The sequence below is a fragment of the Streptomyces desertarenae genome, from assembly GCF_042681365.1.
Taxonomy (GTDB): Bacteria; Actinomycetota; Actinomycetes; order Streptomycetales; family Streptomycetaceae; genus Streptomyces; species Streptomyces desertarenae.
Genome location: NZ_JBHUFU010000005.1, coordinates 55,524 through 112,359 on the forward strand (window position 1 = coordinate 55,524; position 56,836 = coordinate 112,359).

Sequence of the window (56,836 nt, forward strand, 5' to 3'; positions counted from 1 at the left end):
CGTCCCCGCCTTCCCGGCCGCCTCCCGGCCGAGGAGGGGGGCCGAGGGCGGGTGTCCGCCTCGGAGCTCACGGCGCGCGTCCCCGGCCGGCGACCACTGATCCGGCAATCCCGTGTGCCGGCACGGTCACGGTCCGCTGGGCTCACCGTGCCCGTCGGGCGCCCACCGGGACCCTCCGGGAGAGGGAACGGCCGGGCCCGGACGGCAGGACGTCGGGGACCGCGTGAGGTCGACCAGGATGCGGGCCGCCTGCGTCACACTGTGCGCGGTCGCTTCGGGGCCGGCCACGGCCAACCTCCGCGTCCGCCGCGCACCGGAGCCACGGCGCCCACGAAGGCGGCGGGTACGGCGTCCGGAACCACGGTCCGGGCCCCGACCCGACCGGTTACGGCGACGGCCCGGAGACGCGGGCGCGGCCTGTGACACCGCTGCGGACGGCTGGGGCACCGAGGCCCGGCTCGACATCGGCCGCGACGGGGACATCGACCGCACGGCCGGCGCCCGCGGGCACTCCTCCCCGTACCGCTCGGACTGCGCGACCGGCAACACCGCCGACGGGACTCCCGTCCGCGTGCGGGTCGTGAAGGCCAGCGGTACGACCGACCACCACCCCGTCCACGAGGACGGAACCGCGTGACCTCCGGCCGCTTCGAGCGGAACGACCGCCGGGGCGCTCCGGCGGCCCCTCCGGCTCCGGCGGCCCCGGGGCGGTGACCCGGAGGCGGGCCGTCGCCGTGACGGCCCGCCCCTCGCCGCCGGGCGCGGGCGCCTCAGCGGGAGGGCCCGAGCCAGCGGCCGCGCAGGGCGATCAGGACGGCCGCCGCCACGGCGAGCAGCAGCAGGGAGACCGAGGTCGCGGCGGCCGGGTCGTTCTGGAGGAGCAGGTACACCTGGAGCGGCAGGGTCTGGGTGGTTCCGGGCAGGTTGCCCGCGAAGGTGATCGTGGCGCCGAACTCGCCCAGCGCCCGCGCCCAGCACAGCGCGGCGCCCGCCACCAGGGACGGCATCGCCATGGGCAGGGTGACGTACCGCAGCGTCTGGGGGAGTGAGGCGCCCATGGTGGCGGCCGCCTCCTCGTAGCGGGGGTGGATCCCGGCCAGCGCCCCCTCCAGGCTGATGACCAGGAACGGCATCGAGACGAAGGCGGCGGCGACCACCGCGCCCGCGGTGGAGAACGGCAGCACCACCCCCAGCGCCTCCAGCGGCCCGCCCAGCAGCCCGTTCCGTCCGAAGCCGCGCAGCAGGGCGACGCCCGCGACGGTCGGCGGGAGCACCATCGGCAGCAGCACCAGGCTGCGCACCAGCGGTTTGCCGGGGAAGTCGGCGCGGGCCAGCAGCCAGGCCAGCGGCACGCCCAGGACGAGCGAGAGCAGCAGCGCCCAGCCGGAGACCAGCAGGGACAGGCCCAGCGCGCGGGCCACCTCCGGGGAGGCGAGCTGCCCGCCGAGGTCCGGCCAGGGGGTGCGGGCCAGCACCCCGGCCAGGGGCGCGGCCAGGAAGACCAGGGCGAGCACGGCGGGCAGGGTGAGCGCGGCGGGCGGGCGCCTGCGCACCCGCGGGCGGCGGACCGGTTCCGGGCGGTCCGGGCTGCGGCGGGTCACGGCAGCAGGAAGCCGGCGTCCCGGAGGATGCGGCGGGCCGGTCCGGTGCCCAGCCAGGCGACGAGGCGGGCGGCCTCCTCCGGGTGCGGCGCGCCGGCCAGCGGAGCGGCCGGGTAGCGCACGTCGGTGCCGGGACCGGCGGGCAGGGGGACGGCGTCCACACGGCCGCGCGCGGCGGCGGCATCGGTGGCGTACACCACTCCCGCGTCGGCCTCGCCCAGCTCCACCTTGCCCAGGACGGCCCGCACGCTCGGCTCCAGGGAGACCGGGCGCACGGTGACGCCCGCCTCCTTCAGCAGCCGCCGCCCGTACCGGCCGGCGGGGACCTCGGGGGCGGCGAGCACGACCGCCACGTCCTCGCGGGCGAGGTCCGCGGGCGAGCCGACGCCCAGGGGGTTGCCGGGCGCGGTGGCGATGACGAGCCGGTTGCGGGCGATCACGGTGGACGGGCCCACCGCCTCCCCCAGCCCGTCCATGGTCTCGGCGTCGGCGGTGACGAGCACGTCGGCGGGCGCCCCCTGGCGCACCTGCGCCGCCAGCTCCTGGGAACCGGCGAAGGAGAGGCGCAGCCGCGTGCCGGGATGCTCCTCCTCGTACGCGGCGCCGGCCTCGGTGAGGACGTCGGAGAGGGAGGAGGCGGCCAGTACCGTCACGGTCGTCCGGCCGCCGCCGGTGCCGCCGAGGGCGCCGCCTCCGCAGGCGGACGCCAGGAGGGCCAGCAGGGCGGTCAGGACGGCGGCGGCGCGGAGGCGGGCGGAGCGCCGCGGGGGGCGGCGGAGCGCGCGGGACGTTCCGGGGGGCGCGGTCGTCACGGCGGACGCCTCACACCCGGTCGACGTGCACGCTGGTGGCCTTCACCCGGGCGACGGCCTCCACGCCCACGGCCAGTCCCAGTTCCTCCACGGCCTCCCGGGTGACCAGGGAGACCAGCCGGTGGGGCCCGGCCTGGATCTCGACCTGGGCGGCGACGTCGCCGAGCCGGACGGCGGTGACGATCCCGGGGAAGGCGTTGCGGACGCTGGTGTGCGGCTCGCCGTCCTCCCCGCTTCCGTCCTCCGCGGCGAGGGCGACGGCGAAGGCGGCCAGGTCCTCGCCCGCCACCAGCCGCCTGCCGCTCCCGTCCCGGCGCGTGGGCAGCCGTCCGGCGTCCGCCCAGCGGCGCACCGTGTCGGCGCTGACGCCGAGCAGCCGGGCCGCCCGGCCCATGGAGTAGGAGCGCATGTGCGAAACGTTATGGCCGACAGGCGGGTGGACGCAAGGAGCATCCGCGATACCGGTTCGCATCCGCGAGGCCGGGCGAGTGGTGGTCCCGCCGCCCCTCCTCCGGCTGTCGGATCAGAGCGCCTCCCTGCGCGTCAGGTGCGTGAAGGACAGCCAGCCGGGCAGGACCGGCAGCCAGAACGTCATCAGCCGGAAGAGCAGGACCGCCGGGGTGGCGATCTCCTTCTCCAGGCCGAAGGCGATCAGGCCCGCGATCAGGGCCGCCTCCACCGCCCCCAGACCGCCCGGGGTGGGCGCGGCCGACCCCAGGGCATTGCCCGCCAGGAAGATCACCGCGATGCTCGCGTAGCTCAGCTCGCCGCCGAAGGCACGCACCGAGGCGTCCAGGCACAGCACGAACGAGACCGTCAGCAGCAGCATGCCCCCGATGCCGCTGAGCAGCTTCTGCGGACGCTGGACGACGTCCAGCATCCGCGGTACGACCCCCGCGAACAGCGCCCGCACCCGGTTCACCACGAACTTCCGCAGCGCCGGGACCGCCGTCACGATCAGGGCGAGCACGGCCGCCGTCAGCAGCCCCGCGATGACCGTCCGGGACGGGGAGAGGGTCGGGGTGTGCTCGGTGCCCGTCAGGTAGCCGAAGACCAGCAGCAGGACGACGTGGCTGCCCAGCCCGAAGAGCTGGGAGGCGCCGACGCTGGCGACCGCGTGGCCGGGGCGCACCCCGGCGCGCTGCAGGAAGCGGGTGTTGAGGGCGACGCCGCCGACCGCCGCGGGCGCCACCAGCTTGACGAAGGAGCCCGCCACCTGCGCCAGCACCGTGCGCGGGAACGACACCTTCTCGGGCACGAAGCCCAGCAGGCTCAGCGCCGCCGCCACGTACGTCAGGGCCGAGAAGAGCAGCGAGGCGGCCACCCACCCCCAGTCCGCGCCGCCGATGACCTGCCGGAAGTCGACGTGGGTGAGCTGCGACAGCAGGAAGTACGCGGCGAAGGCGCCGGCGATGAAGCTGACCAGCGTGCGCGGCCGGACCCGCTCCAGCCGGGCCGGCTGCATCGGCGCCTGTGGGCGGATCAGCAGCACCTGCTGGCGGATCTGCGAGAGCAGGTCCTCCTCGCGCGCCTCCTCCAGCGCCTCCGTGACCGCCTGCTTCTCGGCGTTCCGCTCCGCCCGCAGCGACCTGCGGTCGCCCGGGTGCGCACGGCCCTCCGCGTGCCGCACCTCCCGGCTGTGGCGGGAGGCCTCGATGGCCGCCTCCCGCTCGCGCTGCGCCCGCTCCTTGGCCAGCCTGCGCAAGGTGGCCCGGGTGCCGCGACTGAGGGCGATCGGCTGGAGCAGGGGGAGGCTGTCGGCCACCGCGTCCGGGCCGAGCACCTCCACCGCCGCCGCCACCGAGCGCTCGGCGCCGACGCGCAGCCCGAAGGTGACCAGCAGCTGCGCCACGTCCATCCGCAGCACCAGGTCGCCCGCCGCGATCTCGCCGCCGCTGAGGTCGGTGAGGAACACCGCACCGGAGCGATCCACCAGCAGGGCGCCGTCCTCCAGCCGCCGGTGGGCGATCCGCCGCGACTGGATGGCCCGGACCTGCTCCCAGGCCGCCCGCACCAGCCCGTCGGTGATCTCCTCGTCCGACAGGGTGTCCAGGCACCGGCCGTCGATGTGCTCGTAGACGAGCATCACCGCGTCGGGGCCCAGCTCGGAGGTGGCGATCAGCCGGGGGGCGTTGGCTCCGGCGGCGATGGCCGCGTACGCCAGCAGCGCCTCCTGCTCCAGGGCCTGGCGCAGCGACTGGAGGCTGCGGCGCTGGGTGATGCCGCGCAGCGCCAGGCGGCGCCAGGCGCGGTAGAAGTAGCCGTGCGCCTGCTGCTCGCGGTCCACGACGGTGACGTCCAGCGGCGGGCCGTCCTCCAGCGTCACCAGGTAGCGGCGGCTGCGCTCGGCCAGGCCGCCCCGTTCGGCCTCGGACGGGGCGGCCTGGCCGAGCGGGGCCGCTCGCACGGGGCTGAAGCCGACGCGCCGCAGCCCGGCCATCAGGGTCTGGCCGGTGGGGCGGACGTTGGGGGAGCCGACCGCGTAGAGCGTGCCGTAGGCGACCGTCCAGCCGATCAGCACGGTGACCAGGATCGAGAACGGCGTGGTGTAACCGCCGACCAGCACCGCGAAGGCGTCCAGCAGCAGCACGGCCCACAGCAGCACGCGCCAGCGGGGGCGGCGGGCCATGCCGACGGCCGTCATGTAGGCGATGACGGGGGCGAGGTAGCCGTGCACCGGGTCGGTGAGTCCGCCGCCCGGGGCCGGATTGATCAGGGCGTCCCGGACGGAGGCGGGCGCCCCCTCGGCCACCCACAGGTCGGTGACGAGCGACACGCCGTGCGCCAGGACGGCCGCGAGCACGCCGTCCGCGATGCGCAGCCCGTCCCGCTTGATCAGCCGCTCGATGGCGAAGGCGACCGGCACGATCAGCACGGCGACGCTGGAGGCGAACCCGGCGAAGCGGATCAGCAGCAGCGGGGCCTGGCCGGCGCCCTTGTCGATGTCCTGCTCCAGGCCCGCGGTGGTGCCGTGGGCGACGGCGGCGATGGTCAGCACGACGGCGATGCCGAGGACGCCGAGCAGCAGCCGCATCAGGTCGGAGGGGCGGTGCACCCGGGCGGGGAGGATCGGCTCGTCGCCCTCCAGCTGGTCCGGCTCCGCGCCCTCCGGGACGGCCGGGGACTGCCCGGAAGCATTGCTTCCGTCCGTGTGCCGCAAGGGGCCGGCGGAGCGGGTCCCCTCTCCGTGGGGACTGCCGCCCTGCTGCTCTTCGGTCTCTCTTCGTTCTCGTATCACCTGTCACCGCCGGGACGATGGTGGCACGAGGGGGTGGCACGCCGGTGCAGGAGGTCGCTTTTCTCCGGGGAAAGCGGGCTTTGCGCGTGTCGTGCACCTCCCCGTGCGCGGGAGCGCGCCGGCGACGCCGGCCGGGGCACCGGCCCCCGCACGGGGCACCGGCGCCATGGGGCACCATGGCCGTCATGAGCGGTCCCGTCGGCGAGCTGCCGGAGTACGCGGAGAGGGTGCTGGCCGTGGTGGAGCGCATTCCGCCGGGCCGGGTGATGACGTACGGCGACATCGCCGAGTGGCTGGAGGAGGGCGGCCCCCGGCAGGTGGGCCGGGTGATGGCGCTCTACGGCGGCGCGGTCCCCTGGTGGCGCGTGGTGCGGGCCGGAGGGCTGCCGCCGGTCTGCCACGAGGGGCGCGCGCTGGCCCACTACCGCCGGGAGGGCACCCCGCTGCGCGGCGGCGCGGCCGGCGGCGGACCGGGCCCCGTGCGGATCGACATGCGCCGGGCCCGCTGGGACGGCGGGGCCGGGCCGGGCGAACCGGACGGGCGCACGGACGGCTGACGCGCGCCCCGCCGCGCCGGCGGCCGCGCGCGGTGCTCCGGGGGCTGCGGGGGGCCGGGTCGTCCCGGACGCAGGACTCCTCACACGTACCAGCTTCCGTCATGCCGACCCCAGCCATGGGGCGAGCCGCCCGACCGGGGGACGAAGGGGACGAGCTGCGCCTCGGCAGCCGACTGGCGTACCGTCTGCACCATCCAGCACAGCGACCAGGACCGGCGATCCACGTGAGCTCCTCCCTCAAGTCCGACACGTACCGACTGGTGCGTGACCTGCCCGGTCCGGTGTGCCCCCCTGCACTGGACGCACACCAGCGCGCGGTGGTTGAGCACGCCGACGGGCCGCTGCTGGTCCTCGCCGGCCCCGGCACCGGCAAGACCACCACCCTGGTGGAGTCCGTCGCCGAGCGGCTGCGGCGCGGCACCGACCCGGAGCGCGTCCTCGTGCTGACCTTCGGCCGCAGGGCGGCGGTCGAGCTGCGGGACCGGATGGCGGCCCGGGTGGAGGGTGTCGCCCCGCAGGCGACGACCTTCCACTCGTACTGCTACGCGCTGGTCCGCGCCCACCAGGACGCCGACCTGTTCGCCGAGCCGCTGCGCCTGCTCTCCGGCCCGGAGCAGGACCTGCGCATCCGCGAGCTGCTGGCCGGCCAGGCGGACCTGGAGGGGGCCGGCCGCGACCGGGCCGGCTGGCCCGAGGAGCTGCGGGCCTGCCTGACCACCCGCGGCTTCGCCGACGAACTGCGCGCGGTGCTGGCCCGCAGCCGGGAGCTGGGGCTGGGGCCGGCGGCGCTGGACGCCTTCGCCCGCCGCGCCGGCCGCCCCGACTGGCGGGCCGCGGCCGCCTTCATGGCCGAGTACCTGGACGTGCTGGACCTCCAGGGCGTGCTCGACTACGCCGAGCTGGTGCACCGCGCCGTGCTGCTGGCCGAACGCGACGGGATCGGGGCGCGGCTGGCCGCCCGGTACGACGCGATCTACGTCGACGAGTACCAGGACACCGACCCGGCGCAGGTGCGGCTGCTGCGCGCGCTCGCCGGGGACGGCCGCACCCTGGTCGTCTTCGGCGACCCCGACCAGTCGATCTACGCCTTCCGCGGTTCGGACGTCAACGGCATCCTCGACTTCCCGGAGCAGTTCCGGCGCCGCGACGGCTCCCCCGCCCCGGTCGCGGTGCTGCGCACCGGCCGCCGCTCCGCCTCGGCGGTCCTGGAGGCCACCCGGCGGCTGACCGCCCGCATGCCGCTCACCCGGCTCCCGGCCGAGGCCGTCCGGGCCCACCGGGAGCTGTCCCCCGTGCGGGAGGGCGGCCGGGTGGAGGTGTACACCTACCCCACCCCGGGCGCCGAGCTGGACAACATCGCCGACCTGCTGCGCCGCGCCCACCTGGAGGAGGGCGTCCCGTGGCGGGAGATGGCGGTGCTGGTACGCGCCGGCCACCGCACGCTCCCCTCGGTGCGGCGCGCGTTGACCTCGGCGGGCGTCCCCGTGGAACTGGACGGCGACGACGTCCCGCTGCGCCGGGAGCCGGCCGTGGCCCCGCTGCTGACGGCGCTGCGCGTGGCGGCCCGGGCCGCGGTGGCCGGGCCGGCGGACGCCGCGGAGCCGGGGGCGGAGGAGTCCGGGCCGCAGGAGCCCGGCGCCGAGCGGCCCGGCGGGTGCCGGATCGACGTGGAGACCGCGCTCACCCTGCTGACCTCACCGCTGGGCGGCATGGACGGCGCCGCCCTGCGCCGGCTGGGCCGCGCCCTGCGCGAGGAGGAGCGCGCCGCGGGCCGCGCCGTCCCCCGCCCCTCGGACGAACTGCTGGCCGAGGCGCTGGCCGAGCCCGAGCGGCTGGCGGCGCACGACCCCTCCCACGCGCGCGGCGCCCGCGAACTCGGCCTGCTGCTGCGCAGGACGCGCGAGGCGCTGGCCGCGGGCGCCACGGCCGAGGAGGCGCTGTGGATCCTGTGGGACGGCACCACCTGGCCGGACCGGCTGGAGCGGGCCGCCCTGCGCGGCGGCCCGGCCGGCCGCAACGCCGACCGCGACCTGGACGCCGTCTGCGCGCTGTTCGCCGCCGCCGCCCGCGCCGAGGAGCGCGTCGGCGGGCGCGGCGCCCTCAACTTCCTGGAGGAGCTGGACGCCCAGGACATCGCCGGCGACACCATCGCCCCCCGGGCCCTGCGCCCCGACGCCGTGCGGCTGATGACCGCGCACCGCTCCAAGGGCCTGCAGTGGCGGCTGGTGGTCGTCGCCGGGGTGCAGGAGGGCCTCTGGCCCGACCTGCGGCGCCGCGGCTCCCTGCTGGAGCCCGACCGGATAGGCCGCGACGGACTGGCCGAGCCCCTCACGCCCGGCGCGATGCTGGCCGAGGAGCGCCGGCTGTTCTACGTGGCGGCCACCCGCGCCGCCGACCGCCTGGTCGTGACCGCCGTCCGCGCCGCCGCGGAGGACGGCGACCAGCCCTCCCGCTTCCTGACCGAACTCGGCGTCGAACCCAGGGACGTCACCGGCCGGCCGCCCCGGCCGCTGTCGGTGGCCGCGCTGGTCGCCGAGTTGCGCGCCACCACCGTCGACCCGGACGCCTCCCCGGCGCTGCGCGAGGCCGCCGCGAAGCGGCTGGCGAAGCTGGCCGCGCTGCGCGACGAGGACGGCAACGCCCTCGTCCCCGCCGCCCATCCGCAGCGCTGGTGGGGCCTGTACGAGCCGACCCGCTCGGCGGTGCCGCTGCGCGACCGGGACAAGCCCGTCACCCTCTCCGGCAGCGCCCTGCACCAGCTGGCCACCGCCTGCTCCCTCCAGTGGTTCCTGGGCCGCGAGGTGAAGGCCGAGCCGCCCTCCTCCGCCGCCCAGGGCTTCGGCAACGTGGTGCACGTCCTGGCCGACGAGGTCGCCTCCGGCGGCACGCCGGCCGACCTGTCGGTGCTGCTGGAGCGGCTGGACGCGGTGTGGGACTCGCTCGCCTTCGAGGCGCCCTGGAAGTCGAGGCAGGAGAGGCAGAACGCCCGCGCCGCGCTGGAGCGCTTCCTGCGCTGGCACGTGATGGAGCGCGACCTCGGCCGTGAGACGGTCGCCACCGAGCACGGCTTCGACGTGACGCTGGAGGCCGGCGGGCACCAGGTGCGCATCCGCGGCAGCATGGACCGCGTCGAGCGCGGGCCGGACGGCCGGGCGTACGTCGTCGACTTCAAGACCGGGAAGAACAAGCCGACCGCCGCCGAGGTCGAGCGCCACCCCCAACTGGCCGTCTACCAGCTCGCCGTCTGCGAAGGGGCCCTCGACGGCGTGGACGGTCTGGAGCGCGGAGCGGACGGGCGGCCGGAGCCGGGCGGCGCGGAGCTGGTCCAACTGCGGATCGGGGCGCCGAAGAAGGAGGGCGGCGAGGCGCTCCCGGCCGTGCAGCGGCAGCGGGCCCTGGGCGAGGACGGCGGCGGCGAGTGGATCGGCGAGTTGCTGGCCGACGCCGCCGGCCGGGTCCTGGACGAACGGTTCGCGCCCTCCCCGGGGCGGCACTGCGGCACCTGCTCCTTCCGGGGGGCGTGCAGCGCGCGGCCCGAGGGCCGGCACGTCGTGGAGTAGGGGACGGAACCGGCCCGGGGAACCGGCCGCCGGTCTCCTGTGGTCCCATGGTGCGACGCACCGCGCGCGGAGGGGCGCGGGAGCGCGAGGAACGGGGAGTGGGGGAGTGGTCGTGAGGAAGGGCGTCCTGGCGGCGGCGGTCGTCTGCGCGCTGGCAGCGGGGCTGGCGGGCTGCTCGGGCGGGAGCGGCGGCGGTTCGGCGGGGCCGGGCGGCGGCCTCCCCCTGGGACTGGACGGGACGCCGCCCGCGGGGGCCCCGGAGGAGGGGGACGGCGGCGGGGGCCCGGCCGGCCTCCCCGAGGGCTGGACCGGCGGCACCGCGCTGGCGGACCGCACCCCCGCCCGGATCGCCGAGGAGATGACCGAGGCGATGGACGGCCTGCGGTCGCTGCGGATCGAGGGGCGCTTCACCGAGGACGGCGAGGTGATGGGCATCGACATGGCCCTCACCGACGACGGCCGGTGCACCGGATCGATGACGATGGGCGGCGGCACCGCCGAGATCGTCGGCACCGACGACCGGATGTACATGAGGGGCGACGAGCGCTTCTGGAGGTCCCAGAGCGGCGGCGCGCCGGAGGACGCCACCGCCGTCGACATCCTGAAGGACCGGTGGATCGACGCCGGGGAGCGGGGCTCGGACGACGACTTCGAGGGCTTCTGCGACCTGGACTCCCTGATGGGCGCGATGGGCGAGCCCGACGCCTCCAGGACGACCAAGGGCGAACTGACGCGCGTGGCCGGGCGGGAGGCCGTCCCCCTGGTCGAGCGGGACGGCACGGAGACGACCACGGGCTACGTCGCCAACGACGCCGACCGGCCCTACCTGCTGCGGGTCGAGGTCGAGGGCGGGACCGAGCCCGGTGTGATGGACTTCACCGACCACGACGGCGAGGTCGAGATCAAGGAGCCCGACCCCTCCGAGGTCCTGGACCTGGACGACGTGGGCGGCCGGGGCCCGACGGAGGACGTCTAGGGCCGTCTGCGAGCCGGCCGGGCCGCGGAGTTGACGGGGCGCCGGCCCGCGCGGGCCCGTTCCTCCGGCGGCCCGCCCGGCGGGCGGGCCGGGTCCGTGCCGCGGCCCGCCGCCCCCCGCACCGCGACGGCTGTCGGCGCGGCGCGCTAGCGTCTTGCGGGTGCCCGCACAGCTCACCGACCCCGACGAACTCCGGCAACTCCTCGGCATCCCGTTCACCGCCGAGCAGTTGGCGTGCATCACCGCACCGCCGGCGCCGCAGGTCATCGTGGCCGGAGCCGGCTCGGGCAAGACGACGGTGATGGCCGCCCGGGTGGTCTGGCTGGTGGGCACCGGGCAGGTCGCACCCGAGCGGGTGCTCGGCCTGACCTTCACCAACAAGGCGGCCGGCGAACTGGCCGACCGGGTGCGCAAGGCCCTGCACCGCGCCGGGGTGCTGGATCCGGACCCGGTCGACCCCGGCCACGCCCCCGGCGAGCCGCGGATCTCCACCTACCACGCCTTCGCCGGGCAGCTGCTGACCGAACACGGGCTGCGGCTGGGCATCGAGCCCTCGGCCCGGCTGCTCGCCGACGCCACCCGGTACCAGCTCGCCGCCTCGGTGCTGCGCACCGCCGCCGGCCCCTTCACCGCGCTGACCAAGTCCGTCGGCGAACTCGTCCGCGACCTGCTGGCGCTCGACGGCGAGCTCTCCGAGCACCTGGTGGAGCCCGGGGAGCTGCGGCGGTACGACACCGACCTGCTCGCCCTGCTGACCGGCGGCGAGGTGAAGCTCACCAACGCCGCCCTGCGCAGGGTGCCCGAGGCGGTGCGGGGCCGGCTGGAGCTGCTGGGCCTGGTGGAGGAGTACCGCAGGCGCAAGCGCGAGCGCGAACTGCTCGACTTCGGCGACCAGATGGCCCTGTCGGCGAGGCTGGCGCGCGACGTCCCCGAGGTCGGCCGGATCCTGCGCGAGGAGTACTCCGTGGTGCTGCTCGACGAGTACCAGGACACCTCCGTGGCCCAACGCGTGCTGCTGGCGGGCCTGTTCGGCTCGGGCACCGGCCACGCCGTCACCGCCGTCGGCGACCCCTGCCAGGGCATCTACGGCTGGCGGGGGGCGTCCGTGGCCAACCTGGACGACTTCCCCGAGCACTTCCCGCACGCCGACGGCACCCCCGCCCGCCGGCACGCCCTGAGCGAGAACCGCCGCAGCGGCGGGCGCCTGCTGGAACTGGCCAACACCCTGGCCGCCCCGCTGCGCGCCCGCCACGCCGGGGTGGAGGCGCTGCGCCCCGCACCCGGCGCCGAGCGCGACGGCCTGGTGCGCTGCGCCCTGCTGCGCACCCACGCCGAGGAGATCGCCTGGCTGGCCGACTCCGTCGCCCACCTGGTGAACACCGGTACCCCGCCCGGCGAGATCGCCGTACTGTGCCGCACCGCCGCCGACTTCGCGGAGATCCAGGGCGCCCTGGTGGCGCGCGACGTGCCGGTCGAGGTCGTCGGGCTGTCCGGGCTGCTGCACCTGCCGGAGATCGCCGACCTGGTCGCCACGTGCGAGGTCCTCCAGGACCCGACCGCCAACGCCTCCCTGGTGCGGCTGCTCACCGGACCCCGCTGGCGCATCGGCCCGCGCGACCTGGCCCTGCTGGGGCGGCGCGCCCGGCTGCTGGTGCCCGGCGGCCCGCGCACCCCGGACGGCGCCGCGGACGTCGAGGCACGGCTGGCCGCGGCCGTGGAGAGCACCGACCCGGCCGAGGTGGTCTCGCTCGCCGACGCCCTGGACACCTTCCTCGACCCCGGCGGCCACGAGGACTCGCTGCCGTTCTCGGCCGAGGCCCGGGTGCGCTTCGCGCGGCTGGCCGCGGAGATAAGGGAGTTGCGGCGCTCGCTGGCCGACCCGCTGATGGACGTCCTGCACCGGGTGCTGTCCGTCACCGGACTGGAGATCGAGCTCTCCGCCTCGCCCCACGCCCTGGCCGCCCGCCGCCGCGAGACGCTGGGCGCCTTCCTGGACGTCGCCGCCGGCTTCGCCTCCCTGGACGGGCAGGCCACCCTGCTGGCGTTCCTGGGCTTCCTGCGCGCCGCCGCCGAGTACGAGAAGGGCCTGGACAGCTCGCTGCCGGGCGGTGAGAACACCGTCAAGGTGCTCACCGCGCACAAGTCCAAGGGCCTGGAGTGGGACGTGGTGGCCGTGCCCGGGCTGGTGCGGAGGAACTTCCCCAGCGAGCAGGCCCGCGAGTCCTGGCTCACCCAGCCCGGGGTGCTCCCGCCCGCCCTGCGCGGCGACGCGGCCACCCTGCCGGAGCTGGAGGGCTGGACGGCGAAGGACCGGAAGAACTACGACGAGGCGGTCAGGGAGCACCAGTACACCGAGGAGCTGCGGCTGGGCTACGTCACCTTCACCCGGCCCCGCTCCCTGCTGCTGGGCTCGGGGCACTGGTGGGGGCCGAGCCAGAAGACGCCGCGCGGCCCCTCGTCGTTCCTGGAGGCCCTGCGCGAGCACTGCGAGGCCGACCCCCGGCACGGCGAGGTCGAGCACTGGGCGGAGGAACCGGAGGAGGACGAGGAGAACCCCGCCCTGCGGGAGGCCGCCGAGGAGCGCGCCTGGCCGCTGCCGCTGGACGAGGGGGCCCTGGCCCGCCGCCGGGAGGCGGCCGCCAGGGTCACCGCCCACCTGGACGGCCGGGCGCTGCCCCGCCCCCGGACGGAGCCGGACCGCCCCCGGACGCGACCGGGCGGCGGAGCGGAGGCCGGGCGGCCGGAGGAGGGGGCTGACACGGCGGCGGGCGCGGTGTCGGGCGCCGTGTCGAGCGCGGACGCGGGCGGCGGGCCGGAGGACGGGGAGCTGACCCCGCAGGAGGCGCGGCTCGTCGCCTCCTGGGACCGCGACCTGGACTCCCTCGCCGCCGAACTGCGCCGGACGCGGTCGGGTGTGCGCGAGGTGCCGCTGCCCGCCTCCCTGTCGGCCACCCAGCTCGTCCGCCTGGCCGCGGACCCCGCCGGCTTCGCCCGGGACCTGGCCCGGCCCATGCCGCGTCCGCCGCGGCCTGCCGCGGCCCGCCGGGGCACCCGCTTCCACGCCTGGGTGGAGTCCCGCTTCGAGGAGCTGGAGCTGCCGCTGCTCTTCCCCGAGGAGCTGCCCGGCGGCGAGGCGGACGAGGACGCCGGGGCGCCGGCGGGCGGCGGGCGGGCCGGTGCCGCGGCGGCGGAGGCCGACGACGACAGGGACCTGGCCGAGCTGAAGGAGGCCTTCGCCCGCACCCCCTACGCCCGCCGCACCCCCCACCGGGTCGAGGAGCCCTTCCAGCTGGTCCTCGCCGGCCGGGTGGTCCGCGGCCGCATCGACGCGGTCTACCGGGACGAGGACGGCCGGGGCTTCGAGATCGTCGACTGGAAGACGGGGCACTCCGGGCGGGCCGACCCGCTCCAGCTGGCCGTCTACCGCCTCGCCTGGGCCGAGCGGCACGGGCTGCCGCTGTCGGCCGTCCGCGCCGCCTTCCTCCACGTCCGCAGCGGCGAGGTGGTCCGGCCCGCCCGGCTGCCCGGCCGCGCCGAGCTGGAGCGGCTGCTGCTGCACGGACCGGACGAGCGGGGCCGGGGGAGCCGTCCGCCCGAACCGGGCGGCTCCGGCGTCCCGGAGGCCCGGCGGGGCAGCGCGGCCGATTCCGGGACGGGAGGGGCATCCGGATAGGCTCGGGTGCATGAGCACCACCCCGGCCGCTCGCGGACGACGCAGTCCTCGCGCGCACACCAGGCCGGCCCGCCCTCCGCACGGACGGCGGGCGCCTCGGCCTCCCCGGAGCGGGAGAGCGGGCGCGGGGCCGCCCGGCGGCCGCCGGACGCACACGAACCACCGCGCACGCCCCAGGGGAAGTGGGAAGCAGCCGTGATCACCTGGTCCGACAACGCCGACGCCCGACGACCGGTCATGCTCACCGCCACCGGCGGCATCGACCGCGCCGCCCACCACCGACTGGACGAGGCGTGGCTCGGGGCGGCCTGGAGCCACCCGACGACCCGCTGCTTCGTGGTGTCGGGCGGACAGGTGCTGATCGAGGACACCGAGGACGGCCGCGCCGAACTGGTGACCATGCCCACCTTCGACGCGCCGCTGACCGAGGCGCACCGCTACTTCCTGGGCGTGGACGGGGACGGCGTGCGCTACTTCGCGCTGCAGAAGGACTCGCTGCCGGGCCGGATGGACGACGCGGCCCGCCCGGCGGGGCTGCGCGAGGCGGGCGCGCTGCTCTCCGAGCGCGACGCCCACCTGATGGTGCACGCGGTGGCCCTGGAGAACTGGCAGCGGATGCACCGCTTCTGCTCGCGCTGCGGCGAGCGGACGGCCATAGCCGCCGCCGGACACATCCGCCGCTGCCCGGCCTGCGGCGCCGAGCACTACCCGCGCACCGACCCCGCCGTGATCATGCTGGTGACGGACCCCGAGGGGCGGGCGCTGCTCGGCCGACAGGTGCACTGGCCCAAGGGCCGCTTCTCCACGCTCGCGGGTTTCGTGGAGCCCGGCGAGTCGCTGGAGCAGGCGGTCGCGCGGGAGGCGGGCGAGGAGGCCGGGGTGGAGATCGGCCGGGTCGAGTACGTCGCCAGCCAGCCGTGGCCCTTCCCGTCCAGCCTGATGCTGGGCTTCGTGGCGCACGCCACCTCCACCGAGATCCGGGTGGACGGCGAGGAGATCGAGGAGGCCCGCTGGTTCTCCCGCGAGGAGCTGCGCGAGGCGTTCGCCTCCGGCGAGGTGCTGCCGCCGTCGGGCATCTCGATCGCGGCGCGGCTGATCGAGCTGTGGTACGGGGAGCCGCTCCCGCTGCCGTGACCCGGCGGACCCTGCGGACCCGGTGGTCGGGCGCGGCCGGTGGGGCGGGCCCGCGCTGTGGACGGGAGGCGCCGCAGGCGGGCAGGATGCCGCCGGAGACCACCGAGAGGAGCACGGACCGCCGTGGACGACCGCACCTTCCTCGACCACGTCGCCGACCGGCTCGCCGGCCTCCCCGGCGTCCGGGCCGTGACGCTCGGCGGCTCCCGGGCCCAGGGCACGCACCGGGCCGACAGCGACTGGGACCTCGGGGTCTACTACCGCGGCGCCGCCTTCGACCCGGAGGACCTGCGGGCGGTCGGCTGGCCCGGTGAGGTCTTCGGGATCGGCGCGTGGGGCGGCGGGGTGTTCAACGGCGGTGCCTGGCTGACGGTCGACGGCCGCCGGGTCGACGTCCACTACCGGGACCTGGACGTGGTGGAGCACCAGCTCGCCGAGGCGGAGCGGGGGCGCTTCCACCACGAGGCGCTGATGTTCCACCTGGCGGGCATCCCCAGCTACCTGGTGGTCGCCGAACTCGCCCTCAACCGGGTGCTGCGCGGCGAACTGCCCCGCCCGTCCTACCCTCCCGCGCTGCGCCGGACCGCAGCCGCGCGGTGGCGGGACACCGCCCGCCTCACCCTCGCCCACGCGAAGGCCGGCAACGCGCCCCACGGCCGGCTCACCGAGGTCGCCGGAGCCCTGGCCACCGCGGCCGCGCAGGCCGGGCACGCGGTCCTGGCGGCCCGCGGGGAGTGGGTGACCAACGAGAAGAGGTTGCTGGAACGGGCCGGACTGCGCGGGGTGGACGACGTCCTCGCCGCCCTGGAGGCGGACCCCCGGGCGCTGTCGGCCGCCGTCGACGCGGTGGCCGCCCTGGCGGAGGGGAGGATCGCGGAGGCGATCGAGGAGGGGCTCGGCGAAACGCCCGGCGGTGCCTTCGGCGCCGCCGCCGACCACGCCCCCGGCGAACCGCGCTCCGTGCGGGACTGACGCCCTTTCGGGTCCGGTCCGGGCCACCGGGTTCCGGGCCGCCGGGAGCGGGGGTCAGCCGCCGGACGGCACGTGCCGCAGCTTGTCGGGGTTCCGGATGATGCGGATCTCGGTGATCAGGCCGTCCGCCACCTCCGCGCAGGCGACGGTGTCGGGGCGGCCCGCGACGGTGAGCAGCAGCCCCGGCCGGCCGTTGACGTCGACCGCGCGCATCCGGGCGTCCTCCATCGGCCGGGCGAGCACGGCGGAGAGGAAGCGGGCGACCTTGTCCGCGCCGCGCTGCGGGTGCACGGCGGCCTTCGCCCTGCCGCCGCCATCGCTCCACACCGTCACGCCGGGGGCGAGCAACTCCAGCATGCGGTCGAGGTCGCCGCCGAGGCAGGCGGCCAGGAACCGGTCGGTGACCCGGCGCAGCACTTCCGCCGGCGCGTCGTAGCGCGGCCGCCGGGCCCGGACGTGTTCCCTGGCGCGGTGGCCGACCTGCCGTACGGACGCCTCGCTGCGCCCCAGCATCCCGGCGATCTCCCCGAACGGGAAGCCGAAGGCCTCCCTGAGCACGAAGACCGCCCGCTCCAGCGGGGAGAGGCTCTCCAGCACCACCAGCAGGGCCAGCGAGACCGACTCGGCCGACTCCACCCCCTCGCCGGCGTCGGGCAGGGTGATCAGGGGCTCGGGCAGCCAGGGGCCGACGTAGCGCTCGCGGGTGGCGGCGGCCGAGGTGAGCCGGTTGATCGCGAGGTTGGCGACCGTACGGGCCAGGTAACCGCCGGGGTTGTCCACCGGGGCGGACACCCGGCTGCAGCGCAGCCAGGTGTCCTGCACCAGGTCCTCGGCGTCGGCGACGCTGCCGAGCATCCGGTAGGCGATGCCGAACAGCATGCGCCGGTGCCGTTCGAAGGTCTCCGCGTCGATCACGTCCGCGACGGTACCGAGCAGGCGTCCGAGAAGCCCTGACCGGCCAGGCCGAAGGCGCTGTTGACGCGCGAGCGGTAGTTCTCCAGGGCGACCACGGCGGTGAGCTCGACGAAGGCGGCCTCGCCGAGCCGCCCGACCAGGGCGGCGGCGAGCTCGTCGGTGACGCGGGGCTCGGTCTCGGTCATCGCCTCGGCGTACTCCAGGACCAGCAGCTCCAGCCCGGTGAAGGCGGCCCGGTGGTCGCGCCACCGCGCGGCCTTGGAGATCCTGTCCGCCGCGATCCCGAGCCCGGCGGCCTCCCGGCGGCCGAAGTCCATGCACCACGAGCAGTTGATCCTGGCCGCCGAGGCCGTCACGGCGAGGTGCTTGAGCACCGGGTCGAGGCTGTTCCACCGGGCGGCGCCGCGCTCCAGCCGGACGTAGGTGAGCAGCACCCGCGCGTTGTGGCCGAGGGCCAGACCGGGGGTGAGCACCTTGCCGTGGACGCGCCGGGAGTACCGGGCGGCGACGCGGTTGAGCAGGGTGCCGGGCGGGGAGAGCGAGATGCGGGCCATGGCGGTGTCCTTCCGGCTCGTCGCGCGCCCGGCCCGGTGGAGCCGGACGCCTTCCTCACGGGGTTTCCGGAGGTACGACAGGACGGCCCGCCCGGTTGTGACATCCGCGGGCCGCCGCCGGCGGGACGCGCGTCACACCGGAGGGGCGGCGGACCCGGGGTCCGGGTACGCGGAAGGGGCGGGATCAGGCGCCGACCTTCTCCCGGACCTGGGCGATCGACGGGTTGGGGAGGGCCGAGCCGTCGGGGAAGAGCACGGTCGGGACGAGCTGGTTGCCGTTGTTGACCTTCTCCACGAAGGCCGCGGCCTCCGGGTCGTGCTCGATGTTGACCTCGGTGTACGCGATGCCCTCGCGATCCATCTGCCCCTTGAGCCGGCGGCAGTAGCCGCACCAGGTGGTGCTGTACATGGTCACCGTTCCCGCCATGGGTTCGCGCTCCTCGGTGTCGAGTCTGAGTGGTCGGACGGGCCCCCGGTGCTCCGGGGCCGTCGGCATCGGTGGAACGTCCGGCCCCCGGGGACCATTCCCGGCCCCCCGGGGCCGGGAGGCGTGAGTTCCCCCACGCTTCCCGGCTCCCCGCACCACATTCCTGTGAAGAACTCCGGGTGCCTGTGGACGGCGGTTGGGCGCCCTCCGGCCGGCCTGGCAGCATGGCGGGGTGACAGCAGCGACGCCCTCCTCCCCTTTTCCGCACGTCCCCGATTCGCCGGACGCGGTGCTCGAAGGGCTCGACCCCGAGCAGCGCGAGGTGGCGACGGCGCTGCACGGCCCGGTGTGCGTGCTGGCGGGGGCCGGCACGGGCAAGACGCGGGCCATCACGCACCGGATCGCCTACGGGGTGCGGGCGGGGATACTTCCGCCCGCGAGTGTGCTGGCCGTCACGTTCACCAACCGCGCGGCGGGCGAGATGCGGGGGCGGCTGCGCCAGCTCGGCGCCGGCGGTGTGCAGGCCCGCACCTTCCACTCCGCCGCCCTGCGGCAGCTGCAGTACTTCTGGCCGAAGGCGGTCGGCGGCGAGCTGCCCCGGCTGCTGGAGCGCAAGGTCCAGCTCGTGGCGGAGGCCGCCGCCCGCTGCCGCATCCGGCTCGACCGCAGCGAACTGCGCGACGTGACGGGCGAGATCGAGTGGGCCAAGGTCACCCAGACGGTACCGGAGGAGTACCCGGCCGCGGTGGCGAAGTCCTCCCGCGAAGCCCCGCGCGACCCGGCCGAGATCAGCCGCGTCTACGGGCTCTACGAGCAGCTCAAGCGCGAGCGGTCGGCGATCGACTTCGAGGACGTGCTGCTGCTCACGGTCGGCATCCTCCAGGAGCGCCCCGACATCGCCGACACCGTGCGGCGGCAGTACCAGCACTTCGTGGTGGACGAGTACCAGGACGTCAGCCCGCTCCAGCAGCGGCTGCTGGAGCTGTGGCTGGGGGAGCGCGACTCGATCTGCGTGGTCGGCGACGCCAGCCAGACGATCTACTCCTTCACCGGCGCCACCCCCGACCACCTGCTGAACTTCCGGGTCCGCCACCCGGACGCCACGGTGGTGAAGCTGGTGCGCGACTACCGCTCCACGCCCCAGGTGGTGCACCTGGCCAACGGGCTGCTGGCGCAGGCGAAGGGCAGGACGGCCGAGCACCGGCTCGAACTGGTCTCCCAGCGCGACGCCGGGCCCGAGCCCGCCTACACGGAGTACGCCGACGAGCCCGCCGAGGCCGAGGGCGTCGCCCGCCGCATCCGGGAGCTGATGGACGCCGGGGTCCCGGCGAGCGAGATCGCGGTGCTCTACCGGGTCAACGCCCAGTCGGAGGTGTACGAGCAGGCCCTCGCCGACGCGGGCGTGCCCTACCAGCTCCGCGGCGCCGAGCGGTTCTTCGAGCGGCCCGAGGTGCGCGAGGCCGGCCTGGCGCTGCGCGGTGCCGCGCGCGCCGGCGGCAACGACACGCTGCTGGCCGACGCCGTGGACCTCCCCTCCCAGGTGCGTGCGGTCCTCGGCGGGACCGGCTGGGCACCACAGCCCCCGGCCGGGTCCGGCGCGGTGCGCGACCGCTGGGAGTCGCTGGCCGCCCTGGTGCGGCTCGCCGAGGACTTCGCCCGGGCCCGCCCGCAGGCGGAGCTGTCCGATTTCGTGGCCGAGCTGGACGAACGGGCGAACGCCCAGCACGCCCCCACCGTCGAGGGCGTCACCCTCGCCTCGCTGCACGCGGCCAAGGGCCTGGAGTGGGACGCGGTCTTCCTCGTCGGGCTGACCGACGGAACGCTCCCGATCACCTACGCCAAGACCGACGAGCAGATCGAGGAGGAGCGCCGGCTCCTCTACGTCGGCGTCACCCGGGCCCGGCGCCACCTGTCGCTGTCCTGGGCGCTGTCGCGCTCGCCGGGCGGCCGGGGCAGCCGCCGCCCGAGCCGCTTCCTGGCCGGGCTGCGGCCCGGTTCGCCGGCGGGGGGAGGCCGTGCGGGCGGCGCGGGGGGCGTCGAGCGGGGTCCGGGCCGTTCGCGCCGGCGGCGCGGGCCGGTGCGGTGCCGGGTCTGCGGCCGCACCCTCACCGACGCCGGTGAGATCAAGCTGATGCGCTGTGAGGGCTGTCCCTCCGACATCGACGAGGGGCTGTACGAGCGGCTGCGCGAGTGGCGTGCGGCCCAGGCCCGGCAGCTCGGTCAGCCGGCCTACTGCGTCTTCACCGACAAGACGCTGATGGCGATCGCCGAGGCCCTGCCCGGGGACGAGGCGGAGCTGGCGCGGATTCCGGGCGTGGGCGGGCGCAAGCTCGAGCGGTTCGGCGCCGATGTGCTGGTGCTGTGCGCCGGCGGGGAACCCGCCGCGGACACGGAGGAACAGGGGCGCAAAGAAACGGATTGATCCGTTCCGGAATCTGTCACGGCGGCTGTTACGAACCTGCCGGAAAAATAGTTTGCGTAGGCCGTGGAAACCCCCATAGCCTTCCGGGCATGGAAGAGCGGGGCCTGGTGGCCCCCCTCCTTCCATGCTGTACTGAACTCTGAAATCCGGATCGGCCCGTCGGCCGGTCCCCAAGGCGCCGAGAGGAGGCGAGCTTCGATGACCACCACAATCACCGCAGTCATGACGGAACTGGTCGGCCGCGAGGTCGTCGCCTCCTGCCTGCTCGGCTCCCGCCTGTCCGGCACCGGTGTCTCCGGCGCCGCGGCCGCACGCCTGGGCTCCCTTCCGGTTCCGTCGATCCGAGAGCGCATCAGCGAGCGACCGACCCAGGCACCTGCGGCAGCAGTCGTGGCACAGGCGGATGCCTATGTCTTTACCGGCACTGCGGCCAATGGTGCCGACAACGGACAGAAGCGGGCGCAGCACCACACGATGTGGGCCTTCCGTGGGCTCGAACCCTGGAGAGATCCAGCCTGATCGGCACGATCAGGTCGGCACCTTCCAGGGCCGCGGAACCCACACCGGGATCCGCGGCCCTTTTGTTTGCCCCAAGCGGCCCGGCCACCAGCCGGGTCGAAGAGACGACACAGACGAGGAACTCACCGCCGTGCACATCCAGACGCACGCCCCGTCCGTACAGCCCGACCCGATCCGATCGTCCGAGCCCACGGAGGACTCCTTGACCGCACTGACCACGCTCACCGAGCTGGACGACGCCATCGAGCGTCTCGGCGTGGCCGTACCCTGCCGCAGCTACGACCCCGAGGTGTTCTTCGCCGAGTCGCCCGCCGACGTGGAGTACGCCAAGTCCCTCTGCCGGACCTGCCCGCTGCGCGAGGCCTGCCTCGCCGGCGCCAAGAACCGCCGCGAGCCCTGGGGAGTCTGGGGCGGCGAGCTGTTCGTCCAGGGGGTCGTCGTCCCCCGCAAGCGGCCGCGCGGCCGTCCGCGCAAGAACCCGGTCACGGCATGAGCACCACCGGCACGATCGACCGTCCCGCGACGCACGGCCCCCGGCTGCGTCCCTCCCGGAAGGCGGAACCCGCCATGGCCCTTCGCTCCGACAACCACGCAAGCACACACCCCGACACGACCTCCTCGCGCCAGAACAGGACCCGAGACATGCAACTCATCCCAGAAGCCATGGCCCGCGCCCATATGCACGAACGCATGCGGGAGGCCGACTCCGAGCGGGTCGGCCGGCGGATGGTCATGGCCCGCCGCATGCAGCGCCGCGCCGAGCGGGCCTCGATGCGGGCTCGCCGGGCGCTGGCCCTGGCCGTCATGCAGTGAGGGACGGCCGGTACCGATGACGCGCGGCCGGGGGCCGGCGGCAGCGGCGACAGAGGGAGCCGGGGCGGCACCGCCCCGGCTCCCGCCGTCTCCCGCCCCGGCCCGGGGCGGGAGACGGCGCGTCCGTGCCGCCGCCCGGGCGGAAGACGTCAGGCGGAGGTCTCGGCCACTTCGGCGGCACCGTCCTCCAGGGCGAAGCCCGGCACCCACTCCTCCATCTCGTCCCGCATCCGGACCCGTGCGCCGAGCTGGCACAGCACCCCGATGGTGGAGAGCGTCACCCGGTGGATCAGCAGGTAGGAGGGCGGCAGGTTGAGCCGCTTGCCCAGCTGGTACGCCGGGGAGCGGGGATCGGCGACCCGCGCCGCCTGCTCCCGCATCCAGTCCCGGGAGAAGACGAACTCGTCCACCTGCGCCGGCTCGATGATGGGCACGAGGTACTCCAGCACAGCCTCCGGGTCCAGCTCGACCGTCGGCTTGACGAAGCCCTCTTCGCACAGCAGCTCGTACACGGACGCCGCATCGCCGTCGAGGGCCATCCGCAGGGCCGTGCCGATCGTCGGCGGAAGCCCGTCCGGCAGCCGGTCGACCGTCCCGAAGTCCATCACGCCCAGCCGCCAGGCCTCCGGCGGCCCGTCATCGGTCAGCAGCCGGAAGTTCCCCGGGTGGGGATCGGCGTGAAGCAGCCCCGTGCGGGCCGTACCGGAGAAGAGGAAACGCGCCAGCAACTGCCCGGCCCGGTCCCGCTCCTCGTCCGTGCCGTCCCTGATCACCTCCGCGAGCGGAACCCCCTCCAGCCACTCGGTGACCAGCACCTGGTCGCACTGGTACACCACGTCGGGGACCCGCACGTCCGGATCGTCGCCGAACTCCGCGGCGTACGTCCGCTGCGCGTCCGCCTCCAGCCCGTAGTCCAGCTCCTCGCTGATCCGGTCCCGCAGCTCCGACACCAGCGGCTTGAAGTCCATGCCCGGGATGAGCGGCCCCAGCAGCCGGACGAAACGCCCCAGCTGGTTCAGGTCCGACAGGAGGGCCTCCCCGGCACCCGGGTACTGCACCTTCACCGCCACCGGGCGCCCGTCGTGCCAGACGCCCCGGTGGACCTGGCCTATCGAGGCGGCCGCCGAGGGCTTGTCGTCGAACTCCTCGAACAGCTCCCGCCAGTCCTCGCCCATCCGCTCGGCCAGCGCGGCGTGCACGGTGGCCACGGGCATCGGCGGCGCGGCGTCCTGGAGCCTGGTCAGCGCCGCCCGGTAGGGCCCGGCCACCTCCTCCGGGAGCGCCGACTCGAAGACCGACAGCACCTGGCCGAACTTCATGGCGCCCCCCTTCAGCTCTCCCAGGACCTTGAAGAGCTGCTCGGCGGTGCGCTGCTGCAGTTCCTGCCCCACCAGCTCGGCGGAGTACCCGCCGATCCGCTTGCCCAGGCCCCAGGTCGCGCGCCCCGCCATGCCCAGCGGCAGCGCGGCCAGCTTGGCGGTACGGGTGACGGCCTTACGCGGAAGATCCGACATGTGCCCCTCCATCTTCCCGACAGCACGACCGGGTGGCAGCGCCGAGGACAGCGGTCATGACGCCATTGTGGACCGCCCGGCCCCGTCGGCCGAGAGTGGGCGGCCGGCGTGCACGGAAGCGGCACCGCACGGACACTCCGCGTGCGGGGCCACCGGCTCCGACTCGGCGCGCAACTCCGGCAGGACCCAGGACCGGCGCACGCCCGTGACGCAGCTCTCGTCCCCGTCCAGGAACGTCAGCGCACAGGAGGCGGCGGCCCCGGCGACCAGCGTGGCCAGCGCCACGTCGCAGGCCGGCACCGAGGAGCCGCGGGCCGACCGCCACTGGGCCACCACCAGGGGCCAGCCGGGCTCCCGCCCGGCCCGCCCGAGCATCAGACACTCCGCGCACGCCGTCGCCCCCGGCAGCACCAGCGGTCCGACGAAGCCGGTGCCCTCCACGACCCCGGCGTACAGGTGTGGCAGCCCGGTGCCGACCAGCTCGCCGGCCGCGGTGGAGTCCGGGGCGTAGGCGGCCAGTCCGTCCCGCGGCGCGACCACCACCAGCCCCAGCCCCGGATCGGGCCCGCCGGCCGCACGGCGCGGGCGCCGGGCGGCCGGGGCGGCCCGCCGCACGGCGTGCCCGCCGGCCGCCGTCCGCCGCCGCCCGGACTGCTCCGGCGCGACGCCCCCCGGGGCGGCGTCCCACGGCGCCGCGCAACCGCCGTCCACCACGTCGACCTGCCCCACCCCGGCCGCCGACAGCAGCGCCGCCACCGTCGCCCCGACCCGCCCCGCACCGCGCACCTGCACCCGGGCCCCGGCCCGGGCGGCCAGCCGCCGCACCGCCCCGCCGGGCTCCGGATGGAGCACCGAGAGCGAGGCCAGGTCGGGGCGGAGTCCGTCCGCCACCCGGGCCGAGGCCCGCCGGTGCGCGGTGGCGTCGTCCAGCAGGCCCGCGGACGCCAGCCGCTCCACCAGCCGGTCGGCCGTGTCCGCGCCGAGCCCCATCCCCTGCGCCGCCCGCCTGAGCTCGGCCAGGCTCCGGGTGCCGTCGAACAGTTCCAGGAAGCTGCCGGTGGCGGTGTCCACCGGCCCCAGCAGCACCGCGTGCGCGGGCGTGACCCCGTACCGCACGGTGCTCCGGTCCCGCCAGGCGCGCCGGAGCGCCGGTTTGATCATCGGATGCACGTTCAACCCCCAGACCGCCGCCGGCACCGCTGCCGCCGGCTGCCGACCACCGGACGGACCTCAGGACGGGCCCAGCATGCGCTCCCGGGCCCGGTCGCCGCCGCGGGTTTTCCACAGGCCGGGCCGTTTGTCGTACCGGAACGGTCCGGGCGCCCCGGGCCGTCCCGGGCGCGGGGGGCGGCTCACCCGGGCGGGGTGCTTCCCCCGGAAGCACCCCGCGGGCGGGACTTCCCGCGACGGCAGCGGGTAACGTCGTGGCGTGCCCGCCGACCGCCTGAACAGCGCCGAGCCGTCCCGCCGCGACCCCGAGCCGGACGGCGCGGCGGCGTCCGCGGCCGGCCGCGGACGCCAGGACGTCGAGGTGCGCCGCAGTGCGCGCCGTCGGCGCACGGTCTCCGCCTACCGCGAGGGGGGCCGCACCGTCGTCCTCATCCCGGCCCGGATGTCGGAGGCCGAGGAACGGCGCTGGGTGGACGTCATGCTGGACAAGCTGGCCGCCCAGGAGAGCCGCAGGACGCTCGGCGACGCGGAGCTGGCCGAGCGCGCGGCCCGGCTGTCCGGCCAGTACCTCCAGGGGCGCGCCCGCCCGGCGACCGTGCGCTGGGTCACCAACCAGAACACCCGCTGGGGCTCGTGCACCCCCGCCGAGGGCAGCATCCGGCTCTCCCACCGGCTGCAGGGCATGCCGGAGTACGTCGTGGACTACGTCATCCTGCACGAGCTGGCGCACCTGCTGGTCCCCGGGCACGGGCCCCGCTTCTGGCGGCTGCTGGAGTCCTATCCGCGCACCGAGAGGGCCCGCGGGTTCCTGGAGGGGGTGGCCGCCGCGGACCGGCTGCCGAACCTTCCCTGCGCACGGGACGAGTGAACCGGACGGACCAGCGGCTAGCCTGGCGCAACGACATCAGCGCCAAGGATGGGGGACGGTCGTTGCGCATGGCCAGGGAATTCCAACGCGGCCACAAGGCCCGGGTCAGTGATCTCACGGCGGGGACGGATCTGTACGTGGGCGTGCGGATCTCGGCTCCGGGGCTCGCCTTCGACATCAGCTGCTTCGGCCTCGACGCCGACGAGCGGCTCTCGGACGACCGCTACTTCGTCTTCTTCAACCAGCCCAGGTCGCCGGAGGAGTCCATCCAGCTCCTGGGCGCCCAGGCCGGCGACACCGAGTCCTTCAGGGTGACGCTGGACCGCATCCCCGCGCACATCCGGAAGCTGTCGTTCACCGCGACGATCGACGGTGCCGGGCAGATGTCCCAGATCGACCCCGGCTACCTGCGGATCGTCGCGGGCGGCGAGGAGGTCGCACGGTACGCCTTCGACGGCTCGGAGTTCACCACCGAGCGGGCCGTGATGCTCGGCGACTTCTACCTGAAGGACGTCTGGCGCTTCGCCGCGGTCGGCCAGGGCTTCGACGGGGGCCTGGAGGCGCTGCTGAAGAACTTCGGCGGCGAGGTCGCGGAGGAGGAGCCCGCGCCCGCTCCGGCCGCGCAGGCGGCGCCCGGGTTCGCCCCGCCGTCCGGGCCGGCGCCGGGCTTCGCGCCCCCGGCCGCCCCCGCCTCCCCGCAGCCCGCTCCCGCCCCGGCACCTGTGCAGCCCGCTCCCGCCCCTGCTGCCCCCGTGCCGCCGCCCGCCCCGGGGCCGCCGGCTCCGCCGCCCCCCGGGGGACTGCCGGGTGCGCCGGGCCACCCCGCCGCCCCCGCCCAGCCGGGTTTCCCCGGCCAGGCGGCTCCCCCCGGCGCGCCCGGAGTCCCGGCGCCGGTGCCCGCCGCCCCCGCACCCTTCGGGCCCCCGCAGCCACCGCAGCAGCCCTTCGGCGGACAGGTGCCGCAGGCCCCCTTCGGAGGCCAGGCCCCCGGCCACCCCGGCGTCCCCCCGGTGCCGCAGGGCCCGGCCGCCGGGATCGGCGCCGCGCTGGAGAAGTACCGCGAGGCGCCCACCGGGCAGCGCTGGACCCTGCAGAACCCGGCGCTGGTGCGGGCCGACCTCTCCCACGACGGCCGGCCCGTCCTCGCCCGCCAGGGCAGCATGGTGCTGTACCAGGGCAAGGTGGACTTCTCCCACAAGGGCGCCGGGATCGCCGGCCGGATCGTCGGCAACGCCACCGGCCAGGAGATGCAGCTGATGCGGTGCAGCGGACGCGGCCAGGTGTTCTTCGCCGAGAACGCCGCGCACGTGCACCCCATCGAGCTCCAGGGCGACGCCGTCTGCGTCTCCGCCGACAACGTGCTCGCCTTCGACGAGAGCCTCCAGTACGAGGTCCGCCGGATCGAGGGCCACGGGATACCCGGCGGAGCCCTGTTCACGATGCAGTTCCAGGGCACCGGCACCGTCGTGGTCAAGACGCAGGGCACTCCGGTCGTCCTGCCCGTCACCCCGACCACCTTCGCCGACTGCCAGGCCGTCGTTGCCTGGTCCGCCGGCGCCCAGGTGATCATCTCCAGCCAGGTGCGGCTGCGCCGCAACGCCTACCCCGGCCACAGCGGCGAGACCGTGAACCTCCAGTTCCGCGGTGCGCCCGGCAACTTCGTCGTCGTCCAGCCCTACGAGGTCTGAGGGAGCCCGTCATGAACCAGCCAGTGATCTCGGGCTACACCCCGACCCCGCCCGCCGCCCGCATGGAGAACCACGGCGCGCACATGCTGAAGATCGCCATGGCCACCGGCCAGGACGTCTTCGCCCGCACCGGTTCGATGATCGCCTACGAGGGCTTCGTGCAGTACGAGCCCAACCCGCCGGCCGTCCGCCAGATGGCCTCCCAGTGGCTGACCGGGGAGGGCGCCCCGCTGATGAAGTGCAGCGGCGACGGGGTCCTCTACCTCGCCGACTACGGGGCCGACGTCGTCTGCCTCAACCTGGACAACGAGGCGCTCTCGGTCAACGGCACCAACCTCCTCGCCTTCGACGCCCACCTCCAGTGGGGCGTCGAGCGGGTCAAGGGACTGGCGAAGTTCGCCGGTCAGGGCCTGTTCAACGTCGGGATCTCCGGCACCGGCTGGGTCGCCCTCACCTCCCGCGGCACGCCCGTCGTGGTGGACTGCGGACGCGGCGAGGACGAGACCTACGTCGACCCCGACGCCCTGGTCGCCTGGTCCTCCGGGCTGAAAATCAAGAGCAAGCGCACCATGAAGGCGAGCGCGCTGATCGGCCGCGGCAGCGGCGAGGCGTACCAGATCGCCTTCTCCGGCCAGGGCTTCGTCGTCGTACAGCCCAGCGAGGACAGCACCGACCGCCTGCGCGTCCGGGGCTGAAGGGGAGAAGAACCATGCAGAGTCCGCTCTTCGGCCACACCGAGGTCCCCAGCCAGGACCGCTACGCCCTGCAGAACCCGCAGCTGCTGCGGGTGCTGCTCTCCGGGCACGACGACGTGCTCGCCCGCAAGGGCGCCATGGTCGCCTACCAGGGGATGCTGGAGTTCGACGGCGAGTACGCCTCGCGCGGGCAGCGCCGCAGGCAGGCGCGGACGGGCGAGAACCTGGAGCTGATGCGGTGCTCCGGGCAGGGCACCGTCTACCTGGCCAACCTCGCCCAGTACGTCCACGTCATGGACGTGGACCCGGAGGGCCTGACGGTCGACAGCTCCTACGTCCTGGCCCTGGACTCCTCCCTGCACTGGGAGGTGATCGCGGTGGACAGCCAGTTCGGCATCTCCGGATCCGGCGCGTACAACCTGAACATCACCGGGCAGGGCAAGGTCGCCCTGATGACCTCCGGGCAGCCGCTGGCGCTCCAGGTCACCCCGGACCGGTACGTCAACGCCGACGCCGACGCGGTGGTGGCCTGGTCCAGCTCGCTGCGGGTGCAGATGCAGGCCCAGACCAGCTCCCAGAGCGTCTTCCGGCGGCGCGGCACCACCGGTGAGGGCTGGGAGCTGAGCTTCATGGGCCAGGGCTACGCCCTCGTCCAGCCCAGCGAGCTGCTCCCGCCGCAGAACGCGGCCATCGGCCAGGGCGTGCGCGCCCAGTACGGTGCGGGCCAGCACGGTGCGCGCGGTCAGAACCAGGGCAACATCTGGAGCAACTGACAGGGCGCACGGACCGTACCCGCGCGCCCTGCCTCACAACAACGCGCGGGTACGGTCCACCAGCCGCACGACGGAGCCGTCGGCCACCGACGCCACCTCGTCGTAGGAGAACCAGCGCAGCTCCAGCGACTCCTCGCTGACGGCCTCCACCGCCCCCTCGGGCGCCAGGACGGCGTACTCCACGTCCAGGTGCCAGGCGCAGGGGGTGAGGTGCCGGTCCAGCCGTACGGGGCCGCCCGGCAGCAGGGTGAGCCCGCGGATGCCCGACTCCTCGCGGGCCTCCCGCAGGGCGGCCCCGGCGAGCGTGGTGTCGCCGGGCTCGCAGTGCCCTCCCGTCTGGAGCCACATCCGCAGCTTGCGGTGGTGGGTGAGCAGGACCCGTCCGCCGCGCGGATCCACCACGAGGGCGCTCGCCGTGATGTGGCCGTCCGCGCACGAGCGCCACACCCCGTCGGGGTGGGAGGCCAGGTGGTCGCCGTACGCCAGGCGCAGCTCCTCCTGCTCCCGGTCCGGCGCCGACCACTCCTTCAGGACCCGCACCGCGTCCGCGTGCAGGCTCACCGGGCGCCGCCGTCCCCGCTGCCGCCGCCCTCGCCGTTCCCGCGGTCGCCGTCCCCGTCGCCCCCGCGGTCGTCGCCCCCGCCGTCCTCGCGCAGCAGCCCCTCCAGCTCGGAGAAGTCCAGCTGCTCGCGGTGGACGAAGCCGTCCGGGTCGTCGAGGTCCTCGGCGGTCGGCAGCATGTCCGGGTGGGCCCACAGCCCGTCGCGGCCGTCCAGCCCGCGGGCGTCGGTCAGGGAGGCCCACAGCCGGGAGGCGTCGCGCAGCCGCCGGGGCCGCAGCTCCAGTCCGATCAGGGTGGCGAAGGTCTGCTCGGCCGGCCCGCCGCCGGCCCGCCGCCGGCGCAGCGTCTCGCGCAGCGCGGAGGCGGACGGCAGGTGCGGCTCGGCCGCGGCGTGCACCACCGCGTCCACCCAGCCCTCGACCAGTGCGAGCGCCGTCTCCAGCCGGGCCAGGGCCGCCTTCTGCTCGGCGGTGTCCTCCGGCTGGAACATGCCCTGCTGGAGCGCCTCCTGGAGCTCCTCGGGACGGGACGGGTCGAGCTGCCCGACGACGTCCTCCAGCTTGGCGGTGTCCACCTTGATCCCGCGGGCGTACCCCTCGACGGCGCCGAACAGGTGGGAGCGCAGCCACGGCACGTGGGCGAACAGCCGCTGGTGCGCCGCCTCGCGCAGCGCCAGGTACAGCCGCACCTCGTCCTGGGGGACGCCCAGGTCCTTGCCGAAGGCCGCGATGTTGATCGGCAGCAGCGCCGCCCGGCCCTTCGGGCCCAGCGGCAGGCCGATGTCGGTGGAGCCGACGACCTCGCCGGCCAGCACGCCCAGCGCCCGGCCGATCTGGGTGCCGAACATCGCGCCGCCCATGGACCGCATCATCCCCAGCAGCGGGCCCGCCATGGCCTGCATCTCCTCGGGGAGCACGTCGCCCATGGCGGCCCCGACGCGCTCGGCGACCGGGTCCACCAGGTCCTTCCACACGGGCAGGGTGGACTCCACCCACTCCGCGCGGCTCCAGGCCACCGCCGAGCCGGAGCCGGAGGGCAGCGAGGTCACACCGTCCAGCCAGAGGTCGGCCAGCCGTACGGCCTCCTCCACGGCCCGGCGCTCCTGCGGGCCGACGCTGGCGTCCTTGGTGCCGTCCGGGGTCCCGGCGGCGACGGTCTGCCGGGCGATGTCCTTGGCCATGTCCCAGTTGACCGGCCCGCCCTCGTAGCTGAGCATCTGGCCGAGCCGCTGGAACGCGGCGCCCAGGTCGTTCGGGTCGACGCCGCCGGGGCCGCCCAGCGAGCCGAACATCGCCGCGAAGGGGTTCTCGGCGCCGCCCCGGCCGCCGAACCCGAACGGGTTCGGGTCGGGTCCCCGGCCGCCCTTCTTCCGGCCGTCGTCGCCCTCCTCCGGCTCCTCGGGCGGAAGGCCGAATCCGAATGGGATGTCACTCACGGGGTTCCTCGGATCTGGTGGCTGGTGGGTGGGTCGCTGGGACGACGGTGGAGGATGTGCGAAGTGGAGGGCTTCCCCTCCAGCCTAGACACCTCTCGGGCAGGATGGGGCCTGCGCACGTCGTACCCGAGACAACCGCGGGAGACACCGGGTGAGTTCCCAGGAGGCCAACGTTCGCGGTCCGCGTAACGGGGCCGCACGGCCGACCGTCGCGGTCACCGGAGCCGCATCGGGGGTGGGCGCGCTGCTGACCGAGCGGCTGGCGGCGTCCCCCGAGGTGGGCCGGGTGGTCGCGCTCGACGAGCGGCGCGGCGACGTGGAGGGGGTCCGGTGGCACGTCCTGGACGTGCGGGACCCGGCCATCGCCGACCGGCTGCGCGTCGACGGGGAGCCGGTGGACACCGTCGTGCACCTCGCCCTCGACCTGGACCTGGAGACCGACCCCGCCGCCCGCTCCGCCTACAACGTCCGCGGTGCCCAGACGGTGCTGACGGCGGCGGCCGCCGCGGGCGTGCGCCGGGTGGTGCTGTGCACCTCGGCGATGGTCTACGGCGCGCTGCCCGACAACGACGTGCCCCTGGCCGAGGACGCCGAGCTGCGGGCGACGGCCGAGGCCACGGGCGTGGGCGACCTGCTGGAGATCGAGCGGCTGGCCAAGCGCGCCCCCCGCGCGCACCCGGGGCTCAATGTCACCGTCGTGCGCCCGGCCGTCCTGGTCGGCGGCACGGACACCGCGCTGACCCGGTACTTCGAGTCCCCGCGCCTGCTGGTCGTGGCCGGATCCCGGCCGTGCTGGCAGTTCTGCCACGTCGAGGACCTGGCCGCCGCCCTGGAGTACGCGGCGCTGGAGAAGGCGGAGGGCGAGCTGGCGGTCGGCTGCGACGGCTGGCTGGAGCAGGAGGAGGTGGAGGAGCTGTCCGGCATCCGCCGCATGGAGCTGCCCTCCGCCGTCGCGCTCGGCGCGGCGTCCCGGCTGCACCGGCTGGGACTGACGCCCTCGCCCGCGGGCGACCTGGCGTACACGATGTACCCCTGGGTGGTCAGCGGCTCCCGGCTGCACGAGGCGGGCTGGCGGCCGAAGTGGACGAACGAGGAGGTGCTGGCCGAGCTGCTGAGGGAGGTCGCCGGCCGGCGCACGGTCGCCGGACGCCGGCTCGGCCGCAAGGACGCCACCACGCTGGGCGCCGCGGGCGCCACCGTCGCCCTGGTGGGCACCGCCGCGCTGGTCCGGCGGGCCCGCCGGACCCGCCGCCGGATGTGACCCGCGACACGCCGGACGCCCCGGTGTGCCGGGGGCCTGAGCCGTGCCCCCGCCCCCGGTACGGCACCATGGCCCCATGGCACAGACGTACGACCACCCCGGTGAGCGGGCCGCGCCCGACCCGATCCGGCTGCTGGCGGTCCGCGAGTCCCCGCTCTCGGTGGACGAGGTCCTGGCGGCCGTGCGCGAGCCGTCCGCCGGCGGCACCGCGCTGTTCGTCGGCACCGTGCGCGACCACGACGGGGGCGCCGACGTGACCCGGCTGGGCTACTCCTCGCACCCCACGGCCGAGGCCGAGCTGCGCCGGGTCGCCGAGAAGGTGGCGGCCGACTTCCCGGTCCGGGCGCTCGCCGCGGTCCACCGGGTGGGCGAGCTGGGGATCGGTGACCCGGCCGTGGTCGTCGCCGTCTCCTGCGCGCACCGGGCCGAGGCCTTCGACGCCTGCCGCCGCCTGATCGACGACCTCAAGCACCAGGTGCCGATCTGGAAGCACCAGACCTTCGCGGACGGCACCGAGGAGTGGGTGGGGGCCTAGCCCCGAAGCCGGACCGCCCGCCGCTCCCGGAACCGGACCGCCCGGCGGCCCCGGGACCGGCGGGCGGGCCGCGGTACCGCCGTGGGGGTGATCCTCGGGCGCATGTGCCATGCCCGGGCGGGGCATGGCACGGCGGCTGCCGGGAACAGTCCTCGCATGGCCGGTGCCGAGGGCGGACGGCCCCGGGGCCGCGAACGGCACCCCGCCGGAGCCGCCGGTCCCCGCGGGACCTACTCTGCTCATCAGCCGGTTTCGGCGCATTCGAGGGATCGGGAGGTCACTGTGGCGGCACTCGCCTGGTTGCTGATTCCGTTCGCCGCCGCTGTCGGGGCGGCCGTCTGGGCCGTGTGGGCGTCGCGGAAGCCCAGCGGCTTCGGGGACGCGGAGGGGGTCGCCGGGTACGAGGCGTTCCGCGCCGCCATGGAGCGCCCCCACCACCACGAGCGGTCCCGGGAGGAGTCCGCCGCCTGAGGCCGGCCCCCGCGCCCGCCGCCGCGCACCCGCCGCGGCCCCGGACGGGCGGGCCCGCGCGGCCGGACGGCGGCCCCGTCCCGTACTGTCGTGACATGCCACGCCGGACCGCGACGATGCTCACCTCCACGCTGCTGCTGATAGCCGTCCTCTGCGCGGCGGTCCTGATCAGGGTGCCGTACGCCGAGATGTCCCCGGGGCCCACCGTCAACACGCTCGGCGAGCACAACGGCGAACCGGTGCTGAGCATCGAGGGCAGGAGGACGTACGAGCCCTCCGGGAACCTCAACATGACCACCGTCCGGGTCACCGGCGCGGACTACCGCATGAACCTGGTGGAGGCCGTCTACGGCTGGCTCGCGGACGACAGCGCGGTCGTCCCGCACGAGATCCTGTACCCGGACGACAAGTCCGCCGAGGAGGTGCGGGAGCAGAACGCCGAGGAGTTCACCCAGTCGCTGGAGAGCGCCAAGGTCGCCGCCCTGCGCGAGCTGGGGATCGAGGTGGGCGAGCGCGTGGTGGTGGCCTCCGTGGTCAGGGGCGGCCCGGCCCAGGGCCGCCTGCACGCCGGGGACGTGATCCGGGCCGTGGACGGCGAGCCGGTCGAGCGGCCGGACGACGTCGCCCGGCTGGTGACCGAGCACGAGCCCGGCGAGGACGTGGTCTTCACCGTCGTGCCGGCCAAGCGGGCCGAGGAGGCCGAGAAGAAGGGCGAGGAGTCCGGCGAGGGCCGGGACGTCACCGTCCGGACCACCGCGGCCGACGACGACGGGCGCGCCGTCGTCGGCATCCAGGCCGGGCCGGACCACACCTTCCCGTTCGAGATCGACATCAGGCTCGCCGACGTCGGCGGCCCCAGCGCCGGGCTGATGTTCGCCCTGGGCATCGTGGACAAGCTCACCGAGGGCGACCTCACCGGCGGCGCGTTCGTGGCCGGCACGGGGACCATAGACGGCGAGGGCGAGGTCGGCCCGATCGGCGGCATAGGGATGAAGACCATCGCCGCCCGGGACAAGGGCGCGGAGTACTTCCTCACCCCCGAGGCCAACTGCGGGACCGCGGCCCGGGACGTGCCCGAGGGGCTGACCCTGGTGAAGGTCGGCACGCTCGACGACGCACTGGAGGCCCTGGAGCGCATCCGCGGCGGGCAGACCGGCGCGCTGCCGCGCTGCGCGGCGGGCTGACGGCCCCGCCCCGCCGGCCCCGGCCGTCCGGTGGGGCGGACGGGGCCGGCGGGCGGCTCCCCGGGCCGTCAGGCGAAGGTGGCGGCGAGTGCCTCGGTGAGCCCCGGCACCAGGTCGGGACCGGTCAGCACCTCGGTCGGCGAGTCCTTCTCGCGCAGCCGCAGCGCCGACTCGCGGGCGCCGTCCCGCAGCACGGCGACCGTCATCCGCACCTCCTGGCGCTCGGGGTGCTCGGCCACCCAGCGCGCCAGCCGCTCCTCGGCGCCCTCCCCCTGGAGGTCCTCGGGGACGGACGCCTCCGCAGACGGGGGCAGCATCAGCCGCTCCACCGTCATCGCGCACCCGGCGACCGCGTCGGGCCAGGCGATGGTGCCGAGGAACTCGTCCAGGGGAATCCCGGCGGGCAGCTCGTCCTGCTCGACGGGGGTCAGGGCGGCGGGGGCGGGGGCGTCGTCGCCCTCGCCGTCGAGGCCGAGCTGCTCGGCCAGGGCGGGCTCCTCGGTGCGCAGCCGGTCGGTGTCGACCAGGGCGAAGAGGCGGGCGGGCTGGTCCCAGCCCAGACCGGAGACGTACTGGTCGATCTCGAGTACGGCGCGGGTCAGCGGGCTGGCGGCGAGGGGTGCGCCGTCGTCGGTGAGGTTGTTCATCCTCATATCGTGCCGCCGAACACCCCGGGAACGGGAACCGGGTAAAGGTTCAGTAAGTTGCATGGGTGGGGCCCTAGCATTCGGGGCCAGTTCCATCCGCTGCGAATCTTCGAGGTGCGCACCTTGGCTTTCCAGATGCCGGACCGGGGCCCAGGAGGGCCCGGCGGTCCACGGATCAGTGTCGGCAGGCCCTCCAGGCGCGCCAAGACCCTGCTCATGACAGCGGGCGTGCTCGCCGTTCTGGCCATGCTCTTCGTCATGTTCGCGGGGTTCTGGACCGACTGGCTGTGGTATCGATCGGTCCGCTACACCACCGTCTTCACCACCACCCTGTGGACCAAGGTCGGCATGTTCGCCGTCTTCGGCCTGCTGATGGCCGTGGCCGTCGGCCTCAACATCTGGCTGGCCCACCGGCTGCGCCCCCCGCTCAGCGCGATGTCGCTGGAGCAGCAGAGCCTGGACCGGTACCGGATGGGCATCGCGCCCTACAAGAAGTGGGTGCTGCTGGGGGTCACGGCGCTGATCGGGCTGATCGCGGGCGCCTCCGCCGCCGGCCAGTGGCGCACCTGGCTGATGTGGGTGAACGGCGAGCCCTTCGGCACGAAGGACCCGCAGTTCGGCAAGGACGTGTCCTTCTTCGCGTTCGACCTGCCCTGGTACCGCTTCCTGCTGAGCTTCGGCTTCGCGGCCGTCGTCCTCTCCCTGCTGGCCGCGGCCCTGGTGCACTACCTCTACGGCGGTCTGCGGATCAGCACCCCGGGGGCCCGCGCCACCTCCCAGGCCACCGGCCACCTGTCGGTGCTGCTCGGGGTCTTCGTGGCGCTCAAGGCGGTGGCGTACTGGCTCGACCGCTACGGCCTCGCGGTGAAGTCCGGCGACTTCAAGGCGACGGACAACTGGACGGGCCTGCGGTACGTCGACGCCAACGCCTACCTTCCGGCGAAGACGATCCTGTTCTTCATCGCCGCGATCTGCGCGGTGCTCTTCTTCGCCACCCTGTGGCGGCGCACCTGGCAGCTGCCGGTGATCGGCTTCGGCCTGATGGTCCTGTCGGCCATCCTGATCGGCGGGCTCTACCCGGCGATCGTGCAGAAGTTCCAGGTCCAGCCGAACGAGCAGGCCAAGGAAGCCCCGTACATCCAGAAGAACATCGACGCCACGCGCGACGCCTACGACATCGACGACTCCGCGGTCTCGAACTACTCGGGCCAGAGCGACGCGAGCAACGAGGAGCTGCGCGACGCGGCGGACACCACCGCCAGCATCCGCCTGCTCGACCCGAACGTGGTCTCGCCCAGCTACCAGCAGCTCCAGCAGGTCCGCAGCTACTACCAGTTCCCCGCCACCTTGGACGTGGACCGGTACACCACCGAGGACGGCGAGGAGCAGGACACCGTCGTCGGCCTGCGCGAGATCAACATCAACGGCATCACCGAGCGCAACTGGATCAACGACCACTTCAAGTACACCCACGGCTTCGGCATGGTGGCCGGCAAGGGCACCGAGGTGGCCGGGACCGGCGCCCCCACCTTCGTGGAGAAGGACCTCCCGCCGGAGGGCGACCTGGGCGACTACGAGCCGCGGGTCTACTACGGCGAGAAGACCACGCAGTACTCCATCGTCGGCGGCCCCCAGAGGGAGCTGGACTACATCTCCGGCAGCGAGGAGAAGACCTACAGCTACCGGGGCGACAGCGGGGTCAGCCTGGGGAACCCGGTCAACCGCGCCGCCTACGCCGTCACCTTCAACGAGCCGCAGATCCTGTACTCGGGCGCGATCGGCGAGGGCTCGCGGATCCTGTACAACCGCACGCCCAAGGAGCGCGTCGAGGCGGTGGCCCCCTGGCTGACGATCGACGGCGACCCGTATCCGGCGGTGGTGGACGGCCGCATCCAGTGGATCATCGACGCCTACACCACGACGAACCAGTACCCGTACTCGTCCCGCACCACCCTGGGCGACACCACGGCCGACTCGCTCACCGACGGGCAGCGCTCGGTCATCGCCCAGCAGAACCGGGTCAACTACATCCGCAACTCGGTCAAGGCCACCGTCGACGCCTACACGGGTGAGGTGAAGCTGTACCAGTGGGACACCCGGGACCCCATCCTGAAGACCTGGATGAAGGCCTTCCCCGGCACCGTCGAGCCGCGTGAGGCGATCGACGAGTCGCTGATGTCCCACCTGCGCTACCCGCAGGACCTGTTCAAGGTGCAGCGCGAGCTGCTGACCCGGTACCACGTCACCAACGCCAACCAGTTCTACAGCGGCAGTGAGCGCTGGCAGGTGCCGGACGACCCGACCCACAAGGGCAACGCGGTCCCGCCGTACTACCTGAGCATGAAGATGCCGGACCAGGAGGAGCAGACCTTCTCCCTGACCACCACCTTCAACCCGAGCGGCCGCGAGACCCTGGGCGCCTTCATGGCGGTGAACGCGGACGCCCGCAGCGACGACTACGGGACGATCAGGATCCTCAAGCTGCCGTCCAACACCACGGTGTCCGGACCGCAGCAGGTGCAGAGCCGGTTCAACTCCGACACCGACATCGCGAACGAGATCAACATCCTCCAGCGCGGTGACTCGGAGATCGAGTACGGCAACCTGCTCACCGTGCCGCTGGAGGGCGGCCTGCTCTACGTCGAGCCGGTCTACGTCCGCGGCGCGGGCACCAACTACCCGCTGCTGCGCAAGGTCCTGGTGACCTACGGCGACAAGACCGCGTTCGAGAACACCCTGGACGAGGCCCTGAACGTCGTCTTCGGGGTGGAGGGCGCCGAGGAGGACACCGGCGAGGAGCCGCCGCCGGGCGAGGAGGAGACCACTCCGCCGCCCTCCGGCGGCGGATCGGTGCAGGACGCGCTCAACGACGCCCAGGACGCGTTCGAGGCGGGCCAGGAGGCGCTGGCCGAGCAGGACTGGGAGGCCTACGGCAGGGCCCAGCGCGACCTGGAGGACGCCCTCGAACGCGCCGCCGGGGCGGAGCAGCCGGGCGGCGGCGGCCGCGGGGACGCCGGCGGAGACGGGGCCGGCGAGGACGGGGCCGGCGGGGACGCCGGGGGCAATTCGGAGAGCGGGTGACACAAGGACGGGTGAACCGGTGGTGAGCGAGCACCCTCCGCGCCGTGCTAAGGTTGTGAACACAACGGCGCGGGGTGGAGCAGCTCGGTAGCTCGCTGGGCTCATAACCCAGAGGTCGCAGGTTCAAATCCTGTCCCCGCTACTGGAAGAGAAGGGCCCGGAGTCATGGACTCCGGGCCCTTCTCCATGGGAAGGAGCGGGGGGAGGGCGGCGGCTCAACTGCGCCCGGAGTTTGGGGTGTTGCCGTATCGGGAAGTCGACAAAACGCTGAAGTGACTTCCTCGGCGGCGGTATACCAGGTGTACGCGGGTTGCGGGTGGTGCGACGATGGGCCTCATGGGGGACAAGGCAAGGCTTGAGGGCGCAGGAGGTGGTGTGAGCCGCACGGAACCCCGCGTCACCCGCGCCACCCGCGACATCGAGGCCATCAGCGCCCTGGGCGCCCGGCTGCTGCGCCGGGGCGACCTGGAGGGCGCCGAGCCGCACCTGCGCGCCGCCACCGCGGCCGGCGACCGCGCGGCCGTCAACAACCTGGGGGTCCTGCTCCACCAGCGCGGCCAGAAGGAGGAGGCCGCAGGCTGGTGGCGGGTCGCCGCCGTCGCCGGATCGGCCGCCGCCGCCCACTCCCTGGGCCGCCACCACCGCGAGTGCGGTGACGAGGCGGCCGCCGAGTACTGGCTGCGGCAGTCCGCGGAGGCCGGGCACCCCCTCGGTGCCTACGCCCTCGCCGACCTGCTGGAGCACCGCGGCGAGGCCGAGGCCGAGCGGTGGTTCCGGGCCGCCGCCGAGCGCGGCCACCGCGAGGCCGCCTACCGCGTCGCGCAGATCACGATGCGCCGTCCCGAGGGCGGCGCGGCCGAGGCCGAGCAGTGGTACCGCCAGGCCGCCGCGCGCGGCCACCGGCGCGCCGCGCTGCGGCTGGGCCGGCTCCTGGAGGAGCGGGGCGAGACCGAGGAGGCCGCCCGCTGGTACCTGACGTCCGCCAAGGACGGCGAGCCCCGCGCCGCCCGCGCGCTGGGCTTCCTGCTGCGCGACGCGGGCGACGCCGAGAGCGCGGCCGAGTGGTGGCGCCGTGCCGCCCAGGACGGCGACGGCAGCGCGGCCAACGCGCTGGGCGCCCTGCACGCCGAGCGGGGCGAGCGGCAGAGCGCGGAGCGCTGGTACCGCGCCGCGCTGGAGGCGGGCGACATCAACGGCGCCTTCAACCTGGCGCTGCTCTGCGCGGCCCAGGGCCGCACCGCCCAGGCCGAGCAGTGGTACCGGCGCGCCGCCTACGCGGGTCACCGCGAGGCGGCCAACGCGCTGGCCGTCCTGCTGCTGCAGCGCGGCGACGAGGCTGGGGCCGAGCCGTGGTTCTCCAAGGCCGCGGAGGCCGGCAGCGTGGACGCCGCGTTCAACCTCGGCATCCTGCACGCGGGCCGCGGCGAGGAGGAGCTGGCCAGGCAGTGGTACGAGCAGGCCGCCGCGGCCGGCCACACCGAGGCCGCGCTCCAGGTCGGCATCGCCCTGCTGCGCGAGGGCGACACCCACACCGCCGAGCGCCACCTGCGCCGCGCGGCGGGCGGGGGCAGCGTCGAGGGCGCCTTCCGGCTGGCGGCGCTGCTGGAGCGCCAGACGCCGCCCGCCGACCCCTTCGGCACCCACGGCCCGCCCGAGTACGAGGAGTGGTACGAGAGAGCGGCGGAGCAGGGCCACCGGCGCGCGCAGGTCCGGCTGGGCATGTGCGCGGCGGCGCGCGGTGACACCGTGCGGGCGGCGCACTGGTACCGGGTCGCCGCCGAGGCGGGAAGCCGCAGCGGGGCCTTCAACCTCGGGCTGCTGCTGGCGCGCGAGGGCAGCGAGCCCGAGGCCGCCCTGTGGTGGACGCGTGCGGCCGAGGCGGGCCACGGCCGTGCGGCCCTCCGCCTGGCCCTGCTGAACGCCCGGCGCGGCGACCTGGCGGCGGGCCGCCACTGGTGCGCCCGCGCGGTCGAACTGGGGCCGTCCGAGGTCGCCGAGCGTGCCGCCCGGCTGAGCGAGGCCCTCCACGAGGAGCTGTCGGCCTGACCGGGGCCCGCACCCGCGGTGCGGGCCCCGGTCAGGCGGCCTCCCGGTGACGTCTCCGCCCCCGGCGGACCGCCGATTTGCGCAGCTCGGGGCAGGGGGTTAGAGTTGAGGCACAACGACGCGGGGTGGAGCAGCTCGGTAGCTCGCTGGGCTCATAACCCAGAGGTCGCAGGTTCAAATCCTGTCCCCGCTACTGATGAGGCAGAGGCCCGGATCCACGGATCCGGGCCTCTGTCGTTTCCCCGTGCTCCGCCGTTTCGCCGTTTCCCCGCGATCACCAACCCGTGGGCCCGCGCCGCCCGCGGGGCGGTGCGGGTGAAGACGCGTGCGGGGCCGGCCCGCGCACGCGCGCAGCCGGGACGGGGGAGCCGCCGCCTAGGCGGACGCGGACGCGCAGGAGGGGCACAGGCCCCGGTAGGTGACCGTCGCCTCCGAGAGCGTGAACCCGAAGCGCTCCGTCTCCGGGAGCAGGGCGAGCGGGTCGCCGGACGGGCTGACGTCGCGGATCACGCCGCAGCGCGAGCAGACCAGGTGCTGGTGGCTGTGGTGCGCGTTCGGGTCGTACCGCTTGGCGCGGCCGTCCGTGCTGACCTCGATCACCTCGCCGATCGAGACGAGCTCCCCAAGGGTGTTGTAGACGGTCGCGCGGGAGATCTCCGGCAGCCGCTCGACGGCGCGCGCGTGGACCTCGTCGGCGGTGTAGTGGACGTGCTCACCATCGAGGACCTCGGCGACGACGCGCCGCTGGGCGGTCAGCCGCCAGCCGCGGTCCCGGAGACGTTGAAGCAGGTCACTCATGTTTCCACCTTAGCAGTGCGTGTCCACGGCCGGACCTCGTACGGTCTTCATCGTCTTCTTGACTTAGACATTGTCCAATGTAGGATCGCGTTCGGCTACGGCCAAGGGGACAGGACAGATTCAGGAGGCGCATGTGACTGCCCAGATCGAGAGCACCGGACCACTGACCACGGAGGCCGGTGCTCCCGTCGCGGACAACCAGAACAGCGAGACCGCCGGTGCCGGCGGCCCGGTCCTGGTCCAGGACCAGCTCCTGCTGGAGAAGCTCGCCCACTTCAACCGCGAGCGCATCCCGGAGCGCGTCGTTCACGCGCGGGGTGCGGGCGCCTACGGCACCTTCACCGTCACGGCCGATGTGACGAAGTACACGCGGGCGAAGTTCCTCTCCGAGGTCGGCAAGCAGACCGAGGTCTTCCTCCGCTTCTCGACCGTCGCGGGCAACCTGGGCGCCGCGGACGCGGTGCGCGACCCGCGCGGTTTCGCGGTGAAGTTCTACACCGAGGAGGGCAACTACGACCTCGTCGGGAACAACACCCCGGTGTTCTTCATCAAGGACGCCATCAAGTTCCCGGACTTCATCCACACCCAGAAGCGCGACCCGTACACCGGTTCCCAGGAGGCGGACAACGTCTGGGACTTCTGGAGCCTGAGCCCGGAGTCCACCCACCAGGTGACCTGGCTCTTCGGCGACCGCGGCATCCCGGCCTCGTACCGCCACATGGACGGTTTCGGCTCGCACACCTTCCAGTGGAACAACGAGGCGGGCGAGGTCTTCTGGGTCAAGTACCACTTCAAGACCGACCAGGGCATCAAGTGCCTCACCCAGGACGAGGCCGACATCCTGGCGGGCAAGGACCCCGACAGCCACCAGCGCGACCTGCGCGAGTCCATCGAGCGCGGCGAGTACCCGAGCTGGACGGTGTACGTCCAGATCATGCCGGCGGCCGAGGCGCCCACCTACCGCTTCAACCCGTTCGACCTGACCAAGGTCTGGCCGCACGCGGACTACCCGCTGGTCGAGATCGGCAAGATGGAGCTCAACCGCAACCCGGAGAACATCTTCGCCGAGGTCGAGCAGTCGATATTCTCCCCGCACCACTTCGTCCCGGGCATCGGCCCCTCCCCGGACAAGATGCTCCAGGGCCGGCTGTTCGCCTACGGCGACGCGCACCGCTACCGGGTGGGCATCAACGCCGACCACCTGCCGGTGAACCGTCCGCACGCCACCGAGGCCCGTTCCCACGGCCGCGACGGCTTCATGTACGACGGCCGCCACGGCCGCGCCAAGAACTACGAGCCCAACAGCTTCGGCGGCCCGGCCGAGACCGGCCGTCCGCTGTGGCAGCCGGTCCCCGTCTCCGGGGCCACCGGTGAGACGGCCGCTCCCTCGCACCCGGAGGACAACGACTTCGTCCAGGCGGGCAACCTCTACCGCCTGATGACGGAGGAGGAGAAGGAGCGCCTGATCAACAACCTGGCGGGTTCCATCTCGCAGGTCTCGCGCGACGACATCGTCAAGCGGGCCATCGAGAACTTCCGCCAGGCCGACGAGGACTACGGCAGGAGGCTGGAGGCCGCGGTCAAGGCCCTGCGCGGCTGATCCGACGGGTCGGCCTGCCGTACGAACCGGAGGGACCGGACGCCAGTGGGCTCCGGTCCCTCCGGCATGTCCCGCAAGCGCCCCCGGAGTGCCCGGCCGCGGCGCCGATCGCGCCGCCGGCGCGGGCCGGGAGGCTGCCGTGACGCGCGCGACCGCCCGCCTGACCCCGCGGGAAGGCGGCCGGTCGCCGGGCCTAGGCCGCCGCGGTGCCCGCGGCCAGTGGCTCGTGCCCGCCGTGCCCGGCTCCGAAGGCCCGGCAGCGGACGATGTCGCGCACCGACACCATCCCCACCGGCTCCCGGTCGTCGAGCACGATCAGATGGCGGAAGCCGCCGCGGACCATGGCTCCGGCCGCCTCCTCCAGGGTCCAGGAAGGCGAGGCGAAGACCACGTCGGTGGTGGTGTGCAGGTGGGCGAGTTCCCGGTCGGGGTCCTGGCCGGCGCCCACGGAGTCGAGGACGTCGCGTTCGGTGAGGATGCCGACGCCTCCGGCGTCGGGGTCGAGGACGACGGCCGCGCCGACCCGGCGGGCGGACATCAGCCGGGCGGCCTGGCGGAGGGTGTGGTGGGGGCCGATGGTGAGGACCACGGTGCTCATGGCGTCACGGACAAGGGCGGTCATGGCGGACGGTGCCACCTCCTCGGGGAACCCCGCGCCGGAGAAGGGATTCACAATCCCACAAGCGGGGATTCTCATGTTCACATGCCGGCCCCGCCCCAACAAGGGGCGTACGGGGAGGAGTCGGCCGCACCGCGTCGGGCCGGGGCTGCCTCCGGCCGTTTCCGCGCCGCGTCCCTCCCGCCGGGGCGCGCGCCCGCCCGACGGGAGCTCCGGCGGCGCCCTCGTCCGCGGCACAGAGGGCATCCGCCGGGGCGGACGCCCCCCGCCGCTGCGGACCGACTCGCCCCGGCGATGCGGTCGCAGCGGCGACAGCCGGGCCGTCGGTCACCCGGCGTACGCGGCGGTGACCCGCGCGCTCCATCGGGCCGGCCGCGGATCCGGCGGTACCGCCTGCAGGCACCGGACGATCCCGGACCTCCCCGAGCCGGAACCGCCGCTGGGGGCGGCCACCCGAGCCGTCACCGCGCCGCAGCAGAGGCACCGGGGTGAGGCGCGGAGCGGATCTCCGCGGACCCCGCGCCACCGGCCGCAGCCCGGCGGACCGCCCCGGTCGGAGCCCTAGTCGCCGAGGTAGGACAGCAGGTCCTCGTGGAGCAGCCCGTTGGAGGCCGCCGCGTTCCCGCTGTGCGGGCCCTCGCGCCCGTCCAGACCGGTGAAGGTGCCGCCGGCCTCCTGCACGATGATCGCGTTGGCCGCCATGTCCCACAGCGACAGCTCCGGCTCCGCGCACATGTCCACCGAGCCCTCGGCCACCATCATGTACGGCCAGAAGTCGCCGTAGCCGCGGGTGCGCCAGCAGTCCCGCGACAGGTCCAGGAAGCCGCCCAGCTTGCCGCGCTCCTCCCAGCCGGCGAGCGAGGAGTACGCGAACGAGGCGTCCTGCACGCGCGCCACCCGGGAGACCGACAGCCGGGTCGCCGAGGACAGGCTGCGGCCCGTGTACGCGCCGCCGCCCAGCGCCGCCCACCAGCGGCGGTTCAGGGCGGGGGCCGACACCACGCCGACCACCGGCCTGTCGCCGTCCTCGCCGCGCTCCATCAGCGCGATCAGCGTGGCCCAGACGGGCACGCCGCGCACGTAGTTCTTCGTGCCGTCGATCGGGTCGACCACCCAGCGGCGGGGCCCGTGCCCCTCGCTGCCGTACTCCTCGCCGAGCACCGCGTCGCGCGGCCTCGCCCGCTGCAGGGAGGTGCGGATCAGCTCCTCGGCCGCCTTGTCCGCCTCGCTCACCGGCGTCATGTCGGGTTTGGTCTCGACCTTGAGGTCGAGGGCCTTGAACCGCTCCATCGTCGTGGCGTCGGCGGTGTCGGCCAGCACGTGGGCGAGACGCAGGTCATCGTGGTAGTCGGGCATGGACGAACAGTATCCAGCGGCTCCGCGCACCGGCCACAGGGGAGTGGCCAACAGGGTGGCCGGCCCGGACCGCCCCGGCGCACCGGAGCGGGGACAGGCGGACGGCAGCGGGTGCACGATGCCTTGACGCCCTCCACGGCCGCCCCGATCCTTTTCCGGCAGCGCACCGCGCCCGGGAGGCCCGATGTCCACGGCGATGTCCTCACCGTCCCCGTTCCCCGCCCCCTCCGCCGTCCCCTCCGCCGTCCCCGCCCCGCCCGCGCCGCCCCCGAGGCCCCCCGCGCGCCGGGCGCTGCTGCGCGCCGCCCGCGAGGCGGCCGCGGACCGGCCGTGGCCCCGCGTGCGGATGGCGGAGGTCGCCGGGGCGGCCGGAGTGTCCCGCCAGACCCTGTACAACGAGTTCGGCACCAAGGGGGGACTCGGGGCCGCCCTGGTCGAGCAAGAACTGGACGCCTTCGTGGAGCGGACCGTGCGCGCCGCCGGGCGGGCCGCCCGCGACGGGGGCCCCGTGGCGGGCTGCGCGGAGGCGGCCGTCCGCACGGTGCGCGCCGCCCGCCGGCAGCCGCTGGTCCGCGCGGCGCTCACCGGCCGCTGGGAGTCCCGGCTGCCCCTGCCCGGGGAGGCGCCGGACCGGCTGGCGGTCCGGCTGCGCGTCCGTATGACCGCGGCGCTGGTCCCCGCCCTCGCCGCCGCCGCGGGCACGGACCCGGCGACCGGGGGGAGCGGCGCATCCGGCGCGGATCCGCTGCGCCGCGCCTGCGAGGTGGCCCTGCGGCTGGCGCTCTCCTATGTCGTCGCGCCCTGCGGCGGCCCGCCGGAAACGACGGAGGAGGCGGCCGGCGCCCACGTCGCCCAGGTGCTGCGGGCGCTGATCGGCTGAGGCCGGACGGCGGGCGCCGCGGCGCTTCGCCCGCGCGTCAGTCGCCCTCGCGGCGCTCCCGGGTGGCCAGCAGCCGGCGCAGGGAGTACAGGCGGGCCGGCTCGGCGTGGCCCTCGGCCACCCACCCGTCCAGCGCACACTCCGGCTCGTCGTGGCTGCAGGCGCGCGGACAGCCGCCCGTGCCCGCCGCCAGGTCGGGGAAGGCGTGGATCACCCGGGACGGATCGACGTGGTGCAGCCCGAACGACCGCACGCCCGGGGTGTCGATCACCCAGCCCCCGTCCCGCCCGGGAGGGAAGGACGACGTCCCGGCCAGCGGCAGGGCCAGGGCCGAGGTGGTGGTGTGGCGGCCGCGCCCGGTCACCGCGTTGACGTGGCCCGTGGCCCGGCGGTGCTCCGGGACGAGCGCGTTGACCAGGGTCGTCTTGCCGACCCCGGAGTGGCCCACGAAGGCGGTGGTCCGGCCCGTCAGCATCTCCCGCACCCGCGCGGCGCCGCCGTCGGCCAGCTCGTCGCGCCGGGTCACCACGTGGCGCACGCCCAGCGGGGCGTACGTCTCCAGCAGCGGCCGGGCGGGGGCCAGGTCGGCCTTGGTGAGCACCAGCAGCGGCTCCAGCCCCGCGTCGTAGGCGGCCACCAGGCAGCGGTCGATCAGGCGCGGGCGCGGCTCGGGGTCGGCCAGGGCGGTGACGATGGCGAGCTGGTCGGCGTTGGCGACGACGACCCGCTCGTAGGGGTCGTTGTCGTCGGCGGTGCGCCGCAGCACCGAGGAGCGCTCCTCCACCCGCACGATCCTCGCCAGGGTGTCCTTGGCCCCCGTCAGGTCGCCCACGACGGCCACCCGGTCACCGACCACCACGCCCTTGCGGCCCAGTTCGCGGGCCTTCATCGCGGTGACCGTGCGGCCCTCCACCAGGCAGGTGATCCGCCCCCGGTCGACGGTGAGGACGAAGCCCTCGGCGGCGTCCTCGTGCTTGGGGCGGATGCTGGTGCGCGGGCGGCTGCCCCGGCGCCCCGGGCGGACCTTGATGTCGTCCTCGTCGGTGTGCTTGCCGTAGCGGCGCATGGCGGACCGTCCCCTACCCTCTGCTCCCGTCGCCTGCGAGCATGGTGTCCCACAGCTCCGGGAAGTCGGGCAGGGTCTTGGCGGTGGTCGCCACGTTCTCGACCTCCACGCCCCCGACCACCAGGCCGATCACCGCCGCCGCCGTGGCCAGCCGGTGGTCCTCGTAGGTGTGGAAGACCCCGCCGCGCAGCGGGCGCGGGCGGATGACCAGCCCGTCCTCCGTCTCGGTGACGTCGCCGCCGAGCCCGTTGATCTCCTTGGTGAGCGCGGCCAGCCGGTCCGTCTCGTGCAGCCGCAGGTGCGCCACGCCCCGCAGCCGCGACGGGGAGTCGGCCAGCGCCGCGACGGCGGCGATGCCGGGGGTCAGCTCGCCCACCTCGCTCAGGTCCACGTCGATGCCGTGGACGCGGCCGGTGCCGGTCAGGGTCAGGCCGCGCTCGTCCAGCTCGCAGCGGCCGCCCATCTCGGTGAAGATCTCCCGCAGCGCGTCGCCGGGCTGGGTGGTGCGCCTGGGCCAGTCCGGGACGGTCACCCGGCCGCCGGTGACCAGGGCGGCGGCCAGGAAGGGCTGGGCGTTGGACAGGTCGGGCTCGACGACCAGGTCCCGGCCGAGCAGCGCACCGGCCGTCACCCGCCAGACGTTCGGTTCGCCGCCGGCCTCGGGGGTGTCCACCTGGGCGCCCGCGGCGCGCAGCATGTCCACCGTCATCCGGATGTGCGGCATGGAGGGCAGGGGACCGCCGGTGTGGCGGACCTCGACGCCCTGGTTGAAGCGGGCTCCGGAGAGCAGCAGCGCGCTGACGAACTGGGAGGACGAGGAGGCGTCGATCTCGACCGGGCCGCCGGTCAGGGAGCCGCCGCCGTGCACGGTCAGGGGCAGCGAGCCGCGCCCGCCGTCGTCGACGCGGGCGCCGAGGGCGCGCAGCGCGTCGATCACGCCGTGCAGGGGGCGCTCGTGGGAGCGCTTGTCGCCGTCGAAGTGGACCGGGCCGTCGGCGAGGGCGGCGACGGGCGGCAGGAAGCGCATCACCGTGCCGGCGTTGCCCACGTCCACCGTGGCGGGGCCGCGCAGCCCGGAGGGGATGACGCGCCACGCCTCGCCGCTGCCGCCGGGTGAGCCGGGCACGGAGGCGGAGCTGGAGGAGACCGTCTCCTCGATGCCCACTCCCATGGCCCGCAGGCCCTCGGCCATCAGCAGGGTGTCGCGCGAGCGCAGCGGGCGGCGCAGCCAGCCCGGCTCGGAGGCGAGGGCGGCGAGCACCAGACCGCGATTGGTGACCGACTTCGAACCGGGCACGGTGACGGTCGCGTCGACGGCGCCGGACGCGAGCGGAGCAGGCCAGAGAGTGGTGTTGTCGGTCATGAGGCCAACTCTAGTGGGCCTGCAGGCGCCGGTGATCCCGAGCACATGCAGAGAAGAACAGCCGGATGCGGGCGCGTACGGGCGGAACGGCGCAGATGCGGAACGCCCCGAAAGGGGGAGGGGCGGGACACGGCGGTGGACGGCCCCGGCGGGGCGGGGCGCCGGGCCGGTCAGAGTCCCAGCAGCCACTGCCCGCCGCCGGTCAGCGAGCACAGCGCGACGGCGTGGAAGAGGAGGATCCACAGCGCCGCGGGGGCGTTGGTCAGCCTCGCCAGCTGGTCGGCGTCGGAGTCCGGAGCCTCGCCGCGGCGCCGCTTGGCCTGGAGTTCGAAGACGGGCCGTACGCCGCCCAGCAGCAGGAACCACACCGCCCCGTAGGCGAAGGCCCCCTGCACCTCGGGCCCGGCGAACCACGACACCAGGAAGAACACGCCGCCGGTGACGACGACGCTGAGGACCCCGTAGGCGTTGCGCACCATCACCAGCACCGCCAGCAGCAGCGCCGTGGCCCCCCACAGCAGGGCGGTGACGCGCCCCTCGGCGAGCAGCCAGGCCCCGGCCAGCCCGAGCAGCGGCGGCGCGGTGTACCCGGCGGCGGCGGTCAGCACCATCCCGGCCCCGGTGGGCCTGCCCCGCGAGACCGTCAGTCCGGAGGTGTCCGAGTGCAGGCGTATGCCCTCCAGCCGCCGGCCGCTCAGCAGCGCGACCAGTCCGTGCCCGCCCTCGTGGGCGATGGTCACCGCGGCGCGCGCCACGTGCCAGGGGCGCCGTGCGGCGACCACGGCCAGGGCCACCAGGCCGGCGGCCACCACGACCGGGAGGGACGGGGCGGGCTGCGTCCCGACGACGCGGTCCCACACCTCGGCGATGCCGTCGGCGGTGACGCTCTCCGTGTCCATGCCGGCCGTCCCCTTCCCCTGGTCCGTCCACCGCTCCCCGTGCCGTCCGCGGTGTCCGCAGTCTGCCACGGCACCCGGACGGAGCACGGGGGCGCCGGTGCCCCGGATGACCGCGGGCACCGGCACCGCGCCACCCGCGTCGCCGTACCGCGGCCCCGCCGGACGTGGCAGGGTGGCAGACATGTGCGGACGGTATGCGGCAAGCCGGAGCGCCGGGGAACTGGCGGAGACCTTCGGCGTGGAGAAGTGGGATCCGGCCGAGGAGCTGGCGCCCGACTGGAATGTGGCCCCGACCAAGCAGGTCCACGCGGTGCTCGACCGGCCGTTGAAGGACGGCGGCGACGAGCGGCCCGTGCGGCAGCTCAGGCCGCTGCGCTGGGGCCTGGTGCCCTCCTGGGCCAAGTCCCCCGACGTGGGCGTCAAGATGATCAACGCGCGGGCGGAGACCGTGCACGAGAAGCCCTCCTACCGGCGCCCGTTCGCGGCGCGGCGCTGCCTGCTGCCCGCCGACGGCTACTACGAGTGGGTCACCGGGGCGGCCGAGCGGCAGGAGGAGGAGAAGGGGAAGCGGAAGCGCCCGCGCAAGCAGCCGTACTTCGTGACGCCGGCCGACGGCTCGGTGATGGCGCTGGCCGGGCTCTACGAGTTCTGGCGGGACAAGACGCTGCCCGACGACCACCCGCAGGCCTGGTGGGCCACCTGCACCGTGATCACCACCGAGGCGGAGACCGAGCCCTTCGCGGGCTCCGACGGCGACGGCGGGGGCCCGCGGGCGCTCGCCGACATCCACCCGCGCATGCCGCTGGTGCTCACGTCCGACCGCTGGGACGCCTGGCTCGACCCGGCGCTCACGGATGTGGACCGGGTGCGCGAGCTGATGGTTCCGCCGCCCCCGGAGGCGATGCGGGCGTACCCGGTGGGCACCGAGGTCAGCAACGTGCGCAACAACGGCCCCGAGCTGCTGGAGGAGCTCGACGGGCCCGGGGCCGGCACGCTGTTCTGAGCCGGTCCGCCCGTGCCGTCCGCCCGCGCGGGCGGACGGCACGGGCGGACCGCGGCGGACGAGGAGAGAGGCGGAAAGCGGAGTGAGGGCGGACACGGCGGTGGGCGGACCCGCGGACGGGCCGGCGCCCGGAGGGGGCGCGGCGGGCGGGGAGGCCCCCGGGGCCGCCGAGACGGTGGACACCCCGGCCGGACCGGCGCGCGTCATCTGGCACCGCGCCCCCGGTGCGCGGCTGGTCCTGGCACTCGGGCACGGGGCCGGGGGCGGCGTCGAGGCCCGGGACCTGAGGGCCCTGGCCGCCGAGCTGCCTCCCCACGGCGTCTCCGTCGCCCTGGTGGAGCAGCCCTGGCGGGTGGCGGGGAAGAAGGTGGCGCCCGCGCCGCGGACCCTGGACGCCGGGTGGCGGGCGGTGTGGCCGGCCCTGCGGCGGGACGGGCTGCCGGTCGTCTCCGGGGGACGCAGCGCCGGGGCGCGGGTGGCCTGCCGGACCGCGCGCGAGCTCGGTGCGCACGCCGTCCTCGCCCTGGCCTTCCCCCTCCACCCCCCGGGGAGGCCGGAGAGGTCCAGGGTCCGGGAGCTGCTCGGCACCGGGGTGCCGACCCTGGTCGTCCAGGGCGGCCGCGACCCCTTCGGGCGGCCCGGCGAGTTCCCCGGGCCGGAGGAGGCGGAGGGGCTGCGGGTCGCCGAGGTGCCCGACGCCGACCACGGCTTCGCCGTCCCCCGGCGCGGGGCGGTCACCCAGGAGGCGGCGCTGGAGGCGCTCACCGCGGAGGTGCGGGGGTGGCTGGCGCGGGGGTGACCCGCGAAGCGCCCGGCCGGCCCCCGGCGGGTGCGGGAATGCCCTCCGGGTCCGTGCGTGTTACTCCGGCAGAACACGTACGGACCACACACGCGCGAGGAGAGGGAGTCCACCCGACATGGGTTCGATCGCATGCCCGTCCCGCCCCGTGGGTACCCGAGCGACAGCCGCCCAGGTCGACTGGGCGACGCTGAGGCTGGCCGGACTCGTCGGGGACGTGCCCTTCCGGGCGGCGGAGGGGGCGGATCGTCGTCTATCCTCCGGTTCGAACGAGTCCGCAGCCGGGCTCGGAGCCGTATCGGAGGAGGTGGGTCCGGTCGCCGGGACCGACGACGCCGCGCGCCAGGAGCCCGCGGAGACCGAGGTCGAACGGAGCGCGCGCTTCGAGCGGGACGCCCTCGTCTTCCTGGACCAGATGTACTCGGCCGCCCTGCGCATGACGCGCAACCCGGCCGACGCCGAGGACCTGGTGCAGGAGACCTACGCGAAGGCGTACGCGTCCTTCCACCAGTTCCGCGAGGGCACCAACCTCAAGGCGTGGCTGTACCGCATCCTCACGAACACCTTCATCAACTCCTACCGCAAGAAGCAGCGCGAGCCGCAGCGCAGCGCGGCCGAGGACATCGAGGACTGGCAGCTCGCCCGTGCCGAGTCGCACATGTCGACCGGACTGCGCTCCGCCGAGTCCCAGGCGTTGGACCGCCTGCCGGACTCGGACGTGAAGGAGGCCCTCCAGGCCATCCCGGAGGAGTTCCGGATCGCGGTCTACCTCGCGGACGTCGAGGGGTTTGCCTACAAGGAGATCGCGGACATCATGGGGACACCCATCGGCACGGTGATGTCCCGTCTCCACCGGGGCCGCCGCCAGCTGCGCGGGATGCTGGAGGACTACGCCCGCGAGCGCGGGCTGGTCCCGGCGGGCGCGAACGGCGCCGCCGCGCCGGACGAGTCGCACGACCGGAAGGGCTCGGGCTCATGAGTTGCGGAGAGCCGCACGAGACGGACTGCGCTGAGGTCCTGGACCACCTGTACGAGTACCTGGACCGCGAGATGCCCGACGGGGACCGCGCGAAGTTCGAGCAGCACTTCGACGAGTGCTCCCCCTGCCTGGAGAAGTACGGCCTGGAGCAGGCCGTGAAGAAGCTGGTCAAGCGGTGCTGCGGACACGACGACGTCCCCACCGGCCTGCGCTCGAAGGTGATGGGCCGCATCGAGCTGATCCGCTCGGGCCAGGCCGTGCCCGAGCAGCCGGTGGTGGACCCCGCCCAGGTCCCGCGGGAGAGCGCGCCCCTGCGCGCCCGGGGCGACGCCGGCGGGGACGCCGGCCACCTCGCCTGACCGCGGCCCCACGCCCCCTCCGGCCCTCCGCACCGCCCCGGCACCGACCACCGGGGGCGGAGGCCGCCTCCGGGGCGCCGCGCGGCCGCGCCGCCTCACCCGAACGCGCCAACGCGGACGAGCCGTCCCGCACGGTCCCGCAGTGCCGCCGGCGCCCGGGGCGCCCTCCCGCCCGTACCGCCTCCGGGCCCCGTACGGGGAGGGCGGTCCGCCCCCAACCCCGCGGTGTCCCATGACCGATGGGTAATGAGCGCGCACCCCGGTGGGCATGGTTGGATGCGAACCGGGAACCGCGGCAGGGAGAAGACCGCGGCACGACACCGCGGCGGGGACCGCGACCAGACGGCCGTGAGGACGGCCGGGCAGCAGGCGGGAGTCAGGCGGGAACATCGTGAGGATCTTCGGCAAGGCAAGGCACCGGCCCTGTGCCGACTGGCGGCTGGTGACCGATCGCGCGTTCACGCTCATCGGCGACGGGCGGTACGAGGACGCCGGCGCGCTGCTGACCCGCGCGGCCGGCCTGGAGCCGTGGCTGTCGGAGTCCTGGTTCAACCTGGCCCTCCTCCACAAGTTCCGGCACGACTGGGAGCAGGCGCGTGCGGCCGGACTGCGCGCCGTCGCCCTCCTGGACCGGTCCACCGGAGCCCCGGACTGGTGGAACGTGGGCATCGCGGCCACCGCGCTGCAGGACTGGGCGCTGGCGAGGCGGGCCTGGCAGGCGTACGGACTGCGGGTGCCGGAGGCGCCGCCCGGGCGCGCCGGCCGCGCGGAGCCGCCGGTGGAGATGGAACTGGGCAGCGCCGCCGTGCGCCTGTCCCCCGAGGGCGAGGCCGAGGTGGTCTGGGGCCGCCGGCTGGACCCGGCCCGCATCGAGGTGCAGAGCATCCCCCTGCCCTCCTCCGGGCGCCGCTGGGGCGAGGTGGTGCTGCACGACGGCGTGCCCCACGGCGAGCGGACCACGGCGTCGGGCCACACTTATCCCGTCTTCGACGAGATAGAACTCTGGGCGCCCTCCCCGGTGCCCACCTGGGTGGTCCTGCTGGAGGCGGCGACCGAGGCGGACCGGGACGCCCTGGAGCGGCTGGCCGCCGACGCGGGCTACGCGGCCGAGGACTGGTCCTCCTCGGTGCGGCTGCTGTGCCGCTCGTGCTCGGAGAGCCGCATGCCCAGCGACGAGGGCGAGGGCGCCCCGCGGCACGACCCGCACGACCACAGCGTGCCGGGCCACCCCGGCCCGCTGGGCCACATGACCTCCGGCGAGCTGTGGGTGCCCGAGCGGGAGTGCGGGCTGGCGGCCCCGGCCGACCTGGTGCGCGGGCTCCTGGACGGCTGGGTCGCCGACAGCCCGGACACCCGCGAGTGGCGGGACCTGGAGGAGGTCTGCTGAGCGGGCCCGCCCCGCCTCCGCCGGCCCGCCCGGCCGGGGTCCCCCACCGGGGCGACCGCGCACGCCGGGGAGCGGCTGCCCGTAGTCTGTACGGGTTGTGGTGAGCACCGCGAGGGAGGCAGACGCACAGATGGCGGAGCACGAGACCGGGCAGCGGGTGGACGACGAGGGGTTCGTCGTCGACACGGAGGACTGCGAGGAGCGCGAGCGGACCCACCGCGAGCGCGGCACCGCTCGTCCGATCACCGTCGTCGGCAACCCGGTGCTGCACAAGGAGTGCGAGGACGTCACCGAGTTCGGCGGCGAACTGGCCGAACTGGTCGACGACATGTTCGCCAGCCAGCGCGCGGCCGAGGGCGTCGGCCTGGCCGCCAACCAGATCGGCGTCGACCTGAAGGTCTTCGTCTACGACTGCATGGACGACGAGGGCGTGCGGCACGTCGGTGTCGTCTGCAATCCGGTGCTGGAGGAACTCCCGGCCGAGCGCCGGGTGCTGGACGACTCCAACGAGGGCTGCCTGTCGGTGCCGGGCGCCTACCACTCGCTCGCGCGCCCCGACTACGCCGTCGTGCGGGGACAGGACGCCGAGGGCAGGCCGATCAGGGTGCGGGGCACCGGCTACTTCGCCCGCTGCCTCCAGCACGAGACGGACCACCTCTACGGCCGCCTCTACATCGACCGGCTCTCCAAGCGCGAACGCAAGGACGTGCTGCGGCAGATGGCCGAGGGCACGCCGCGTTACGAGACGGTGCCCAACGACTGAAGCGGACCGGTCGGACCGGCCGGTTCCGCGCGGCGGACCGGTGAACGGCCGCCGAGGAGCCGCCGAACGCCCGACGAACCCCCGGAACGGGGGAGTTCACGGTGGGGCGTGGCCTGGGCGGGCCTTCCAAAGGCCCGCCCATTGGCATCTCCGGAAGGTGTTGACGCGAGTAGATCGCTCCGCCACTCTCGGAATCCCCGTCGTTCCCTCACGGAGGAACCATGCTCAGAGGCATCATCCGTTTCGCGCTCAGTGTTGTCATGGTCGCGGCAGCCGCGCTGGTCGGCACCGTCACCACCGCGGGCACCGCCCACGCGGACGAGTGCTACACCTGGAACCGGACCCTCTCCCAGGGCATGTCCGGCTCGGACGTCGCCGAACTCCAGGTCCGGGTCTCCGGCTACCCCGGCTACGGTGGCGTGCTCGCCATCGACGGCTCCTACGGCCCCGCCACCGCCGCCGCGGTCAAGCGCTTCCAGGCCGCCTACGGGCTGAGCGCCGACGGTGTCGCCGGACCGCAGACCTTCAGCAAGATCTACGCGCTCCAGGACGCCGACTGCACCCCGGCCCACTTCTCCTACAGCGAGCTGAACCAGTGCAACTCCACCTGGAGCGGCGGCGCGGTGAGCGCCGCCACCGCCAAGCGCAACGCGCTGATCTCCATGTGGAAGCTGGAGGCCATGCGGCACGCCCTGGGTGACGCCCCGATCCGTGTGACCAGCGGTTTCCGCTCCTACTCCTGCAACAGCGCGGTGGGCGGCGCCTCCAACAGCCGCCACCTCTACGGCGACGGCGTCGACCTCGGCGCCGGCTCGCACACCCTGTGCAGGCTGGCGCAGCAGGCCCGCAACCACGGCTTCAACGGCATCCTCGGCCCGGGCTACCCCGGCCACAACGACCACACCCACGTCGACCACCGCTCCAGCCGGTACTGGTCGGCCCCCAGCTGCGGCATCTGAGCCCGCACGCACCACACGCACCGCACGTGCGTCCCGCCCGGCCCGGCCGCTCCCCGGCCGGGCCGGGCCCATCCCCCCACCCGTCCGCCCGGAAAGGCTCCCCCCATGAAGACCTCCCTCAGGCGCGCGGCGGCCGCCGCGCCGGTGATCTCCCTGGCCCTCCTCGCCCTGCCGGGCGCCGCCCAGGCCGCCCCCGGGGCGCAGCCGACCCCGGCGGCCGCGACCGCGGACCGGGCCCCGGCCTCGGCCCTGGTCACCAAGCTGACCCACGCGCAGGCGACCAGCCGCTTCCGCGCCGCGGGCATCACCTGGTCCTCCAGCGGCGGCTGCTCCGACCGCACCGTCTCCACCTGCACCTCGTTCGAGCAGGTCAACCTGGCCACGGTGCAGGGAGCGGAGACGCTCAAGAGTGCCAGCGGCTGCGCGCTCAACGTCACGGGCGGCACGGAGACCGGCCACGCCGGCGGCACGTACAGCCACTGGAACGGCTACAAGCTCGACTACAGCCTCTCCACCTGCCTGAACAACTACATCACCGGTGCCTTCGCCTACATCGGCGGCAGCAAGTACCGGTCCGGGTCGGGGAACGTCTACTACCGCGAGGGCAACCACTGGGACGTGACCTACTACAACTGCGGCGGCTGCTGACACGGGTCCGCAGCCGCCCGGCGGACGCGCCCCGCGCCACCGGTACGGGCCGGGGCGCGGGCGCGGCGTGCGGCGGCCGGAGGAAGCCGCCGTCAGAAGTCGTCGTCGAAGGAGACCGACCCCTCCACCGCCACCTGGTAGGCCGAGGCGCGGCGCTCGAAGAAGTTGGTCAGCTCCTGGACGTTCTGCAGCTCCATGAAGGCGAACGGGTTCGACGCGCCGTAGCGGGCCGGGAAACCCAGCCGGACCAGCCGCTGGTCCGCCACGCAGCGCAGGTACTCGCGCATGGAGCCGGTGTTCATCCCCGGCAGGCCGTCGCCGCACAGGTCGCGGGCGAACTGCAGCTCGGCCTCGACGGCCTCCTCCAGCATCCGGACCACCTGCCGCTCCAGCTCCTCGTCGAAGAGCTCCGGCTCCTCCTCCCGGACGGTGTCCACCACGTCGAAGGCGAACGCCATGTGCATCGACTCGTCGCGGAAGACCCAGTTGGTGCCGGTGGCCAGGCCGTGCAGCAGACCGCGCGAGCGGAACCAGTAGACGTAGGCGAAGGCGCCGTAGAAGAACAGCCCCTCGATGCACGCCGCGAAGCAGATCAGGTTCAGCAGGAAGCGGCGGCGGTCGGCCCGGCTCTCCAGCCGGTCGAGGTCCTCGACCGAGTCCATCCAGCGGAAGCAGAACCGCGCCTTCTCCCGGATGGAGCCGATGTTCTCCACGGCCGCGAAGGCGGCGGCCCGCTCGTCCGGATCGGGCAGGTAGGTGTCCAGCAGCGTCAGGTAGAACTGGACGTGGACGGCCTCCTCGAACAGCTGACGCGACAGGTACAGGCGCGCCTCGGGCGAGTTGACGTGCTTGTACAGCGTCAGCACCAGGTTGTTGGCCACGATCGAGTCGCCGGTGGCGAAGAACGCCACGAGCCGCCCGATCAGGTGCTGCTCGCCCGGGGAGAGCCCGGCGAGGTCGGCCACGTCCGAGTGGAGGTCCACCTCCTCCACGGTCCAGGTGTTCCTGATCGCGTCGCGGTAGCGCTCGTAGAAGGCCGGGTAGCGCATCGGGCGCAGGGTGAGCTCGAAACCCGGGTCCAGCAGGTTGCGGGGGCGTCCGCCCGCCGGGGAGGCGGCGGCGGACCCTGCGGCGGGCTCGCCGGCGGCGGCGCGGTCGGCGGCGCGGGGGGCGGTGGTCACTGGCATGCCTCGCAGGACTCGGGGTTCTCCAGGGAGCAGGCGAGGGCCGCGTCGGCCCCGGCGTCCTGCTGCCC

50 protein-coding genes and 2 tRNA genes (1 of these 52 running past the window's edge) are annotated in these 56,836 nt (G+C 74.9%); 32 read left to right on the forward strand and 20 right to left on the reverse strand.

From position 1 onward, the window contains the following. Positions 1-770: 770 nt before the first annotated feature. From ACFSJS_RS10130 to ACFSJS_RS10145, 4 genes are all read right to left on the reverse strand, one after another. Entirely contained in the window at positions 771-1,601 is an 831-nt protein-coding gene (locus ACFSJS_RS10130) for an ABC transporter permease (RefSeq protein ID WP_380899008.1), read from the reverse strand. After that, complete coding sequence (gene modA / locus ACFSJS_RS10135; RefSeq protein WP_380899009.1) at positions 1,598-2,413, reverse strand: molybdate ABC transporter substrate-binding protein; 816 nt, start codon at positions 2,411-2,413, stop codon at positions 1,598-1,600. Before modA ends, ACFSJS_RS10130 begins: the two co-directional genes overlap by 4 nt. A 10-nt stretch (positions 2,414-2,423) precedes the next feature. Continuing rightward, positions 2,424-2,822, reverse strand: coding sequence for a TOBE domain-containing protein (locus ACFSJS_RS10140; protein WP_380899010.1), 399 nt, complete (start codon positions 2,820-2,822; stop codon positions 2,424-2,426). A gap of 114 nt (positions 2,823-2,936) precedes the next feature. After that, positions 2,937-5,651, reverse strand: a complete 2,715-nt coding sequence (locus tag ACFSJS_RS10145; protein WP_380899011.1) for a lysylphosphatidylglycerol synthase domain-containing protein — start codon at positions 5,649-5,651, stop codon at positions 2,937-2,939. Positions 5,652-5,836: 185 nt separating this feature from the next. Between ACFSJS_RS10145 and ACFSJS_RS10150 the strand changes: the two genes are divergently transcribed. The 6 genes from ACFSJS_RS10150 to ACFSJS_RS10175 all read left to right on the forward strand — a co-directional run bounded on the left by ACFSJS_RS10150 (position 5,837) and on the right by ACFSJS_RS10175 (position 16,523). Then, entirely contained in the window at positions 5,837-6,208 is a 372-nt protein-coding gene (locus ACFSJS_RS10150; protein ID WP_380899012.1) for an MGMT family protein, read from the forward strand. Between the two features lie 260 nt (positions 6,209-6,468). After that, entirely contained in the window at positions 6,469-9,768 is a 3,300-nt protein-coding gene (locus ACFSJS_RS10155) for an ATP-dependent helicase (RefSeq protein WP_380899250.1), read from the forward strand. A 112-nt stretch (positions 9,769-9,880) separates the two neighbouring features. Next, positions 9,881-10,744, forward strand: coding sequence for a hypothetical protein (locus ACFSJS_RS10160; RefSeq protein WP_380899013.1), 864 nt, complete (start codon positions 9,881-9,883; stop codon positions 10,742-10,744). Positions 10,745-10,904: 160 nt separating this feature from the next. Then, positions 10,905-14,417, forward strand: a complete 3,513-nt coding sequence (locus ACFSJS_RS10165; protein WP_380899014.1) for an ATP-dependent DNA helicase — start codon at positions 10,905-10,907, stop codon at positions 14,415-14,417. Positions 14,418-14,612: 195 nt separating this feature from the next. Further along, positions 14,613-15,551 carry an NAD(+) diphosphatase gene (nudC, locus tag ACFSJS_RS10170; RefSeq protein WP_380899015.1) on the forward strand — a complete coding sequence of 313 codons (939 nt, stop codon included), beginning with the start codon at positions 14,613-14,615 and terminating at the stop codon, positions 15,549-15,551. A gap of 123 nt (positions 15,552-15,674) precedes the next feature. Then, positions 15,675-16,523, forward strand: coding sequence for a nucleotidyltransferase domain-containing protein (locus ACFSJS_RS10175; protein ID WP_380899016.1), 849 nt, complete (start codon positions 15,675-15,677; stop codon positions 16,521-16,523). 54 nt (positions 16,524-16,577) lie between these two features. Here the strand turns inward: ACFSJS_RS10175 and ACFSJS_RS10180 are convergent, their stop codons facing one another. The 3 genes from ACFSJS_RS10180 to ACFSJS_RS10190 form a co-directional block, all read right to left on the reverse strand. After that, complete coding sequence (locus ACFSJS_RS10180) at positions 16,578-17,438, reverse strand: RNA polymerase sigma-70 factor (RefSeq protein WP_380899017.1); 861 nt, start codon at positions 17,436-17,438, stop codon at positions 16,578-16,580. Continuing rightward, positions 17,435-17,992, reverse strand: coding sequence for a carboxymuconolactone decarboxylase family protein (locus ACFSJS_RS10185; RefSeq protein ID WP_380899018.1), 558 nt, complete (start codon positions 17,990-17,992; stop codon positions 17,435-17,437). The genes ACFSJS_RS10180 and ACFSJS_RS10185 overlap by 4 nt, the downstream gene beginning before the upstream one ends. 184 nt (positions 17,993-18,176) lie before the next feature. Further along, positions 18,177-18,419 carry a mycoredoxin gene (locus tag ACFSJS_RS10190; protein WP_155071830.1) on the reverse strand — a complete coding sequence of 81 codons (243 nt, stop codon included), beginning with the start codon at positions 18,417-18,419 and terminating at the stop codon, positions 18,177-18,179. Positions 18,420-18,651: 232 nt separating this feature from the next. Between ACFSJS_RS10190 and ACFSJS_RS10195 the strand changes: the two genes are divergently transcribed. From ACFSJS_RS10195 to ACFSJS_RS10210, 4 genes are all read left to right on the forward strand, one after another. Continuing rightward, positions 18,652-20,841, forward strand: a complete 2,190-nt coding sequence (locus ACFSJS_RS10195; protein ID WP_380899019.1) for an ATP-dependent DNA helicase UvrD2 — start codon at positions 18,652-18,654, stop codon at positions 20,839-20,841. A gap of 198 nt (positions 20,842-21,039) precedes the next feature. Then, on the forward strand, positions 21,040-21,360 hold the full coding sequence (locus ACFSJS_RS10200) for a hypothetical protein (protein ID WP_380899020.1): 321 nt from the start codon (positions 21,040-21,042) through the stop codon (positions 21,358-21,360). A gap of 130 nt (positions 21,361-21,490) precedes the next feature. Then, on the forward strand, positions 21,491-21,853 hold the full coding sequence (locus tag ACFSJS_RS10205) for a WhiB family transcriptional regulator (protein ID WP_380899021.1): 363 nt from the start codon (positions 21,491-21,493) through the stop codon (positions 21,851-21,853). Further along, positions 21,850-22,173 carry a hypothetical protein gene (locus ACFSJS_RS10210; protein WP_380899022.1) on the forward strand — a complete coding sequence of 108 codons (324 nt, stop codon included), beginning with the start codon at positions 21,850-21,852 and terminating at the stop codon, positions 22,171-22,173. Before ACFSJS_RS10205 ends, ACFSJS_RS10210 begins: the two co-directional genes overlap by 4 nt. A 149-nt stretch (positions 22,174-22,322) precedes the next feature. On the opposite strand, the gene ACFSJS_RS10215 is transcribed toward ACFSJS_RS10210, so the two are convergent. Then, the gene (locus ACFSJS_RS10215) at positions 22,323-23,687 is read right to left on the reverse strand and encodes an ABC1 kinase family protein (protein ID WP_380899023.1); all 1,365 of its coding nucleotides are present in this window, start codon (positions 23,685-23,687) and stop codon (positions 22,323-22,325) included. Between the two features lie 54 nt (positions 23,688-23,741). Then, on the reverse strand, positions 23,742-24,848 hold the full coding sequence (locus tag ACFSJS_RS10220; RefSeq protein WP_380899024.1) for a ThiF family adenylyltransferase: 1,107 nt from the start codon (positions 24,846-24,848) through the stop codon (positions 23,742-23,744). Between the two features lie 268 nt (positions 24,849-25,116). Here ACFSJS_RS10220 and ACFSJS_RS10225 point away from each other — a divergent pair, with 268 nt between their 5' ends. From ACFSJS_RS10225 to ACFSJS_RS10240, 4 genes are all read left to right on the forward strand, one after another. Continuing rightward, entirely contained in the window at positions 25,117-25,725 is a 609-nt protein-coding gene (locus tag ACFSJS_RS10225; protein ID WP_380899025.1) for a M48 metallopeptidase family protein, read from the forward strand. Positions 25,726-25,793: 68 nt separating this feature from the next. After that, positions 25,794-27,413: a TerD family protein gene (locus ACFSJS_RS10230; RefSeq protein WP_380899026.1), complete on the forward strand. Its 1,620-nt coding sequence runs from the start codon at positions 25,794-25,796 to the stop codon at positions 27,411-27,413. Positions 27,414-27,424: 11 nt separating this feature from the next. Next, entirely contained in the window at positions 27,425-28,108 is a 684-nt protein-coding gene (locus ACFSJS_RS10235) for an AIM24 family protein (protein ID WP_380899027.1), read from the forward strand. A gap of 14 nt (positions 28,109-28,122) precedes the next feature. Further along, positions 28,123-28,881 (forward strand): AIM24 family protein, encoded by a 759-nt coding sequence (locus ACFSJS_RS10240; protein ID WP_380899028.1) that lies wholly within the window; start codon positions 28,123-28,125, stop codon positions 28,879-28,881. Positions 28,882-28,914: 33 nt separating this feature from the next. Here the strand turns inward: ACFSJS_RS10240 and ACFSJS_RS10245 are convergent, their stop codons facing one another. Both ACFSJS_RS10245 and ACFSJS_RS10250 read right to left on the reverse strand, forming a co-directional pair. Continuing rightward, complete coding sequence (locus ACFSJS_RS10245; RefSeq protein ID WP_380899029.1) at positions 28,915-29,442, reverse strand: NUDIX hydrolase; 528 nt, start codon at positions 29,440-29,442, stop codon at positions 28,915-28,917. Continuing rightward, a complete protein-coding gene (locus ACFSJS_RS10250) occupies positions 29,439-30,878 on the reverse strand; it encodes a zinc-dependent metalloprotease (RefSeq protein WP_380899030.1) in 1,440 nt (479 codons plus the stop codon). The genes ACFSJS_RS10245 and ACFSJS_RS10250 overlap by 4 nt, the downstream gene beginning before the upstream one ends. 151 nt (positions 30,879-31,029) lie before the next feature. Between ACFSJS_RS10250 and ACFSJS_RS10255 the strand changes: the two genes are divergently transcribed. The 4 genes from ACFSJS_RS10255 to ACFSJS_RS10270 all read left to right on the forward strand — a co-directional run bounded on the left by ACFSJS_RS10255 (position 31,030) and on the right by ACFSJS_RS10270 (position 34,329). Continuing rightward, complete coding sequence (locus ACFSJS_RS10255) at positions 31,030-32,139, forward strand: SDR family oxidoreductase (RefSeq protein ID WP_380899031.1); 1,110 nt, start codon at positions 31,030-31,032, stop codon at positions 32,137-32,139. A gap of 76 nt (positions 32,140-32,215) precedes the next feature. Continuing rightward, complete coding sequence (locus ACFSJS_RS10260) at positions 32,216-32,674, forward strand: molybdenum cofactor biosynthesis protein MoaE (RefSeq protein WP_380899032.1); 459 nt, start codon at positions 32,216-32,218, stop codon at positions 32,672-32,674. 282 nt (positions 32,675-32,956) lie between these two features. After that, entirely contained in the window at positions 32,957-33,145 is a 189-nt protein-coding gene (locus ACFSJS_RS10265; RefSeq protein WP_380899033.1) for a hypothetical protein, read from the forward strand. A gap of 95 nt (positions 33,146-33,240) precedes the next feature. Beyond that, entirely contained in the window at positions 33,241-34,329 is a 1,089-nt protein-coding gene (locus tag ACFSJS_RS10270) for a YlbL family protein (RefSeq protein WP_380899034.1), read from the forward strand. Positions 34,330-34,397: 68 nt separating this feature from the next. On the opposite strand, the gene ACFSJS_RS10275 is transcribed toward ACFSJS_RS10270, so the two are convergent. After that, positions 34,398-34,976: a PPA1309 family protein gene (locus ACFSJS_RS10275; RefSeq protein ID WP_380899035.1), complete on the reverse strand. Its 579-nt coding sequence runs from the start codon at positions 34,974-34,976 to the stop codon at positions 34,398-34,400. Positions 34,977-35,111: 135 nt separating this feature from the next. Here ACFSJS_RS10275 and ACFSJS_RS10280 point away from each other — a divergent pair, with 135 nt between their 5' ends. From ACFSJS_RS10280 to ACFSJS_RS10295, 4 genes are all read left to right on the forward strand, one after another. After that, entirely contained in the window at positions 35,112-38,057 is a 2,946-nt protein-coding gene (locus ACFSJS_RS10280) for a UPF0182 family membrane protein (protein WP_380899251.1), read from the forward strand. A gap of 68 nt (positions 38,058-38,125) precedes the next feature. After that, positions 38,126-38,199 (forward strand) — tRNA-Met (locus tag ACFSJS_RS10285). A 185-nt stretch (positions 38,200-38,384) separates the two neighbouring features. Next, positions 38,385-40,103 (forward strand): tetratricopeptide repeat protein, encoded by a 1,719-nt coding sequence (locus ACFSJS_RS10290; RefSeq protein ID WP_380899036.1) that lies wholly within the window; start codon positions 38,385-38,387, stop codon positions 40,101-40,103. Positions 40,104-40,222: 119 nt separating this feature from the next. Next, a tRNA-Met gene (locus ACFSJS_RS10295) sits at positions 40,223-40,296 on the forward strand. 182 nt (positions 40,297-40,478) lie between these two features. On the opposite strand, the gene ACFSJS_RS10300 is transcribed toward ACFSJS_RS10295, so the two are convergent. After that, the gene (locus ACFSJS_RS10300) at positions 40,479-40,901 is read right to left on the reverse strand and encodes a Fur family transcriptional regulator (protein WP_380899037.1); all 423 of its coding nucleotides are present in this window, start codon (positions 40,899-40,901) and stop codon (positions 40,479-40,481) included. Between the two features lie 133 nt (positions 40,902-41,034). Between ACFSJS_RS10300 and ACFSJS_RS10305 the strand changes: the two genes are divergently transcribed. Then, positions 41,035-42,501, forward strand: a complete 1,467-nt coding sequence (locus tag ACFSJS_RS10305) for a catalase (RefSeq protein ID WP_380899038.1) — start codon at positions 41,035-41,037, stop codon at positions 42,499-42,501. Positions 42,502-42,694: 193 nt separating this feature from the next. Here ACFSJS_RS10305 and ACFSJS_RS10310 read toward each other — a convergent pair whose 3' ends face one another. Further along, positions 42,695-43,123: a CBS domain-containing protein gene (locus tag ACFSJS_RS10310; RefSeq protein ID WP_380899039.1), complete on the reverse strand. Its 429-nt coding sequence runs from the start codon at positions 43,121-43,123 to the stop codon at positions 42,695-42,697. 558 nt (positions 43,124-43,681) lie between these two features. Beyond that, on the reverse strand, positions 43,682-44,476 hold the full coding sequence (hisN, locus tag ACFSJS_RS10315; RefSeq protein ID WP_380899040.1) for a histidinol-phosphatase: 795 nt from the start codon (positions 44,474-44,476) through the stop codon (positions 43,682-43,684). A gap of 184 nt (positions 44,477-44,660) precedes the next feature. Between hisN and ACFSJS_RS10320 the strand changes: the two genes are divergently transcribed. Next, the gene (locus ACFSJS_RS10320) at positions 44,661-45,356 is read left to right on the forward strand and encodes a TetR/AcrR family transcriptional regulator (RefSeq protein ID WP_380899041.1); all 696 of its coding nucleotides are present in this window, start codon (positions 44,661-44,663) and stop codon (positions 45,354-45,356) included. Between the two features lie 37 nt (positions 45,357-45,393). Here the strand turns inward: ACFSJS_RS10320 and rsgA are convergent, their stop codons facing one another. From rsgA to ACFSJS_RS10335, 3 genes are all read right to left on the reverse strand, one after another. Continuing rightward, entirely contained in the window at positions 45,394-46,422 is a 1,029-nt protein-coding gene (gene rsgA / locus ACFSJS_RS10325; RefSeq protein ID WP_380899042.1) for a ribosome small subunit-dependent GTPase A, read from the reverse strand. A 13-nt stretch (positions 46,423-46,435) separates the two neighbouring features. After that, positions 46,436-47,785 (reverse strand): 3-phosphoshikimate 1-carboxyvinyltransferase, encoded by a 1,350-nt coding sequence (gene aroA, locus ACFSJS_RS10330; protein ID WP_380899043.1) that lies wholly within the window; start codon positions 47,783-47,785, stop codon positions 46,436-46,438. Between the two features lie 170 nt (positions 47,786-47,955). Continuing rightward, positions 47,956-48,684: a M50 family metallopeptidase gene (locus tag ACFSJS_RS10335; RefSeq protein WP_380899044.1), complete on the reverse strand. Its 729-nt coding sequence runs from the start codon at positions 48,682-48,684 to the stop codon at positions 47,956-47,958. A 181-nt stretch (positions 48,685-48,865) separates the two neighbouring features. On the opposite strand from ACFSJS_RS10335, the gene ACFSJS_RS10340 reads away from it, so the two are divergent. The 8 genes from ACFSJS_RS10340 to ACFSJS_RS10375 all read left to right on the forward strand — a co-directional run bounded on the left by ACFSJS_RS10340 (position 48,866) and on the right by ACFSJS_RS10375 (position 55,581). Continuing rightward, positions 48,866-49,687, forward strand: a complete 822-nt coding sequence (locus ACFSJS_RS10340; RefSeq protein WP_380899045.1) for an SOS response-associated peptidase — start codon at positions 48,866-48,868, stop codon at positions 49,685-49,687. Positions 49,688-49,769: 82 nt separating this feature from the next. Then, positions 49,770-50,486, forward strand: coding sequence for an alpha/beta hydrolase family protein (locus tag ACFSJS_RS10345; protein ID WP_380899046.1), 717 nt, complete (start codon positions 49,770-49,772; stop codon positions 50,484-50,486). Between the two features lie 307 nt (positions 50,487-50,793). Then, the gene (locus ACFSJS_RS10350) at positions 50,794-51,465 is read left to right on the forward strand and encodes a sigma-70 family RNA polymerase sigma factor (RefSeq protein WP_380899252.1); all 672 of its coding nucleotides are present in this window, start codon (positions 50,794-50,796) and stop codon (positions 51,463-51,465) included. Further along, a complete protein-coding gene (gene rsrA / locus ACFSJS_RS10355) occupies positions 51,462-51,824 on the forward strand; it encodes a mycothiol system anti-sigma-R factor (protein WP_380899047.1) in 363 nt (120 codons plus the stop codon). Before ACFSJS_RS10350 ends, rsrA begins: the two co-directional genes overlap by 4 nt. Positions 51,825-52,215: 391 nt before the next feature. Continuing rightward, complete coding sequence (locus tag ACFSJS_RS10360; RefSeq protein WP_380899048.1) at positions 52,216-53,211, forward strand: tetratricopeptide repeat protein; 996 nt, start codon at positions 52,216-52,218, stop codon at positions 53,209-53,211. A gap of 130 nt (positions 53,212-53,341) precedes the next feature. Next, on the forward strand, positions 53,342-53,974 hold the full coding sequence (gene def, locus ACFSJS_RS10365) for a peptide deformylase (RefSeq protein ID WP_380899049.1): 633 nt from the start codon (positions 53,342-53,344) through the stop codon (positions 53,972-53,974). A 221-nt stretch (positions 53,975-54,195) separates the two neighbouring features. After that, positions 54,196-54,933: a D-Ala-D-Ala carboxypeptidase family metallohydrolase gene (locus ACFSJS_RS10370; protein WP_380899050.1), complete on the forward strand. Its 738-nt coding sequence runs from the start codon at positions 54,196-54,198 to the stop codon at positions 54,931-54,933. Between the two features lie 105 nt (positions 54,934-55,038). Continuing rightward, the gene (locus tag ACFSJS_RS10375) at positions 55,039-55,581 is read left to right on the forward strand and encodes a hypothetical protein (protein ID WP_380899051.1); all 543 of its coding nucleotides are present in this window, start codon (positions 55,039-55,041) and stop codon (positions 55,579-55,581) included. Positions 55,582-55,673: 92 nt separating this feature from the next. On the opposite strand, the gene ACFSJS_RS10380 is transcribed toward ACFSJS_RS10375, so the two are convergent. Continuing rightward, positions 55,674-56,630, reverse strand: coding sequence for a ribonucleotide-diphosphate reductase subunit beta (locus tag ACFSJS_RS10380; protein ID WP_380899253.1), 957 nt, complete (start codon positions 56,628-56,630; stop codon positions 55,674-55,676). Positions 56,631-56,758: 128 nt separating this feature from the next. After that, positions 56,759-56,836, reverse strand: the 3' end of a protein-coding gene (locus ACFSJS_RS10385) for a ribonucleoside-diphosphate reductase subunit alpha (RefSeq protein ID WP_380899052.1). It continues 2,349 nt past the right edge of the window; the window shows 78 of its 2,427 coding nt (coding positions 2,350-2,427); its start codon lies off the right edge, out of view — the gene reads right to left on this strand; it ends in the stop codon at positions 56,759-56,761.

Excerpts from the sequence above, each read along its gene's own strand:
- rsrA (WP_380899047.1), top strand. The coding sequence starts at position 51,462 with ATGAGTTGCGGAGAGCCGCACGAGACGGACTGCGCTGAGGTCCTGGAC.
- ACFSJS_RS10335 (WP_380899044.1), bottom strand. The coding sequence starts at position 48,684 with ATGGACACGGAGAGCGTCACCGCCGACGGCATCGCCGAGGTGTGGGAC.
- ACFSJS_RS10300 (WP_380899037.1), bottom strand. The coding sequence starts at position 40,901 with ATGAGTGACCTGCTTCAACGTCTCCGGGACCGCGGCTGGCGGCTGACC.
- ACFSJS_RS10215 (WP_380899023.1), bottom strand. The coding sequence starts at position 23,687 with ATGTCGGATCTTCCGCGTAAGGCCGTCACCCGTACCGCCAAGCTGGCC.
- ACFSJS_RS10280 (WP_380899251.1), top strand. The coding sequence starts at position 35,112 with ATGCCGGACCGGGGCCCAGGAGGGCCCGGCGGTCCACGGATCAGTGTC.
- ACFSJS_RS10150 (WP_380899012.1), top strand. The coding sequence starts at position 5,837 with ATGAGCGGTCCCGTCGGCGAGCTGCCGGAGTACGCGGAGAGGGTGCTG.
- ACFSJS_RS10200 (WP_380899020.1), top strand. The coding sequence starts at position 21,040 with ATGACCACCACAATCACCGCAGTCATGACGGAACTGGTCGGCCGCGAG.
- ACFSJS_RS10375 (WP_380899051.1), top strand. The coding sequence starts at position 55,039 with ATGAAGACCTCCCTCAGGCGCGCGGCGGCCGCCGCGCCGGTGATCTCC.
- ACFSJS_RS10140 (WP_380899010.1), bottom strand. The coding sequence starts at position 2,822 with ATGCGCTCCTACTCCATGGGCCGGGCGGCCCGGCTGCTCGGCGTCAGC.
- ACFSJS_RS10380 (WP_380899253.1), bottom strand. The coding sequence starts at position 56,630 with ATGCGCTACCCGGCCTTCTACGAGCGCTACCGCGACGCGATCAGGAAC.
- ACFSJS_RS10210 (WP_380899022.1), top strand. The coding sequence starts at position 21,850 with ATGAGCACCACCGGCACGATCGACCGTCCCGCGACGCACGGCCCCCGG.
- ACFSJS_RS10270 (WP_380899034.1), top strand. The coding sequence starts at position 33,241 with ATGCCACGCCGGACCGCGACGATGCTCACCTCCACGCTGCTGCTGATA.
- def (WP_380899049.1), top strand. The coding sequence starts at position 53,342 with ATGGCGGAGCACGAGACCGGGCAGCGGGTGGACGACGAGGGGTTCGTC.
- ACFSJS_RS10370 (WP_380899050.1), top strand. The coding sequence starts at position 54,196 with ATGCTCAGAGGCATCATCCGTTTCGCGCTCAGTGTTGTCATGGTCGCG.
- ACFSJS_RS10340 (WP_380899045.1), top strand. The coding sequence starts at position 48,866 with ATGTGCGGACGGTATGCGGCAAGCCGGAGCGCCGGGGAACTGGCGGAG.
- ACFSJS_RS10220 (WP_380899024.1), bottom strand. The coding sequence starts at position 24,848 with ATGATCAAACCGGCGCTCCGGCGCGCCTGGCGGGACCGGAGCACCGTG.
- ACFSJS_RS10230 (WP_380899026.1), top strand. The coding sequence starts at position 25,794 with ATGGCCAGGGAATTCCAACGCGGCCACAAGGCCCGGGTCAGTGATCTC.
- ACFSJS_RS10235 (WP_380899027.1), top strand. The coding sequence starts at position 27,425 with ATGAACCAGCCAGTGATCTCGGGCTACACCCCGACCCCGCCCGCCGCC.
- rsgA (WP_380899042.1), bottom strand. The coding sequence starts at position 46,422 with ATGCGCCGCTACGGCAAGCACACCGACGAGGACGACATCAAGGTCCGC.
- ACFSJS_RS10260 (WP_380899032.1), top strand. The coding sequence starts at position 32,216 with ATGGCACAGACGTACGACCACCCCGGTGAGCGGGCCGCGCCCGACCCG.
- ACFSJS_RS10290 (WP_380899036.1), top strand. The coding sequence starts at position 38,385 with ATGGGCCTCATGGGGGACAAGGCAAGGCTTGAGGGCGCAGGAGGTGGT.
- ACFSJS_RS10190 (WP_155071830.1), bottom strand. The coding sequence starts at position 18,419 with ATGGCGGGAACGGTGACCATGTACAGCACCACCTGGTGCGGCTACTGC.
- ACFSJS_RS10240 (WP_380899028.1), top strand. The coding sequence starts at position 28,123 with ATGCAGAGTCCGCTCTTCGGCCACACCGAGGTCCCCAGCCAGGACCGC.
- ACFSJS_RS10310 (WP_380899039.1), bottom strand. The coding sequence starts at position 43,123 with ATGACCGCCCTTGTCCGTGACGCCATGAGCACCGTGGTCCTCACCATC.
- ACFSJS_RS10275 (WP_380899035.1), bottom strand. The coding sequence starts at position 34,976 with ATGAACAACCTCACCGACGACGGCGCACCCCTCGCCGCCAGCCCGCTG.
- hisN (WP_380899040.1), bottom strand. The coding sequence starts at position 44,476 with ATGCCCGACTACCACGATGACCTGCGTCTCGCCCACGTGCTGGCCGAC.
- ACFSJS_RS10320 (WP_380899041.1), top strand. The coding sequence starts at position 44,661 with ATGTCCACGGCGATGTCCTCACCGTCCCCGTTCCCCGCCCCCTCCGCC.
- ACFSJS_RS10185 (WP_380899018.1), bottom strand. The coding sequence starts at position 17,992 with ATGGCCCGCATCTCGCTCTCCCCGCCCGGCACCCTGCTCAACCGCGTC.
- aroA (WP_380899043.1), bottom strand. The coding sequence starts at position 47,785 with ATGACCGACAACACCACTCTCTGGCCTGCTCCGCTCGCGTCCGGCGCC.